This window comes from Selenomonas sp. GACV-9 (assembly GCA_900116485.1).
Taxonomy (GTDB): domain Bacteria; phylum Bacillota; class Negativicutes; order Selenomonadales; family Selenomonadaceae; genus Selenomonas_A; species Selenomonas_A ruminantium_G.
On record FPAX01000016.1, the window covers coordinates 1 to 49,069 of the forward strand.

Annotated in this window: 51 protein-coding genes and 3 tRNA genes; 4 read left to right on the plus strand and 50 right to left on the minus strand. The window is 54.1% G+C overall.

Features of this window, described 5'->3' with window-relative positions; genetic code table 11:
• Positions 1-510: 510 nt before the first annotated feature.
• Positions 511-876 carry a VOC family protein gene (locus BM322_RS10905; protein WP_075430401.1) on the minus strand — a complete coding sequence of 122 codons (366 nt, stop codon included), beginning with the start codon at positions 874-876 and terminating at the stop codon, positions 511-513.
• A 24-nt stretch (positions 877-900) separates the two neighbouring features.
• Positions 901-2,379, minus strand: coding sequence for a sodium/proline symporter PutP (putP, locus tag BM322_RS10910; protein ID WP_075430403.1), 1,479 nt, complete (start codon positions 2,377-2,379; stop codon positions 901-903).
• A gap of 301 nt (positions 2,380-2,680) precedes the next feature.
• Here putP and BM322_RS10915 point away from each other — a divergent pair, with 301 nt between their 5' ends.
• Entirely contained in the window at positions 2,681-4,063 is a 1,383-nt protein-coding gene (locus BM322_RS10915) for an NAD(P)/FAD-dependent oxidoreductase (RefSeq protein ID WP_075430405.1), read from the plus strand.
• A 130-nt stretch (positions 4,064-4,193) separates the two neighbouring features.
• Positions 4,194-4,670 (plus strand): hypothetical protein, encoded by a 477-nt coding sequence (locus BM322_RS10920; RefSeq protein WP_075430407.1) that lies wholly within the window; start codon positions 4,194-4,196, stop codon positions 4,668-4,670.
• A gap of 9 nt (positions 4,671-4,679) precedes the next feature.
• Here BM322_RS10920 and nudC read toward each other — a convergent pair whose 3' ends face one another.
• The 42 genes from nudC to lepA all read right to left on the minus strand — a co-directional run bounded on the left by nudC (position 4,680) and on the right by lepA (position 39,916).
• The gene (nudC, locus tag BM322_RS10925) at positions 4,680-5,525 is read right to left on the minus strand and encodes an NAD(+) diphosphatase (protein WP_075430409.1); all 846 of its coding nucleotides are present in this window, start codon (positions 5,523-5,525) and stop codon (positions 4,680-4,682) included.
• Positions 5,526-5,650: 125 nt separating this feature from the next.
• Positions 5,651-6,223, minus strand: a complete 573-nt coding sequence (locus tag BM322_RS10930; protein WP_075430412.1) for a hypothetical protein — start codon at positions 6,221-6,223, stop codon at positions 5,651-5,653.
• The gene (locus BM322_RS10935; protein WP_075430414.1) at positions 6,220-6,423 is read right to left on the minus strand and encodes a 4Fe-4S binding protein; all 204 of its coding nucleotides are present in this window, start codon (positions 6,421-6,423) and stop codon (positions 6,220-6,222) included. The genes BM322_RS10930 and BM322_RS10935 overlap by 4 nt, the downstream gene beginning before the upstream one ends.
• Before the next feature lie 65 nt (positions 6,424-6,488).
• Complete coding sequence (locus tag BM322_RS10940; protein ID WP_075430416.1) at positions 6,489-7,244, minus strand: 5'-methylthioadenosine/S-adenosylhomocysteine nucleosidase; 756 nt, start codon at positions 7,242-7,244, stop codon at positions 6,489-6,491.
• Positions 7,245-7,269: 25 nt separating this feature from the next.
• The gene (locus BM322_RS10945) at positions 7,270-7,866 is read right to left on the minus strand and encodes a hypothetical protein (RefSeq protein ID WP_075430418.1); all 597 of its coding nucleotides are present in this window, start codon (positions 7,864-7,866) and stop codon (positions 7,270-7,272) included.
• Positions 7,867-8,039: 173 nt separating this feature from the next.
• Positions 8,040-9,323, minus strand: a complete 1,284-nt coding sequence (locus BM322_RS10950) for an ArsB/NhaD family transporter (protein ID WP_075430420.1) — start codon at positions 9,321-9,323, stop codon at positions 8,040-8,042.
• Positions 9,324-9,350: 27 nt separating this feature from the next.
• Entirely contained in the window at positions 9,351-9,662 is a 312-nt protein-coding gene (locus tag BM322_RS10955) for a hypothetical protein (protein ID WP_075430421.1), read from the minus strand.
• A 1-nt stretch (position 9,663) separates the two neighbouring features.
• Complete coding sequence (locus tag BM322_RS10960; protein WP_075430422.1) at positions 9,664-11,340, minus strand: glutamine--tRNA ligase/YqeY domain fusion protein; 1,677 nt, start codon at positions 11,338-11,340, stop codon at positions 9,664-9,666.
• 13 nt (positions 11,341-11,353) lie between these two features.
• Entirely contained in the window at positions 11,354-12,154 is an 801-nt protein-coding gene (locus BM322_RS10965) for an HD domain-containing protein (protein ID WP_075430423.1), read from the minus strand.
• A gap of 82 nt (positions 12,155-12,236) precedes the next feature.
• Complete coding sequence (locus BM322_RS10970) at positions 12,237-12,770, minus strand: transcription repressor NadR (RefSeq protein WP_075430424.1); 534 nt, start codon at positions 12,768-12,770, stop codon at positions 12,237-12,239.
• A 72-nt stretch (positions 12,771-12,842) separates the two neighbouring features.
• A tRNA-Val gene (locus BM322_RS10975) sits at positions 12,843-12,918 on the minus strand.
• A gap of 4 nt (positions 12,919-12,922) precedes the next feature.
• A tRNA-Glu gene (locus tag BM322_RS10980) sits at positions 12,923-12,997 on the minus strand.
• Between the two features lie 3 nt (positions 12,998-13,000).
• Positions 13,001-13,076 (minus strand) — tRNA-Asn (locus BM322_RS10985).
• A gap of 94 nt (positions 13,077-13,170) precedes the next feature.
• Positions 13,171-13,668, minus strand: coding sequence for a DUF523 domain-containing protein (locus BM322_RS10990; RefSeq protein WP_075430425.1), 498 nt, complete (start codon positions 13,666-13,668; stop codon positions 13,171-13,173).
• Positions 13,665-14,240: a 3'-5' exonuclease gene (locus BM322_RS10995; protein WP_075430426.1), complete on the minus strand. Its 576-nt coding sequence runs from the start codon at positions 14,238-14,240 to the stop codon at positions 13,665-13,667. Before BM322_RS10995 ends, BM322_RS10990 begins: the two co-directional genes overlap by 4 nt.
• A gap of 100 nt (positions 14,241-14,340) precedes the next feature.
• The gene (gene gltA, locus BM322_RS11000; protein WP_075430427.1) at positions 14,341-15,747 is read right to left on the minus strand and encodes an NADPH-dependent glutamate synthase; all 1,407 of its coding nucleotides are present in this window, start codon (positions 15,745-15,747) and stop codon (positions 14,341-14,343) included.
• A 3-nt stretch (positions 15,748-15,750) separates the two neighbouring features.
• On the minus strand, positions 15,751-16,593 hold the full coding sequence (locus BM322_RS11005; protein ID WP_075430428.1) for a sulfide/dihydroorotate dehydrogenase-like FAD/NAD-binding protein: 843 nt from the start codon (positions 16,591-16,593) through the stop codon (positions 15,751-15,753).
• Between the two features lie 72 nt (positions 16,594-16,665).
• The gene (locus BM322_RS11010; protein WP_075430429.1) at positions 16,666-17,409 is read right to left on the minus strand and encodes a methylenetetrahydrofolate reductase; all 744 of its coding nucleotides are present in this window, start codon (positions 17,407-17,409) and stop codon (positions 16,666-16,668) included.
• The gene (locus BM322_RS13455; RefSeq protein WP_143102235.1) at positions 17,406-17,621 is read right to left on the minus strand and encodes a hypothetical protein; all 216 of its coding nucleotides are present in this window, start codon (positions 17,619-17,621) and stop codon (positions 17,406-17,408) included. Before BM322_RS13455 ends, BM322_RS11010 begins: the two co-directional genes overlap by 4 nt.
• On the minus strand, positions 17,596-19,263 hold the full coding sequence (locus tag BM322_RS11015; RefSeq protein ID WP_075430430.1) for a formate--tetrahydrofolate ligase: 1,668 nt from the start codon (positions 19,261-19,263) through the stop codon (positions 17,596-17,598). Before BM322_RS11015 ends, BM322_RS13455 begins: the two co-directional genes overlap by 26 nt.
• A 47-nt stretch (positions 19,264-19,310) precedes the next feature.
• Positions 19,311-20,174 carry a bifunctional methylenetetrahydrofolate dehydrogenase/methenyltetrahydrofolate cyclohydrolase FolD gene (gene folD / locus BM322_RS11020; RefSeq protein WP_075430431.1) on the minus strand — a complete coding sequence of 288 codons (864 nt, stop codon included), beginning with the start codon at positions 20,172-20,174 and terminating at the stop codon, positions 19,311-19,313.
• Between the two features lie 23 nt (positions 20,175-20,197).
• The gene (locus BM322_RS11025; RefSeq protein ID WP_082334472.1) at positions 20,198-21,046 is read right to left on the minus strand and encodes a 4-hydroxybenzoate octaprenyltransferase; all 849 of its coding nucleotides are present in this window, start codon (positions 21,044-21,046) and stop codon (positions 20,198-20,200) included.
• Complete coding sequence (locus BM322_RS11030; protein ID WP_074514318.1) at positions 21,043-22,503, minus strand: menaquinone biosynthesis decarboxylase; 1,461 nt, start codon at positions 22,501-22,503, stop codon at positions 21,043-21,045. Before BM322_RS11030 ends, BM322_RS11025 begins: the two co-directional genes overlap by 4 nt.
• A gap of 25 nt (positions 22,504-22,528) precedes the next feature.
• Entirely contained in the window at positions 22,529-23,308 is a 780-nt protein-coding gene (gene tatC / locus BM322_RS11035) for a twin-arginine translocase subunit TatC (protein ID WP_075430435.1), read from the minus strand.
• Between the two features lie 15 nt (positions 23,309-23,323).
• The gene (locus tag BM322_RS11040) at positions 23,324-23,545 is read right to left on the minus strand and encodes a twin-arginine translocase TatA/TatE family subunit (RefSeq protein ID WP_075430437.1); all 222 of its coding nucleotides are present in this window, start codon (positions 23,543-23,545) and stop codon (positions 23,324-23,326) included.
• A 172-nt stretch (positions 23,546-23,717) separates the two neighbouring features.
• Positions 23,718-24,146, minus strand: a complete 429-nt coding sequence (locus tag BM322_RS11045; protein WP_075430438.1) for a twin-arginine translocase TatA/TatE family subunit — start codon at positions 24,144-24,146, stop codon at positions 23,718-23,720.
• Between the two features lie 51 nt (positions 24,147-24,197).
• Positions 24,198-25,157, minus strand: a complete 960-nt coding sequence (locus BM322_RS11050; RefSeq protein WP_177220871.1) for a polyprenyl synthetase family protein — start codon at positions 25,155-25,157, stop codon at positions 24,198-24,200.
• Between the two features lie 110 nt (positions 25,158-25,267).
• Entirely contained in the window at positions 25,268-25,777 is a 510-nt protein-coding gene (locus tag BM322_RS11055) for a hypothetical protein (RefSeq protein WP_075430440.1), read from the minus strand.
• Between the two features lie 10 nt (positions 25,778-25,787).
• A complete protein-coding gene (gene floA, locus BM322_RS11060) occupies positions 25,788-26,789 on the minus strand; it encodes a flotillin-like protein FloA (RefSeq protein ID WP_075430441.1) in 1,002 nt (333 codons plus the stop codon).
• A 30-nt stretch (positions 26,790-26,819) separates the two neighbouring features.
• Entirely contained in the window at positions 26,820-27,449 is a 630-nt protein-coding gene (locus BM322_RS11065) for an NfeD family protein (protein ID WP_075430443.1), read from the minus strand.
• A gap of 120 nt (positions 27,450-27,569) precedes the next feature.
• Positions 27,570-28,016: a GatB/YqeY domain-containing protein gene (locus BM322_RS11070; protein WP_075430445.1), complete on the minus strand. Its 447-nt coding sequence runs from the start codon at positions 28,014-28,016 to the stop codon at positions 27,570-27,572.
• 75 nt (positions 28,017-28,091) lie between these two features.
• Positions 28,092-28,274, minus strand: coding sequence for a 30S ribosomal protein S21 (gene rpsU, locus BM322_RS11075; protein ID WP_033170151.1), 183 nt, complete (start codon positions 28,272-28,274; stop codon positions 28,092-28,094).
• A 110-nt stretch (positions 28,275-28,384) separates the two neighbouring features.
• Positions 28,385-28,732 carry a histidine triad nucleotide-binding protein gene (locus BM322_RS11080; RefSeq protein WP_075430447.1) on the minus strand — a complete coding sequence of 116 codons (348 nt, stop codon included), beginning with the start codon at positions 28,730-28,732 and terminating at the stop codon, positions 28,385-28,387.
• A 119-nt stretch (positions 28,733-28,851) separates the two neighbouring features.
• Positions 28,852-30,156 (minus strand): tRNA (N(6)-L-threonylcarbamoyladenosine(37)-C(2))-methylthiotransferase MtaB, encoded by a 1,305-nt coding sequence (mtaB, locus tag BM322_RS11085; protein ID WP_075430449.1) that lies wholly within the window; start codon positions 30,154-30,156, stop codon positions 28,852-28,854.
• Between the two features lie 21 nt (positions 30,157-30,177).
• Positions 30,178-30,918, minus strand: coding sequence for a 16S rRNA (uracil(1498)-N(3))-methyltransferase (locus tag BM322_RS11090; protein ID WP_075430451.1), 741 nt, complete (start codon positions 30,916-30,918; stop codon positions 30,178-30,180).
• The gene (gene prmA / locus BM322_RS11095) at positions 30,918-31,865 is read right to left on the minus strand and encodes a 50S ribosomal protein L11 methyltransferase (RefSeq protein ID WP_075430453.1); all 948 of its coding nucleotides are present in this window, start codon (positions 31,863-31,865) and stop codon (positions 30,918-30,920) included. Before prmA ends, BM322_RS11090 begins: the two co-directional genes overlap by 1 nt.
• Before the next feature lie 116 nt (positions 31,866-31,981).
• Positions 31,982-33,136: a molecular chaperone DnaJ gene (dnaJ, locus tag BM322_RS11100; protein ID WP_075430455.1), complete on the minus strand. Its 1,155-nt coding sequence runs from the start codon at positions 33,134-33,136 to the stop codon at positions 31,982-31,984.
• A gap of 71 nt (positions 33,137-33,207) precedes the next feature.
• Complete coding sequence (gene dnaK / locus BM322_RS11105; RefSeq protein ID WP_075430457.1) at positions 33,208-35,064, minus strand: molecular chaperone DnaK; 1,857 nt, start codon at positions 35,062-35,064, stop codon at positions 33,208-33,210.
• Between the two features lie 59 nt (positions 35,065-35,123).
• Entirely contained in the window at positions 35,124-35,729 is a 606-nt protein-coding gene (gene grpE / locus BM322_RS11110) for a nucleotide exchange factor GrpE (RefSeq protein ID WP_075430458.1), read from the minus strand.
• Between the two features lie 65 nt (positions 35,730-35,794).
• Positions 35,795-36,829 (minus strand): heat-inducible transcriptional repressor HrcA, encoded by a 1,035-nt coding sequence (hrcA, locus tag BM322_RS11115; RefSeq protein ID WP_075430460.1) that lies wholly within the window; start codon positions 36,827-36,829, stop codon positions 35,795-35,797.
• Between the two features lie 122 nt (positions 36,830-36,951).
• A complete protein-coding gene (gene hemW, locus BM322_RS11120; protein WP_075430462.1) occupies positions 36,952-38,106 on the minus strand; it encodes a radical SAM family heme chaperone HemW in 1,155 nt (384 codons plus the stop codon).
• Between the two features lie 13 nt (positions 38,107-38,119).
• Positions 38,120-39,916: a translation elongation factor 4 gene (gene lepA / locus BM322_RS11125; RefSeq protein ID WP_075430464.1), complete on the minus strand. Its 1,797-nt coding sequence runs from the start codon at positions 39,914-39,916 to the stop codon at positions 38,120-38,122.
• Between the two features lie 161 nt (positions 39,917-40,077).
• Here lepA and rpsT point away from each other — a divergent pair, with 161 nt between their 5' ends.
• Positions 40,078-40,344, plus strand: coding sequence for a 30S ribosomal protein S20 (gene rpsT, locus BM322_RS11130; protein ID WP_075430466.1), 267 nt, complete (start codon positions 40,078-40,080; stop codon positions 40,342-40,344).
• Positions 40,345-41,026: 682 nt separating this feature from the next.
• On the opposite strand, the gene BM322_RS11135 is transcribed toward rpsT, so the two are convergent.
• The 6 genes from BM322_RS11135 to BM322_RS11160 all read right to left on the minus strand — a co-directional run bounded on the left by BM322_RS11135 (position 41,027) and on the right by BM322_RS11160 (position 47,353).
• Positions 41,027-42,373: an MATE family efflux transporter gene (locus BM322_RS11135; protein WP_075430468.1), complete on the minus strand. Its 1,347-nt coding sequence runs from the start codon at positions 42,371-42,373 to the stop codon at positions 41,027-41,029.
• Positions 42,373-43,572: a YecA family protein gene (locus BM322_RS11140; RefSeq protein ID WP_075430471.1), complete on the minus strand. Its 1,200-nt coding sequence runs from the start codon at positions 43,570-43,572 to the stop codon at positions 42,373-42,375. Before BM322_RS11140 ends, BM322_RS11135 begins: the two co-directional genes overlap by 1 nt.
• Before the next feature lie 53 nt (positions 43,573-43,625).
• A complete protein-coding gene (locus tag BM322_RS11145) occupies positions 43,626-44,813 on the minus strand; it encodes an N-acetylmuramoyl-L-alanine amidase (RefSeq protein WP_075430483.1) in 1,188 nt (395 codons plus the stop codon).
• Positions 44,814-45,026: 213 nt separating this feature from the next.
• Positions 45,027-45,809 carry an amino acid ABC transporter ATP-binding protein gene (locus BM322_RS11150; protein ID WP_075430475.1) on the minus strand — a complete coding sequence of 261 codons (783 nt, stop codon included), beginning with the start codon at positions 45,807-45,809 and terminating at the stop codon, positions 45,027-45,029.
• Complete coding sequence (locus tag BM322_RS11155; protein WP_075430477.1) at positions 45,790-46,434, minus strand: amino acid ABC transporter permease; 645 nt, start codon at positions 46,432-46,434, stop codon at positions 45,790-45,792. Before BM322_RS11155 ends, BM322_RS11150 begins: the two co-directional genes overlap by 20 nt.
• Before the next feature lie 112 nt (positions 46,435-46,546).
• The gene (locus BM322_RS11160; protein ID WP_075430479.1) at positions 46,547-47,353 is read right to left on the minus strand and encodes an amino acid ABC transporter substrate-binding protein; all 807 of its coding nucleotides are present in this window, start codon (positions 47,351-47,353) and stop codon (positions 46,547-46,549) included.
• 202 nt (positions 47,354-47,555) lie between these two features.
• Here BM322_RS11160 and BM322_RS11165 point away from each other — a divergent pair, with 202 nt between their 5' ends.
• Positions 47,556-48,620: an HD-GYP domain-containing protein gene (locus BM322_RS11165; RefSeq protein ID WP_318254601.1), complete on the plus strand. Its 1,065-nt coding sequence runs from the start codon at positions 47,556-47,558 to the stop codon at positions 48,618-48,620.
• Positions 48,621-49,069: the final 449 nt, after the last annotated feature.

The window sequence follows — 49,069 nt, forward strand, 5'->3', positions numbered from 1 at the left end:
TCTTGACGTTCTAGTTTATACCTACCGCGTGCCATCCCTCACTGCGTTCGGGCAGTCGCTCCGTCTACGAAGAAAGTGTACCCACCCTCGCCCTCCGTTATGTTTGGATAATCCTGCTCTGTTCCGGCGATAGGTCACGAATTACATCGATGTGCTTGTTACGGGAGAAACGATTCGTACAATCTCAGACTTCCGTTACCAAAGGGGGCGAACGGGGTGGTGCTTCTTTCTGTCTGGAGCGACTGTCCTGCGCAGCAGGACTGGGCCGTAAGCGCATAACCTAGAAAGAACTATGTACGTCGCGACCTGGTGACGGGAGCAGACTGGGCGTACGGCCCATTCAGCGGAAACAGAAAAAGTACTACCCCGTGAACCCCGAGCTGCGTACTATCGGGATTCCATTCCGCACGAACTAACAGACAAACTGTAATTTGTCAGTAAAAAAAGTCCGCTGACTCAACTTTCAGCCAGCGAACCTCCATTCATATCCATAAAACAAATTAGAATATATTATTTTTCCGGCAGTATCTCAATCCAGTACCCGTCCGGATCACTGATGAAATAGATACCCATAGCCGTATTCTCATAGCAAATGCAGCCCATCTCCTTATGACGTGCATGTGCTGCCGCAAAATCATCCACGGTAAGGGCCAGGTGGAATTCATTCTCGCCAAGGTTATACGGCTCCTTGCGCTCCTTTATCCAGGTGAGCTCAAGCTCATGCGGTGTCCTGCCCCCATCGGACAGATACACGAGAGTAAAGTCCGGCGTCTCGAGGCGATGCGCCTCCGTGAAATCCAGTGCCTGCTGATAGAACTTCAGGCTTTTGTCCAAATCGAGGACATTGAAATTATTATGTGCAAATTTGAAATCCATGACTGCACCTCCCTATGGTTTCTATTATATCTCACTTTTGCCTACCGAATCAAAGGTATCGGTAATACTTTCAGCCGGCTCAGCATCGAGTTTGCTGACGACATAGACAGCGATGAGGGCCAGCAGGAATCCCGGGACGATCTCATAGAGCCCCCAAAGCGCGAACTGCTTCCATACCAGTACAGTCACACCGCCAACAATGATGCCAGCCAGTACACCATTGCGCGTCGTACGGCGCCAGAACAGGCTCATGAGCAGCGCAGGGCCGAAGGCTGCACCAAAGCCGGCCCAGGCATAGGCAACCATGTCCAGGATGAAGTTGTTCGGATTGAGGCCGAGGAAGATCGCCAGGGATGCAATGACGAGCACGGACGCCCGGCTGATCCAGACGAGCTCCTTCTGCTCCGCATCCTTGCGCATCAGCGTGCGGTAGAAATCCTGCGCAAAGGCCGAGGCAGCCACGAGCAGCTGCGACGATGCCGTACTCATGATAGCTGCCAGCACAGCCGAGAGGATAAGGCCAGCCACGACGGGAGGGAACATCGTATTCGTCATCACGAGGAATACAGTCTCTGACTCCGTGCCCTCCAATGGCGTCGTGAGGAATACACGGCCAACCATGCCAACGGCAACAGCTGCGGCCAAGGACACGACCACCCAGGTCATCGCAATGCGCGTCGCCTGCTTGATTTCCCTCGAACTCGAGATTGCCATGAAACGCACGAGGATATGGGGCTGACCGAAGTAACCGATGCCCCAGGCCAGCAAGGAAATAAGCTCGATAGTTCCCAGCGTCGAGCCATCCGGCTTCGTAAAGGGCTCAAGCATCGAATGCTGCACCGTGTCGATGGCTGCTACCGTCGCCGAAAAGCCTCCCATCGTCATGCCTGCCGTAATCGGTACGACAAGGATGGCAAAAAACATCATGATGCCTTGGATGAAATCCGTGCGCGACACTGCCAGGAAACCGCCGACCAGCGTATAGAACACCACCGAGCCGGCACCGATGAAGATTGCATAGTGGTACGGGATGCCAAACACCGTCTCAAACAGGCGACCGGCCGAAACGAATCCCGACGAGGTATAGATGATGAAGAATATCAGGATGAATACGGCTGGCACGATGCGCAGCAGACCGCTCTTATCCTCGAAACGATTCTCGAAGAACTCCGGCAGCGTCAGCGAATTGTTGGCCAGTTCTGTGTACTTGCGCAGACGCGCTGCGATGAAATGCCAGTTGGCCCAGGTGCCGATAGCGATGCCGACAGCGATCCAGCCCGCATTGAGACCGGCTAGATAGGCAAAGCCCGGCACGCCCATGAGCATCCAGCCGCTCATATCCGAGGCCTCGGCACTCATGGAAGTCACCCAAGCCCCAAGCTTGCGGTTGCCGAGGAAATAGTCACTCATGTTGCGCGTCCGGCGGTAATAGTAGACGCCGATGGCCATCATGAGCCCTATATATAAGATGAATGTATTGATGATTGCCAGATTGTGTACCAACGAATCTCCTCCTTACAGATATATTACAGGTTTACAATATGCTATACATTATACCTGCAAAGGCAGATATAATGCAACTATAATTTATATACAAGCTATGATTTTTCTGTTATAGTGTACATTCTTTATTTTTTTCTCGTAAAAAATGCTTGCAATCTGTAAAAGCATCCCGTATAATAGCTAAGGTTTTGAAAAAGTCGATTCGATACGCAGATTGCTCACCACAGGAACAGCAAAGATCTGCGCTCTTTTCGTGCGCCCGGATAAACATCCGCGCCCGTTATTTTAGGAGGGAATTATCATGAAAAAGTATGATGTTGCGATTGTCGGCGGGGGCCCGGCCGGTGTCTTTGCCGCCTACGAACTCGCCGAGAAATGCCCGGAGCTCAGCATCCTGCTGCTCGAGAGCGGCAAGGACATCTACACGCGTGTCTGCCCCATCTCGTCCGGCAAGGTAAAGAGCTGCATCGGCTGCAAGCCTTGCAGCATCATGCGCGGCTTCGGCGGCGCCGGCGCCTTCTCCGACGGCAAGTACAATTTCACGACACAGTTTGGCGGCTGGCTCAACGAGTATCTGCCCGATGACGAAGTCATGGATCTCATCAACTACGTCGACAAGATCAACATGAAACACGGCGCACCGGCTGAAGTCTTCTCCACCGAGAATTCCAACATCGGCCAGCTGGCCCTGCAGCATGACCTCCACCTTCTCAGTGCCAGCGTCCGCCATCTCGGCACCGAGAACAACCTCAACATGCTCAAGGCAACCTATGAATACCTCAAAGACAAGGTCGAGTTCCGCTTCGAGTGCCCAGTGGCTCATATCCACTCCAACGGCGAAGGCCATAACAGCCTGGAGCTGGAAAACGGCGAAACGATTGAGGCCGAGTATCTGATTGTCGCACCTGGCCGCGCCGGTGCCGAGTGGTTCTCCAACGAATGCGAGGCCCTCGGACTTGAGCAGGAAAACAATCGCGTCGACGTCGGCGTGCGCGTCGAAGTTCCTGACGAAGTCTGGAACCATATCACGAGCCAGGTCTATGAGGCCAAGCTCGTCTACCGCACGAAACGCTATGGCGATCAGGTCCGCACCTTCTGCATGAACCCCCACGGCCACGTCGTCATGGAGAACACTGACGGCATCGTGACGGTCAACGGCCACTCCTACAGCGATCCAAGCCTGCAAAGCAACAATACGAACTTTGCGCTGCTCGTCAGCAACCGCTTCACAGAGCCCTTCAAATCCCCCCATCAGTACGGCAAGCGCATTGCCTCGTTCTCGAACATGCTCGGCGGCGGCATCATCGTCCAGCGCTTCGGCGACCTCATGAAGGGCCGCCGCACCAACGCCCACCGCATGACCAAGAGCTTCACGAAACCGACGCTGCAGGCTACGCCGGGCGATCTCTCCCTGGTACTGCCGAAACGCCATCTCGACAACATCATCGAGATGATCCAGGCGCTCAACAACATCGCACCGGGCATGACCAACGATGACACGCTGCTCTATGGCGTCGAGGTCAAGTTCTACAGCTCTCGTGTGGTCCTCTCCAAAGATCTCGAGACAAAACTCAAGAACGTCTTCGCCATCGGTGATGGTGCCGGCGTAACCCGCGGCCTCTCCCAGGCCGGTGCCAGCGGCGTCTACGTCGCGCGCCGCATCCTCGACCGCGTAAAGAAATAACCTTTCGGTAAAGATAACCAAAGCCCTGTGCTTGACCAGTCAAGCACAGGGCTTTTTCTCTTAACTTTTCAGCCAATCCTTTCGATATACTATATAGGAGTATTATACAGCCAGGAAGGATGTGGACAATATGTCAGATATGCGTATCCCTGCCAGCAGCTACGGCTGGCCATATGGAAACAACTATGACAGCAACGGCGATTACAGCCAGACTAGCGACCCCCGCGGCATCGGGCAGAAATCCAGCCCCGCAGAATGTGAGACCTGCAAGCGCCGCAAGTATCAGGATGGTTCAAACGAGATGGTCTCCTTCAAAGCAGCAGGACATATCGATCCCGACAATGCGGCCTCCGTGGTCATGAGCCACGAGCAGGAACACGTGTCTAATGCCTATCAAAAAGCCGATACAGGCAACGGCGAGGTAGTCCGCGCCAGTGTCCGCCTGAAGACTGCCGTCTGCCCCGAATGCGGCCGCACCTATATTTCCGGTGGCGAGACCAACACCCAGATCCGCTACTATAACGAAGACAATCCTTACCAAAAGGATCTCAAAGAATCCGACCGCAGCAAATATTTAGGCGCCAATGTGGATATTGACGCCGGCTGAAAAAAGACCTTAGCAGCTTTTCGGTTCACGGCCTTCCTTGAAGGTCATCATCATATGGTGGGTAAGGCTCCAGTCGTCAGGCTGTCCCTGAATGTTTGCGCGCTTTACCCATACAGCCTCTTTGAGTTCACTCTTATCCATATGGATGGCCGTATCGCCATCTACCTCGCAATAGAACCCCACGATCAGATCCTGCACGCTGCCCCAGGGCTGTGATTTATAGTAGCGGATGTTCTTTACCTTGAGCCCCGTCTCTTCCATGACCTCACGGGCCACGCATTCCTCCAGCGTCTCACCGATTTCCGTAAAGCCTGCTACCAGTGCATAGAACGGCACATCGCGATTGGCGTATTTCGTCAGCAGGATCTCATCGCCATTTATCACGCCTGCGACCACAGCGGGAATGATGCGCGGATAGACTACATGCCCACAGTTATCACAGACAAGCGCCCGCTCCCTTGCAGCCGGCGCATGCATATGACCGCACCGGCCGCAAAAGCGATTATCCTCATACCAAGTGATAAGGTGCCAGGCCGTATACACCAGATACATATTCGCCTGCGGCCCCTGCAGCTGCCAGCGCATCTCCTTCAGCGTCATATAGGAAAAGCCCGGCAATGGCTCCATGTTTCTCTTCTGAGCATAATACACGCCATGTCCAGCCAGCGAAAACAGATACTGGTATTCCAGCTGGTTCGACCGGATATCCTGCCGCTTCGGAAAGCACATAGCGCCTTTGCTTCCTCCAACCATCAGGGCATTTCCCTTGACGAAGATGATGATATCATCTTTCCAAGGCTCGGCATTGGGTATATATTCATTGGCTAAATGCAGGGGACTGATCTCGTGTATCACAGCTGACACTTCCTTCGCATTGGTACAAAGTTTCTACGGCACATCATATGGTTACCATTATAACACCACCAAGCATCTAAGTAAAAAAACTGCCATGCCTTATATAGCATGGCAGCTTTTCATTGTCAGGAATCTCTCCGAGCCTTGGCCTTGCAGATTGTCTGTGTCAAAGTCCCCATCGGACAATAGACGCACCAGGAACGAGGACGATAGGCCAGCATGGTAACAAGCGCAATGACCTCCGAGGTCAGCATCAGGCTATAGAGGCCGAAGGCAAACTGCGCCACCCAGGGACTAGTTGCGCCTGAATAGGTCCATTGCCAGGGAAACTGCCAGGTCCATAAAAGCGTCACCACTTCCTGCAGAGAACCTGCGCCACTATAGACCAGCCATGTAGTGTATAAGACATTGCCGAACATCGCAAAGAAGAACACCATAAAGCCATAGCGGAAGACCTTGCTCCTCATCCAGGCCGGCATCTCCCGGCGCCGGGAAAAGCCCAGCTGTCCCAGGGCCCGCAGCGTCTGCCCACGGTCACAGTAACGATTGCAGAACAGCTTATTGCCAAACCCGATCGCCATGATCAGCGGCAGCATGAAACTGATGAGCCCCAGCCAGGCAAACAGGATATTGAAAAAGCCCAGGCCAAAGTACAAGAGCGACCAAAGCCACAGATAATGATACCAATGCCTTTTCATGCTCCCACCTCCAGCTGGATGACTGAGGCCGGACACTCCTTTGCGCAGCGGCCACAGCCCACGCAAAGGGCGGCATCAACTACCGCAAAACTCCCGCGCCAGATCGTTATGGCACCGCGCGGGCAGACATCTGTGCAGGTACCGCAAGCCACACAGTCAGCCTTCTGCACCACAGCCAGATGTTTTTTCTTTCTACACATGTATACAGCCCTCCTACTATCGACTGTATCCATTATATACCTGTACCAGGCATCATCTCCGTAATTCAATCACGGTTTGACATCTTCCCGTATTGCTCAGCCACAGCCAGCACAAACTGCTGGCAGACCTGGGCGGATTCCGGCTGGAACTCCTCCGCCCGGAACTCCGTATTCGACAGGATGCGGATGCCCAGGAACGGTATCCCATACTGCTGGCAGATCTGCGCCGCCGAATTGACTTCCATATCCTCGCAGGACGAGCCGAATTGGTCATGCAGATATTGCAGGCGTTCTTTTTGCCGATTCCAAGTATTGCAGCTTGCGATACAGCCATCGACAACACGGCCCCGCCTATAATCCTTCGCTGCCAAATGTGCCGCCGCCAGCAATCTTTCATCGCCTAGGTAATAGACGGCCTGCGGGACAAAGGACTGCGTTGCCGCATCATAGGCATACGAGCCCATAAGCTCCATATGACGCCAGTCCACCTTATCCTCCTGTGCACTGCGGTAAGAGCTTGCATCAAAGGAACGCTTGCCCAGAACGATATCGCAGGCCTGCAATGCAGGGTCATGACCGCCCGCTGTTCCCTGGCTTATCACAGCCGTGGGCTGGAATCTTTCAATCCCCAGGGCTGTCGCTGCCGCAGCATTCGTCATGCCGATGGAAGTCACAGCTACGACGATGGGCACATCATGGTACCTGCCCTCAACAAAGCGCCACTGCCCCACCACATGCTCCTGGGGCTCTGCCAAAGCAGCCAGCAATAGCTCAGTCTCCATATACATGGCACCTTCCAGCATTATCTTTTGGGTATCCATCAAAATCCCATCCCCTTTGTTTGAATCAGTTTTTATGACATAGGCTGTAGTCCCTGTCATCTGTACTCGTTAAGACATAATCTGTCTCTAAAAGTATACCAGCTATGAACTGCTGACGCAAAGCATAGTAATGCTCGGCTCTGCCTCCGGCTGCCGTCCAATACGCACCATGCACCTCCAGCCGCTGCTGCCAGCTGAAGTGCGTTTCGCTTTCATCCGTGACAATATTGGCTCCATCACAAGGCATGCCATTCAAAGTGCAGTCCTCAATCTGTTTGTAACACTCACTAGCCGTACTGCCTGCCTTGGCTGCCTTTTCGGTGCCAAAAGCATAGGCTATAGCCTTCAGGTCAGCCAGCCTTTCCTCATGACCAGTCAAGACTCCGCTAACCAGCTCTGCATAGCGTTTTTCCACGCTTTCGATGCGGCTGCTCAGCCACCCATGGATATTGGCCTCGTCAATGATTTCCGCTAAGGGGCGGCTCTCCTCCATGACAAAACCTGCCGCTGACTCCAGCCAGCCCTCTTTTTCTGCCTTGACGGCAATGCGGCGCAGGAGTTCCTCCTGCACCATTATCTTTTCATACATCCAATAGTGGATTGGCCCTAAAAAAGCACTCATCGTATTACCTCCGTTTCATCCCCTAAATATACGCGAAAAAACGGAGAACGGCTGTAAAAAATGTTACACGACAAAAAAATCATGGTCATTATCAACCAATATAGCATAGAAGGGTTAGCGCTTGCTAAAAAAAGCTGTCTTCCCTGCTCGGAAGACAGCTTTCATGGCTATTCTCAAAGATAGCGCAGCCAGACGTATATATTCGCTATGATGATCGTCAGGATCATGACTGGGAACGCCACTTTCATGAAGCCCAGGAACGAGATCTGACGACCGCGCTGCGCAGCCATCGAGGCAACGACAACGTTGGCGCTGGCGCCGATCAGCGTACCGTTGCCACCGAGGCAGGCACCAAGTGCCAGCGACCACCAGAGCGGATCGAGATTCGTAAGGCCCATCTGCCCCATATCCTGGATCAGCGGAATCAGCGTCGCGACAAAGGGGATGTTATCGATGAATGCCGAGGCGACAGCACTCATCCAGAGGATCAGCACAGCCGTAGACGTGACATCGCCATGGGTGAGCTTGATGGCCTCAGCCGCCAGCATCTTGATGACGCCTGTCTCCACCAAGGCGCCGACGAGAACGAACAGGCCGGCGAAGAAGAAGATGGCCAGCCACTCGACCTTCGAGAGCACCTTGGCAATCATGGCCTCATTGCGCGTGAAGGTGATGAGCAGCAAAAGACCTGCGCCCGTAAGAGCTGCCGTTGCTGTCTCCAGTCCCAGTGCTCCATGCATGACAAACAGCGAGATCGTGACGAAGATGACAAACAAGCATTTTTTCAGCAGCTTAACATCGGAAATCTGGCTCTTCGCGTTGAGACGCATGACCTTCTCCTGCAGTTCTGGCTGTGTCTTGAGTTCCTTACCGTACAGCAGGATCAGCAGAGCCTGTACTACGATGAAGATCACAATGGCCACTCCCGTAAGGTTCATGACGAAATCCATGAAGTTCAGGCCGACGGCGCTGCCGATCATGATGTTCGGCGGGTCACCGATCAGCGTCGCCGTGCCGCCGATGTTCGACGACAAGATCTGTGCAATCAGGTATGGCTTCACATCAACCTTGAGCTGCGCCGTGATGCTGAACGTGATAGGAACCGTCAGCAGTACGGTCGTGACATTATCGAGCAGGGCCGAGCAGACCATCGTGAGTGCCGACAGGGCTACCAGCAGCGCAATCGGACGAGCCTTGACCTTCTTGGCCGCCCAGATGGCCAGGAAGTTGAACAGGCCGGTCTCACTCGTGATGTTGACGATGATCATCATGCCCATCAAAAGTCCCAACGTATTGAAATCAATATGATGAATAGCAGTTTCCTGGCTGATGATGCCACAGAGAATCATCAGCATAGCGCCAAAAATTCCCACGATGGTGCGATGCACCTTCTCTGAAATAATCAGCGCATAGGCGATTACGAAGATGATAACCGCCAGGGTCGTGCTGCTTAACAATGCAATCCACTTCTTTCCATAGTATCTTTAATTTTCCTTCTTGTACTTCGGCGTCAGCACGATGCTTTCGCCATCGCGCTTGATCTTGAACGTATAGTGCTGAACACCCTCGCGGAAAAGTTCCATCTTGAGCACCATCAGTGCCTTGCCGAGATCCTCAGTCAGCGCCGGCGTGAACCCAGCCCGGCTGAGCTCAGCAGGAGGCTCAACGGCCGCGCGCTCACGGTGCTTCTTGTCCGCAATTTTCTCGGCCTTGATGAAGGTATCCTCAAGCGTCTCTTCTTCCACGTAGTTCTGGAACATATCCTTATCCGTAAGTCCCTTTGGAATCTTGCCCATATTATCCCTTCTTTACTTTGGCCCAGCTGTCACGCAGGCCAACGACACGGTTGAACACCAGCTTGTCCGGCGTAGTGTCCGGATCGACAACGAAGTAGCCCTCACGCAGGAACTGATAATGCGTGCCGGCAGCCGTGAGCTTGACGCTCGGCTCGATCCAGGCATTCTCGATGACTTCCAGCGACGTCTTGTTGAGTGCGGCGATGAAGTCCTCCGGCAGATTGCCATTCTCATCAGTCTCGAGCAGGTAGTCGTAGAGACGAACCTCAGCCGGCAGAGCCGTCTTGGCAGCCACCCAGTGGATCGTGCCCTTGATCTTGCGGCCAGCCGTTGCGCCACCCGTCTTCGAGTCAAGGTCTGCCGTGCAGCGCAGCTCGACAACATTGCCTGCCTCGTCCTTCACGACTTCCTCGCACTTGATGATATAGGCATGCTTGAGGCGAACCTCTCCGCCCGGTTTGAGGCGGAAATACTTCTTCGGCGGCTCCTCCATGAAGTCTTCCTGTTCGATGTAGAGCTCGCGGGAGAAAGGTACGAAACGGCTGCCACCATGCATCGGGTTATTGTCGGCCAGCAGGTACTCCTCTTTATCCTCTGGATAATTCGTGATGACGACCTTCAGCGGACGCAGCACTGCCATGACGCGGTCGGCATGCTCGTTGAGGTCATCGCGGACGCAATGCTCGAGCATGCTGACATCAACGAGGCTGTTGCCCTTGGCGACACCGATTTCCTCGCAGAAGTTGCGCAGCGATGCCGGCGTATAACCGCGACGGCGCAGGCCCGAGATGGTCGGCATGCGCGGATCATCCCAACCGCGCACATACCCATCTTCGACGAGCTGGCGCAGCTTGCGCTTGCTCGTGACCGTATTCGTGAGGTTCAGGCGGGCAAACTCAATCTGGCGCGGGCGCGTATTGACGTCAAAGCCCAGCGATTCCAACAGCCAGTCATAGAACGGGCGGTGTTCCTCGAACTCGAGGGTGCAGACCGAGTGGGTAATGCCCTCGATGGCATCCGACAGCGGATGGGCAAAATCATACATCGGATAGATGCACCAGGCATCACCCGTGCGATGATGATGCGCATGAGCAATGCGGTAGATGACCGTATCGCGCATGACCATATTCGGCGAAGCCATGTCGATCTTTGCGCGCAGTACCTTCTCACCATCGCCGAACTCACCAGCCTTCATGCGGGCAAACAGATCGAGGTTCTCCTCGACACTGCGGTTGCGGTACGGGCTTTCCTTCCCCGGCTCTGTCAGCGTGCCACGATACTGCTTGATCTCCTCAGCCGTGAGGTCATCCACATAAGCCAGGCCCTTCTTGATGAGCTCGACGGCATAGTCATAGAGCTTATCGAAGTAGTCCGAGGCATAATACATGCGGTTCTGCCACGAGAAGCCGAGCCAATGGATGTCCTCCTGGATGGAATCGACGTACTCCGTATCCTCCTTGGTCGGATTCGTATCATCAAAGCGCAGGTTGCAAAGACCATGATTATACTCAGCCAGACCGAAATTCAAGCAAATGGATTTCGCATGACCGATATGGAGATAGCCATTCGGCTCAGGTGGAAACCGCGTATGGATGCCTTCCGTATATTTGCCGTTTTTCAGGTCGTCCTCAATCGCATTCTGCACGAAATTCGTGGCGATTGTCGTATTCTCTGCCATTAGATTCTCTCCTTTATAAATCCACACGGTCTTTGACCGCACATTTCTCTTCTATATATTGACGCAGCCGGCGTATACCGACATCGAGGCCTTCCTGCTCCGGAAGATACTTGATGATGAGATCGATATAGCCGCGCTCCACCATCTTGCGCAACGTCCAGCTGAAGTTGACATCGTAGACCCACATGAGCCGCACGAGCTTGCGGTCGCCATGGGTGCGCAAATGACGGTAATCCGCCTGCTTACCCTCGGCAAAGTCACGGACAAAGTCCGGGCTCACAAGCTGGCTCGCATCGGCCTTGATGAACTTTGGCGCCTTATCGACACCATCAGGTGTCAGATAAGGCGAGAGCACGCGGTAGATATCGAGCTTGTCCGCATCACGCAGCAGCCTTGCAAACAGCAGCTTGCGCTTATCCGTCACTGGCTCGATTTCCTTCTTGTTGTGGTTGCGGATGGCAAAGCGCACCAGCTCGGCATCCTCGGCCGTCAGATCATCCATATACGGCATCTCTTCTGCCAGCACCTTGAGTCCAAGATCTGCATGATCCTCCGACTGAGCATCATTGAAGGTCTTGTAGATGCTGTACTGGCGGAAGCGTCCCACATCATGGAACAACCCCATGATCTCAGCCAGCTGCACATCATGCTGGCTGAGTGAGAGCTCACAGGCCAGCTCCCGGGCAATCGCCGTGACATAGCCCGTATGGATCATCTTGATGCGTATTCCCTGCATGACTTCTTCGTCATCGGTAACAAAGCGTTTCATATATGCATCCATCCAGGTATGCATCTTCTTCAATAATTCTTCCACGACTCGTCTTCCTTACTATAAATACCTTTGTCACTGCATGAAAACATTATAATTATACTACGAAGGGAATTGTCGCGCAATATCAGCCCCGGGCGACGCCATCCTCCACCAGGATGTCCAGTGCCCGCAAATCCTCACGGATAGCCTGCAGAGTTTCCTCGTCGGGAACCCGCACCGTATGCATGTGGATGCCGCCAGTCACCACCAGCAGCGGATTGGCCTGGCATTTCTGCATCTTCGACAGGAACGCACGCACGTCACGCCGATTCTCCAGCAGAAGGTCGCCGCGGATTGGACCGTATAAGGGATGTTCGACGATGACATCTAGCACAGCACCGCCGTTGTCGACGATGGCCAGAAGTTCCTTTTCCATGCCGGCTGCATCATGCTGGCAGACCAGCGTCACCATGCGGCTGCTCTCGGCCTTCTCTGCTGGCAAGATATAGCCCCGCGGCGTTGCAAAGATCTGCACACCCTGCGCCCGCAAGATGCTGATATCCCCGACAATGATCTGCCTGCTCACAGCAAACTCACGTGAAAGTTTCGTTCCCGTAAGGGGCTGCTCCGCCTCACGCAGGCGTTTGAGTAAATGTTCCCGGCGGTCTTCCGTATTCATGCACAAACCTCCTGTTCCTCTGGTGCTGCTGATAACAAAAAAGGCCGCCCTTCGGCAGCCTATATTTTTGAATGGTGGGCGATAACAGAATCGAACTGCTGACATCTTGCTTGTAAGGCAAGCGCTCTCCCAGCTGAGCTAATCGCCCGAAATGGTGACGCGTATGGGATTCGAACCCATGAAGCCGCCGTGAAAGGGCGGTGTCTTAACCACTTGACCAACGCGCCATATGGCTCCTCGAGCAGGATTCGAACCTGCGACAGCCTGATTAACAGTCAGGTGCTCTACCGGCTGAGCTATCGAGGAATAACTCTTGTGACACTCTCGTGTCGACAAAAGATATTATACGGGATTTTTACGCATAATGCAACCCCTTTTTTTCGTATCATGAAAAAATTTTTCAGATGCGGTCGCGGCGCATATCCTCAGCGATGAGTTCCTCCAAGCGGCCCACCGTCATGTCCTTATCCGAATAGACCGTGATGCCATGCTTCTGCAGCAGGGCCGTCGTCACGCCCTGACCCTTGATCTTCTTGTCTTCGAAATTGCCATTATAGATTTTCTTGACGCCGCAGGATGGACTGCCTTCCTTGAGGATCGCCACCTTCGCATGATAGGCTTCGGCTATCTTGAGCACCTTGTCGGCACCGGTCAGGAAATACTGCGTCATATCCCGCCCATTCTCATCCATGGCCTTAGCCTTGCCCGACAAAACCTTCTTGCCTGTACCGCCCTGGATCTCTACGCAAGGACGCGGCACGGGCAGCATCGCAAAGCATTCGGGACAGACCGCGATGAACCGGCCCCGCTCGTTGTACTTGAGCAGCAGCTCATGCGTATTCGTCCCACCATTGAATTTGACTTTGTGCCCCAGCAGACAAGCACTTACCAAGATCATCGTCTATACCCCTTTCTAACGCCAAACGGCTGAACACGGATTCCCAGCTGCGCCGTCAGTCCCTTCAGACTGCCTACAGCCATCTCCCTAGCAGCAGCCACCGGGATGTACGCACAGGTGCGCGCATCATCCAGCGCATTGTGATGATTGAACTCGACATGCAGGAAACTGCCCACCGTATCGAGCTTGTGATTGGCAAGCTCCGGCCAGACCTTGCGCGAGATTGCTACCGTGTCGCAGTAGGCAAAGTCCGGATTGCCTAGCCCATCCTTCGCCAGACAGGCGCCGAGCACCCCCATATCAAAGGGGGCATTATGGGCAACGACAATCCTTCCCTCGAGATGCGCCCGCAGCTCTGGCCAGATATCAGCAAAGCTCGGCGCTGTGGCAGTATCCTCCCGCGTGATACCGTGAATGCGCGTGTTGTACCAATTGTAACGGTTTCCTGGCGGCTGGATCAACGTATAATACGAGTCATAAAGTTTTCCTTCCTTGACCTCAACCACAGCTACACTGCAGGCCGAATCACGGGCTGCAGTCGCCGTCTCGAAGTCAATGGCAGCAAAATCCATTAAAGTATTCCCTCTTCCCTAAAACAATGATAAATCCGCCCCAGCTTTGCCTTGGCTGGGACGGACTACCTGCGGTCAACCTTGACCGGATAAAGCTATATCAGCTGTTTTTCTTTTTCTGCAGATACTTATCAATGGCAGCAGCAGCCTTGCGCCCTGCCCCCATCGCGAGGATTACCGTAGCAGCACCAGTTACGATGTCGCCACCGGCAAATACTCCTGGCTTGGACGTAGCGCAGGACTCTTCATCAGCCTCGATATTGCCACGCTTCGTCGTAGCAAGGCCCGGCGTCGTATGAGCAATGATGGGGTTCGGGCCCGTACCGATGGACACGATGACCGTATCCACAGCCAGCTCGAACTCTGAGCCCTCGACAGCTACCGGACGACGACGGCCAGACTCATCAGGCTCGCCAAGCTCCATACGGATGCAGGTCATGGCCTTGACCCAGCCATTCTCATCGCCAAGAATCTCAACAGGATTGTTGAGCAATTTGAAATCGATGCCCTCTTCTTTTGCATGCTCGACTTCTTCCTTACGGGCCGGCAGCTCTGCCTCGCTGCGGCGATAGACGATATAGACATGCTCAGCCCCCAGGCGCAGTGCCGTGCGGGCAGCATCCATGGCTACGTTGCCGCCGCCGATAACAGCGACATTTTTGCCCACTTTAATCGGGGTTGCATATTCCGGGAACTTATAAGCCTTCATGAGATTGCAGCGCGTCAGGAACTCATTGGCCGAGTAGACACCGTTGAGGCTCTCACCGGGGATGCCCTGGAAACGCGGCAGGCCAGCCCCCGTGCCGATGAATACCGCATCAAAGCCCTCTTCTTCCATCAGCTCATCTACGGTGAACAGACGGCCAGCGACAGCATCGAGCTCGAATTTGACGCCGAGCTTCTCGATATTCTCGATCTCCTTCTTGACCACGGCATCCTTCGGCAGACGGAATTCCGGGATGCCGTAGGACAGCACGCCACCAGCCTTATGCAGTGCCTCAAATACCGTGACCTTATAGCCCTTCTTGGCAAGATCCCCAGCACAGGAAAGGCCGGACGGACCGGAACCCAGTACAGCTACCTTCTGGGCATCAGCTGCAAACTCGATAGGCTTTACTTCCTCATTCTTGGCCATATAACGGTCAGCGACAAAACGCTCCAGCCGGCCAATGCCGACCGACTCACCCTTCTTGGCCAGCACGCAGTATTTCTCGCACTGGTTCTCCTGCGGGCAGACGCGGCCGCAGACAGCTGGCAGTGCATTGGCTTCCTTGATTTTCTCGATAGCGCCATCAAAATCGCGCTCCTTGATCTTGCCGATGAACTCGGGGATATCAACCGATACCGGGCAGCCCTTGCGGCACTGCGGGATCTTGCAGTGCAGGCAGCGTTCCGCCTCGGCTACTGCCGTTTCTTCATCGTAGCCCAGGGCTACCTCGTCAAAGTTATGGGCACGGACTTTCGGGTCCTGTACCGGCATTTCATGTTTCTTCAAAGACAGAGCCATTGCTTACTTCCTCCCCAGTCCGATGTTGCAGATATGGTCTTTTTCCTCGGCCTCGAGGTCGCGATACATGCGCTGACGGCTCATGAGGGCGTTGAAATCTACGAGATGTCCATCAAACTCCGGACCATCGACGCAGGCGAATTTCGTCTCATCACCGACCTGCACGCGGCAACCGCCGCACATGCCCGTACCATCAACCATGATCGGGTTGAGGCTGACGACCGTATGGATGCCAAGCTCACGCGTGCAGTCTGCCACGCTCTTCATCATGATGACCGGGCCGATTGCCGTGATCTGCGCAATCTTCTCGCCACGCTGGGCCAGTTCCTGCACCGCATAAGTGACAAAGCCCTTGATGCCGCGGGAACCATCATCGGTGGTAATGAGGATCTCGTCAGTGACTTCCTTCATCTCATCTTCCATGATCAGGATGTCCTTGGTCTTGGCACCCATGATGGCGATGACCTTATTGCCGGCCTCTTTCATAGCGCGGGCAATGGGGAAGGTCGGAGCCACACCGATACCGCCGCCAACAACGACTACCGTGCCATCGAATTTCTTGATTTCCGACGGCTGACCCAGCGGACCGACAAAATCGACAATTGACTCGCCCGGCTCGACAGCAGCCAAAGCCATCGTCGATGCGCCGATGACCTGGAACACGATATTTACGACACCGGTCTCACGATTGAAATTGGCAATCGTCAGTGGAATGCGTTCGCCCTTCTCATCAACACGCAGGACGATAAACTGACCTGCCTGCGCTTTTTTCGCTACACGCGGGGCATCGATATCCATCGAGAAGACATTCGGGGAAAGCTCCTCTTTCTTCAGGATCTTAAACATGATTCACTCTCCTAAATACATATACAACTTCAGCCGCATTGCCTGCGGTCTTATCTGCTCATTCTACCGTGCTCAGCGGAACACACCAGCCAAATACTCCTCGAGATTCGTGCGGATAGGCATCAGATAGAGGCTCGCGTCCATCTTGTCAGCCAGCTCCATGACCTCGCGCGAGAACTGTACGCTCCACTCCAGGCTAGGCTCGAAAGCCTGCGGGAAGACAACATTGTTCTTGCGCTCCCAATAGCTCTGCGAGCCCGCATTCATAACCGGCGATACCCCCCAATACACCTCCAGGCCAGACAGCATGTCAGCATATATCTCGAGCAAGCGCCTGTCATAGAACGGCTGGGTGAAAAAGCCCTTGGCACCAGCCTGGACCTTGCGGTGGATGCGGTAAAGCTCATGACGCATCGAACTGCGGTACTGATCGATGCCGGCATAGACCGTGACTTCCGGCATTTCCTCGCGGAACTTGCGGATGACATCGGTGCTCTCCGTCGGATAGACCGCATGGGTCATGCGCTGCGGCGGATCACCTTCGATAACCAGCACCTCGCGGATACCATGCTCGCGCAGATAGTCCTTCATCGGCAGCTCTTCCTCAAGATTGATATCCATCGCCCGGATATGCGGCATGGCATTGGGGAAATACTCCTTGGCCATCGCGGCCCCCTGCCAGCTGCGCGTCTCAAAGCGCAGGAGATCGGGGATATTGATGACGTCAATCCTATCCTGATACTGCTGCAAGAGCGCGAGTTCCGCGCGCAGCGTTTCTTCGTCGCGCGGCACGAGCTCAACGGATACACGTTTCATAGGCTGCCTCCAGACTTTTCCTCTTGGTTATGAATTACATAAATCATATTGTAAGGGTTTTTTATGGATTTTGCAAGTAGATTGCAAATGGCAGCCATAAATATAATCAATGATAAAATAAAGCGCATTGGGATATTATTCCCAATGCGCTTTCCGTCAATCGAGCGGTCAAATGCGGTTCTCTTCTCAGAAAAGGCCCGTGATTTTGCCATTTTCGTCGATATCCATATTTTCAGCCGCCGGTTTCTTCGGCAGGCCTGGCATCGTAAGGATGTTGCCCGTCAAGGCGACGATGAAGCCAGCACCAGCAGCTACGCGCAGCTCGCGCACCGTGATGCGGAAACCTTCCGGACGGCCAAGTTTCGTGGCATCATCCGACAGGGAATACTGGGTTTTGGCCATGCAGACCGGCATCTTGTCAAAGCCCAGCGTCTCGATTTCCTGCAGCTGTTTCTTGGCAGCTGCCGTGAAATCCACACCATCGGCACCATAGATTTCCCGTGCGATGGCCGTGATCTTCTCTGGGATTGACTGCTCCGTCTCATAGATGAAATGGAAGTCGTTCTGCTTGCCAAAAGCCTCTTCGACCTTTTCGGCCAGTTTCAGGCCGCCTTCGCCGCCTTTGGCCCAGACCTCCGACAAAGCGACCTCAGCACCGAGCTCGTTGCATTTCTTCTCGACAAAGTCCAGTTCTTCCTTCGTATCCGTCGGGAAGGCATTGATGGCAACCACTGCCGGCAGGCCAAACTTCTGGATGTTTTCGATATGCTTGGTAAGGTTGGCTAGCCCTTTTTCAAGGGCTGCCATATCGACATGGTCAAGCTCTTTCTTATCCAGGCCGCCATGCATCTTGAGAGCGCGGACCGTCGCCACGATTACCACCGCATCGGGATGGATGCCAGCAAAGCGACACTTGATGTCGAGGAATTTCTCGGCACCGAGGTCCGCACCGAATCCAGCCTCCGTGACTACGTAATCGGCAAACTTCAGGGCAAACTTCGTCGCCATGACGCTGTTGCAGCCATGAGCGATATTAGCAAAGGGGCCGCCATGGATAAAGGCTGGCGTTCCCTCAAGGGTCTGCACGAGATTCGGCTTGATGGCATCCTTGAACAGCAGAGTCAAAGCTCCCGTTACATTGAGCTCCTTGGCCCGTACAGCCCGGCCATCCCGGGTATAGGCAACGACGATTTCTCCCAGGCGCTTTTTCATGTCCTCAAGACCCGAAGCCAGACACAGGATAGCCATCATCTCCGAGGCCACCGTGATATCAAAGCCAGTCTCCCGGGGCACGCCATGTGCCTTGCCCCCCATGCCGATGACCACATGGCGCAGGGCGCGGTCGTTAAGGTCCAGCACGCGTTTCCAAACCACTCGGCGCACATCGATATCCAGTACATTCCCCTGCTGGATGTGGTTATCGATGACAGCAGCCAGTAGGTTATGAGCCGTCGTAATCGCATGGAAGTCCCCGGTAAAGTGCAGGTTGATATCCTCCATCGGTACCACCTGAGCATAACCGCCACCAGCGGCGCCGCCTTTGAGGCCAAAGCAAGGACCAAGCGACGGTTCACGCAAGGCAACGGCCACCTTCTTCCCCTGCTTATGGAGGGCATCGGCCAGCCCTACACTGGTCGTCGTCTTGCCTTCCCCAGCCGGCGTCGGATTGATGGCCGTCACGAGAACCAGCTTACCATTGGGACGATCCTTGACCTTCTGCCAGGCATCCAGCGTGATTTTCGCCTTGTACTTGCCATAGAGTTCCAGTTCATCTTCCGAGATTTCCAGTTTCTCGGCGATTTTCCGGATGTCCTGCATCTCTGCTTCCTGAGCAATCTCCACATCAGTTTTCATTAGGCTTTCTTCTCCTCTGTTTGTTTCCGTGAAAGATATTCGGTTATTTATTTGCAGGCTGCCTTTTCGGCCGCCTTGACAACATTCTGCATGAGCATAGCCACCGTCAGGAGTCCTACACCTCCCGGCACTGGCGTTATCGCTCCGGCCACTTCCTTGACAGCCTCAAAGTCCACATCACCCACAAGTTTTTTCGGGGCAATGCGGTTGATGCCGACATCGATAACGGTGGCACCCGGTTTTACCATATCCGCCGTGACAAAGTTCGGCTTGCCAATAGCAGCCACCAGGATATCCGCCTCCCGCGTAATCTCCGCCAAGTTCTCCGTATGGGAATGGCAGATGGTCACCGTGGCATTCTTGGCCAGCAGCAGGTGCAGCATGGGCTTGCCCACGATATTGCTGCGGCCGATGACCACTGCCCGCTTGCCATCTAGGGGAATGTCAGCAAGTTCCAGCATGCGGATACAGCCTGCTGGCGTACAGGGAACCAGTCCATCCTCGCCAGTTACCAGCCGTCCTACGTTGACCGGATGGAATCCATCCACGTCCTTGGACGGGTCGATGCGGTTGAGGATTTCCGCCTCGTCTTTGGCAATCTGTGCCGGAAGCGGCAGCTGTACCAAAATGCCATGGATGCGCTTATCGAGATTGAGTTCATCAATCTTGGCGATAAGCTCCTGTTTCGATGCCGTCTCCGGCATCTCCACCACTTCCGAATAAATCCCCAAAGCCTCACAGGACTTATTCTTATTGCGGACATAAACCTGCGACGCCGGATTGCTGCCGACAATGATGACGGCCAGTCCCGGATTCACACCGTATTTTTCCCGCAAGGCTTCGGCCCGGCGGCCGGCATCCTCCTTGAACTGCTGTGCAAAGACTTTTCCTTCGAAAATTCTCGCTGACATAGAGTCCCTCCCAGATAAATGGATTAAAGATAAAAACTAAGCCAGGTACATACGCAAATCGCCACCGATACGATGCCATTGCGCATGAAATAGCGCTGCGTGACCCGGGAAAAATCCGTGGGGCTCACGATCTTATGCTGATAGACCAGCGTTCCTGCCGCAATGCCAACCCCAAAGTAATACAGCGCAGACAGCTGCAGCATCACGCCCACCGCAAAGAAGCAGGCAATGCAGACGATATGCAAAGCGACAGCAATCTTGAAGGCCCCCGCAGCCCCGTACTCCGTTGCCAGGGAATGGAGGCCCTGACTCTTGTCAAACGCCTCATCCTGGGCGCCATACATGGCATCAAAGGCGCCAATCCAGAGCGCAACAGCAATGCAGAGCAGCACCATCGGCGCCGTGACCTGGCCGCTGACACCAACCCATCCCCCTGCCGGCGCCATGCCGATGGCAAGGCCCAGGAACAGGTGACACCAGCCCGTAAAGCGCTTCGTGAACGGATAGATCATAAAGGGAACAGCGGCGATGGGCAAGAGATAAATGCAGATTGGGTGAAGCTGGGTCACAGCTGCCACCATCAAAGCCAGGCAGATCACGATAAAAACCCTGGCCTCCCGCTTAGAGATATCCCCCCGCACCATGGCACGATACTGCATGCGCGGCTGCTGGCTGTCATATTTGACATCGGCCAGATTATCCATAGCCAGTGCAGCTGCCCTTCCCGTCGTGATGGCTACCGCAATCCAAAACAAATCATGGAGCGATGGATGTCCACCGGCGGCCAGCAGTGCTGCCATAAAGGCAAAGGGCAGATCGAAGATCGTATGATGGAGCGCCACGTTATTGATATGTGCTTTTATGTTAATCAATCGAGACCAAGCTCCTTCCACTTGGCATCGACCTTCTTGCGGATATCCTCAGACATGCTGATCTCTTCCGGCCACTCACGGGTATGGCCCTCTTCCGGCCAGGTCTTCGTGGCATCAATGCCGAGTTTTGCACCCCATTTCGCCATGGGCGAGGAATGATCGAGAACATCGAGGGGGCCTTCCACAATCTCCAGGTCATGTTTCGCGTCGATGTTATTGTAGACGCGCCACCAGACTTCCTTCAGATCCTGGACATTGACATGGGCGTCGACAACGATGATCATCTTGACGTTCATCATCTGTCCCATGCCCCAGAGCGCATGCATGACCTTGCGCGCCTGCATCGGATACGATTTCTTGATGGATACGATGCAGCAGTCATGGAATACGCCTTCCAGCGGCATGTTGATGTCAAGGATTTCCGGCTGCATCTGCTGCAGCAGCGGCAGGAAGATGCGCTCCGTAGCCTTTGCCAGATAGCAGTCCTCCATCGGTGGCTTGCCGACAACCGTGGACGAATAGATAGCGTCCTTGCGGTGCGTGATAGCCGTGATATGGAATACCGGATAATCGTCAGCCAGGGAATAATAGCCCGTATGGTCACCAAAGGGTCCCTCGCGGCGGACTTCATCGGTCATGACATAGCCTTCGAGGATGATTTCCGCATTGGCTGGTACTTCGATATCCACGGTCTTGCACTTGACCATCTCGACGGATTTATGACGCAGGAAGCCGGCAAAGACCATCTCATCGATATCCCGTGGCAGCGGAGCCGTCGCCGCATAGGTCACCACCGGATCCGTACCGATAGCCACAGCGGCCTCGATGCGGTCGCCGCCCTGTGCCTTCGTATCGCGGAAGTTCTCGGCACCATTCTTATGGATATGCCAATGCATGCCCGTCGTGCGGCTGTCGTACTTCTGCAGGCGATACATGCCCACATTGCGCTTGCCCGTCTTCGGATTCTTCGTAAATACGAGTGGCAACGTGACAAACGGACCGCCATCGTCCGGCCAGCACTTGAGGATAGGGATCTCATCGAGATTCGGATTCTCCGTCTCGACAACCTCCTGGCACGGTGCATTCTTCACATATTTCGGGAAATTGATGGCGCGCTTGATCATCGGAATCATCGTGACAACGCTCATCTTATTCTGCAATGAAACATACGGAAGCTTCATCATCTCGCGCAGTTCATCGGCAACATCATCGAGTTTTTCCACGCCCAGTGCCAGCGCCATGCGCTCATAGCTGCCAAAGGCATTCATGAGCACCGGCATCTTCGAGCCCTTGACGTTCTCGAACAGCAGCGCCACATTCTTATCGCCTTCCATCTTGGACACGCGATCCGTGATTTCGGTGATTTCCAGTTCCGGGTCTACCTCCGTCTGGATACGCTTGAGCAGGCCGCGTTTTTCGAGCTCCGCGATAAATTCCCGTAAATCCTTAAAAGCCAAAACATTTCCTCCCTAAAGTCCTGCCTCAGCGGCGCAGGACGTAACGAACAATAAAGTAGCCGACCTCATAGAGCACGATGATCGGCAGAGCAATCATCGACTGCGTGAAGATATCTGGTGTCGGCGTGATCAATGCACCTGCCACGAAGGACAGGAAAATGATGATGCGCTGGTACTTCTTCAGGAAAGCTGAAGTTATGATTCCCATCTTGCCCATGATCGTGATGACAAGAGGCAGTTCAAAGATGAAACCGAAGGGCATCACGAACATGATGACAAAATCAAAGTACTTATTGACCGAAAACATTGCCTCAAGTTCCGCACTGTTGAATCCCATAAAGAAGCGGATACCTGCCGGCAGTACCAGAAAAAACGAAAAGGCCAGTCCTGCAAAGAACAGGATGACCGAGGTCGGCACGACAAGCCCGAGAACAGCGCGTTCCTTATGGGTAAGTGCCGGCAGGAAAAAGCGCCAGACGTGCCAGAAAACGATTGGCAGTGCCAGCAGGAATCCGGCCACACAGGCAACCTTCAAATACGTGAAAAATGCCTCGGAAGGCTGCATATAGTAGAGCTTACCAGCCGGCAAGGTAATGTAATGCATGATATCTTCAATGAAGTAATACCCTACACAGCTGCCAAGCGCTACTGCCACCAGGCATTTGATGAGCCGGCTGCGAAGCTCCGTCAGATGAGCAACAAGCGACATGCTGCCATCATCCTGGACATACTCCACTGATCCCGGCTCAATGACTCCGCGCGGCTTCGGCGCCGCTATCTCTTCATATTGTTTCTCTTCTGCCATGTAACTCCACCTGGCTTACTGCTTTGTCGTATCAGACTTCGGCGGCAGTTCCTTCGGCTGCTCCGTTACATTGGTCATCAGCTGTTCTTTTTTCTCCTCTTCCCCCGTAGCGCTTGACTTGAACTCACGGATACCCTTACCGAGAGCTTTGCCGATTTCTGGCAGACGGCTCGGCCCAAAGATAACGAGCGCAATCAATACTACGATTCCAGCTTGCCATGGACTAAACATATACATATCCTCCTAAAATCAATTCATTAACGCGGCTATACTTATTCGTTTCTATTATATCGAAAAACTATAAAAATCTCAATTAAACTTATGCCAGCTATCATATGAAATCTTTATGGACTATATAACAAAAACCATCACTGCCAAGACAGTGATGGTTCCTGATATCTTAACTCACTTATTCTGCTTTCTTGCCAGCTTGATCCTGGATCTGCTGACGTACCGACTCCTGCGTCGGAGCCTGATAGGACGGGGCAGCTGCCGGCTGCTCTGCTGCAGCTGCCTGTGGAGCAGTCGGTGCCTGCTGATTGGCCGGATACGGCTGCGCAGCCACCGGATTGACTGGTGCTGCTGGCTGCGCTTCTGCCGGCGATGCCGTAGCAGCAGCCTGCTGCTGGGCCGGTTGCTGCGGCTGAGCCGCTGCCTGCTGCTGCACAGGGGCCTGTTCCGGCGCATTGATGGCCTGCGACAAGACATTCGTCGCCTTCTTGAACTCGCGGATGCCCTTGCCAAGGGAGCGGGCAACTTCAGGCAGCTTGCCCGGCCCAAAGACGATCAAGCCAACAACCAAAATCAGGATAAGCTCAGGTACACCGATGCCAAACATAATATACTCCTCCACATTTCCAGCTCATCGAGCCATAAATTCCCTTATCAATCAAAAATCACGATTGCCGATGAAATCAGCCACCATGACAAAGGCCTCGCGGATCTCCGGGGCCAGGCTCTCAGGCAGCACATTGCGTGCCCGGTCAAGATATTCATCCACCTTGGCCATTGCCACCTCAACACCATCGGTTGCTTTGACAATCTCCAGCGCCCGTGCAACCATCGCATCCGTCATATCCGAATCTGTCACGATCCGCTCAAGCTCATCGGCATCAGGGCTCACATTGAGCGCCTGGATAACCGGCAGCGTGACGATTCCCTGCCGGATATCATTGCCAGCCGGCTTGCCAATTTTCTCCGAAGTCTGCAGGATATCGAGCAAGTCGTCAGTAATCTGGAACGCCATGCCAATGCAGTGGCCGTATTCGGCCAGACGACGAACATCATCTTTAGCCAGCCCGCCCACGAAAGCACCAAGCTCGCAGCAGATTTCCAAGAAATCTGCTGTCTTCTTCTGAATCCGATCATAGTAGTTGTCAAGATCCTTGACAGCCTGATAGACAGTATGATTCTGGATGATCTCACCGACACTCAGGTTGCAGACAAGATCAGCCAAACGCTTGGATACGTAATTGCCATACTCACCATCAGCAATGAGACCAAACGCCCGTGCAAAGATATAATCACCACTGAGGATAGCAATCTGATTATCCCATTTGGCATTTGCCGTGATACAGCCACGGCGCGTATCAGCTTCGTCAATGACATCATCATGCACGAGCGACGCCGTATGAATAAGCTCCAACGCCTCTGCCAACGGCAACAGACGTCCCAGGCTATACGCCGGGCCGCCATGAGCAGCCAGCAAACAAAGTGCTGGTCGAATGCGCTTGCCACCTGCCGTCACCAGATGTGTTCCTATTTCTGTTACAAGGTCCACAGGCGAGGAAACTGCCCCAATCAGTCCCTCATTGAGCTCCTTCAGCTCTGCCTCGATTACATCAAACATGGGGTTTGACACATTCATCACCTACAAAATCTCTCGTTCTTGTTTCGTTGCATATATTATAGTATTGTACTACATTTCGCTTTTTTTGTCATCGTCAAACTATATAAAATTTATCGATGACATCTATTACGATAAGCCTTTGGCTTGCCGAGTATCTCCGCCAAAACGACAGCCTGCTGAGCATTCGCCGGTGTAAGTACCGGCAGCTGTCTCCCCACTTTCAGCGCATTGCGCACTGGCGGTCTCACCTTGGCCTGACGCTCATATTCGGCCTGTTCCGCCGCCCGGATAGCTGCCTCCTGCACCGCCCGCTCACGTGCATGAGCAAGTTCCCGCTGCTCAGCCGCCAGCCGTTCCCGGTATTCCTCAGCCTGCCGCCGCGCAGCCTCCGCATCATACGAAGACCCTTGCGTCCCTGCAGAAGGCGCATTGCGCAATTCCGGGATCTTGAACCCCAGTTTACCTGCTTGCTGTGACGCTTTTTCTGCCTTTTCCTGGGGCCATGGCACTGGCGGCTTGCTGCCTGGCTGCGGGCGCCGCGGCACCTTGGGCTTTTTCCCCATCTTATCCGAAAGCACGGCAAACAAGGCAAAAAAGACAATCATCAGGATGGTTTCCATGATGTCCTCCTTATTTTACTGGTGCTATAGGCGCCTGATTCTTCTCCTGCCCGCCAGCATTGCTTATGGCATTGCGCATATCGGTATCCGCCTGGACATTATTGAGGTTGTAATAATCCATGACACCGAGCTTGCCATCGCGCAATGCCTGAGCCATCGCATGCGGAACTTCGGCCTGAGCCTCGACGACCTTGGCTTCCATTTCCTGGGTGTAAGCCTTCATCTCCTGCTCCTTGGCTACAGCCATTGCCCGGCGCTCCTCAGCCTTAGCCTGCGCGATGCGCTTGTCGGCCTCAGCCTGATCCGTCTGCAGCTCAGCACCGATATTGCGGCCCACATCGACATCGGCAATATCGATGGACAGGATCTCAAATGCCGTACCGGCATCGAGCCCCTTGCCCAGGACTGTCTTCGAGATATCATCAGGGTTGGCCAGCACATCATTGTGGCTATCAGAGGAGCCGACAGTCGTGACAATGCCCTCGCCAACACGTGCGATGATGGTCGGCTCACCAGCACCACCGACGAGGCGGTCGATGTTGGCACGCACCGTGACACGTGCTTTGATCTTGAGCTCGATACCATTCTTGGCCACCGCCGAAACCACCGGCGTCTCGATGACCTTCGGGTTGACGCTCATCTGCACAGCCTCCAGCACATCACGACCGGCCAGATCGATAGCTGCCGAACGCTCAAACGGCAGAGGGATCTGGGCCCGATGCGCAGCGATAAGGGCATCCACGACCTTATCGACATTACCACCAGCCAGATAATGTGCCTCCAGCTGATTGACAACCACATCAAGACCTGCCTTGTTCGCCTTGATCAGCGGCAGGATGATCTTTGCCGGCGGCACGCGACGCATGCGCATGCCGACCAGCGTGATGATACCTACGCGCACATCAGCAGCCAGCGCCGAAATCCAGAGCCCCAGCGGCACAAAGTGCAGGAAAATCATCACAAAAGCAATCAATAATACCAAAAAGAATCCAGAACCAATTAATCCAGCCATATAAACCTCCTACAAAAATGAACAACGGGCTTAAACCTTGCGCACAACCACCCGGCTGCCCTCAACAGCAACAACGCGGACAGCAGTGCCCTTTGCGACGAACACGCCCTCAGATACCACATCGACCGGCACGCCGTCAATGAGCGCCGAGCCCGCCGGACGCAGCTCACTGAGCACCTCCCCGGTCTTGCCCAACAGGTTGTCCTTGGGCGTCGAGCTCACATAGCCGCGATTCGCCCGGGACTGATCCTTGAGCACCACATGCGACCAGAGCCGGCTCGATGGCAGCCGCTTCACGATAAGGGCAAAGAGCACGATAGCAGCTGTGAATGCGATCAGCATGGCATACAGCGCATTGATGTCACCCCCCAGTGCCAGAACGACACTGTAAAGCATTGCCGCCACGCCCACACCGGCCAGCAAGCCGACTGTCGGCATAAGCATCTCCACGATGATACAGAGAATGCCTGCAAGGAAAATGGCAATCTGATAAAGATTCACGAGCCCTTTGACGTACTGACTGCCCCAGAATACGCCAGCAGCAACCAAGCCCAGCAGGATGCCGGCCCCCATCCCGCCGGTCTTTATTTCCACGAAGACCGCCAGGAACATGATGGCCAGCAGCAAGACCTGCAGCACTGGAATACTCACGAAATCCATGATCTATCACCTCCATCTTTGATTATATTCGCCAATCATTAGAAATTACCTTCCTTCATAGGCTATGGCCGCAAAAAAGCCTCTCCCATCCAAAGACGGGAGAGGCTCCTCCAAACCATATCAGCCCTGCAGCATGCTGCGGACAATCGTGTTGACCATTTTGCCATCGGCACGGCCTTTGACCTTCGGCATCAATACGCCCATGACTTTGCCCATATCTTTTGGCGTCGTTGCCCCCGTCTCAGCCACAGCGGCCTTGACGAGCTCACGTACCTTATCCTCCGAGAGCTGTGCCGGCATATACGGCATCAGCACGTCGATCTCAGCCTGGGTCTTAGCGATGAGATCCTCACGGCCGCCCTTCTTGAACTCTTCGATGGAGTCCTTGCGCATCTTGATTTCCTTGCTCATGACGGCAATGACATCCTCGTCGCCCAGTTCCTTCTGGCCATCGATTTCCTGCTGGCGGATAGCGCCGCGAACCATGCGGATAACAGCCAGGCGGTCTTTATCATGAGACTTCATGGCCTCTTTCATATCATTAGTCAACTGTTCTTTCAGCGACATAGCAATTCCTTCTTTCTATAAGTAAATGAGGCGCCTGCCACGACGGGCAGGCGCCTCACGCAAATCATCCAAGGATTAACCGCGGAACTTGCGTTTACGAGCTGCCTCAGATTTCTTCTTGCGGCGAACGCTCGGTTTCTCGTAATGTTCACGTTTTCTCACTTCAGCCAGCGTGCCAGCTTTCTGGGACATACGCTTGAAGCGGCGGAGAGCACTATCGATCGATTCGTTTTTACCAACTTTGATTTCGTTTGCCATCTATTATTTCCCCCCCTCCACTTAACTTGGGAGTTTTGTGTTTTCATAACTACACCACACAATTATACATCAGCGGAGCAAGTCATGTCAACACATAATCGCAAGACTTATCAGCCCGGCGGCCACTGCATGGAACGACCGCCCAAGAGGTGGAAATGCAGATGCTTGACGCTCTGGCCACCTTCAGCTCCCGTATTCGTGACGACACGGAAACCTTTCTCGTCTACACCGAGCTCACGGGCCAGCTGCGGCACCACATCGGCCAGGATATGCGAAACCATCTCTTTATCCTCAGCTGTAAGGGCCAGAACACTTTCCACGTGCTTCTTCGGAATGACCAGCACATGAACCGGAGCCTGCGGCTCAAGGTCCTTGAATGCTACCACCTGCTCATCCTCGTAAACAAGACTCGAAGGGATTTCCTTCTGAGCAATCTTGCAAAAAATACAATCTGCCATCTTTAACACCTCCTTTGCTGTATTTGCTCTATGCGTGAGGGATTGTCAAAAACAACCACAAACACGATACTTTTATAGTAATTCGCTAACAATCGCGAATTCCCTGCTAAGAAATAAAATTATTTTACCGGTGCCACAACTTTGCCCCAAACACCATCGCGATAAAGCCGCTCAAGCTGCACTTCATAGAGTTCACCACAGACGACCTCATCTTCCGTATAGACGCGGATATAGTTATCCGTCAGGCCATCGGTGATGCCATCGGTATTCGTCTCAAACAGCACGCGCATCGTCTTGCCGAGGAACATCTCATGGAACATTTCCGTCTTATGGGCTGCCAGTTTCTGCATGCGCTGCGCCCGCTCCTTCTTGACCGGCTCCGGAATCTGATCCTTGCGTTCGGCCGCTGGCGTACCGCTGCGGCGCGAATACGGGAATACATGCATGCGGGAGAAGTTCATCTTGTCGACAAACGCCAGCCCCTGCTGGAACTGCTCCTCCGTCTCGCCAGGGAAACCGACGATGATATCCGTGGACACAGCTACGCCTGGCACTTCACGTTCCACGTGCTCGATAAGGCGGGCAAATTCCGCCGTATCATAATGGCGGTTCATGTCCTTGAGCACGGAGTCTGAACCAGCCTGCAACGGCAGATGCAGATGCGCACAGAAACGCTCATCACTGCGGATCAGCTCAAAGAGATCCGGCGAGAGCTCGATCGATTCGAGAGAACCAAGGCGCAAGCGCTTGAGCCCCTCGACTTTGAGCACCTCTCGGCAGGCATCGGCAAGGGTGACCTCCTCCGTAAGGTCACGGCCATAAGCCCCCAGATGGATGCCCGTCAGCACGATTTCCTTGAATCCTGCTGCAACAAGCTTCTTCGCCTCCGCATGGATCTTATCGAGATGACGCGACTTGACTGGCCCGCGTGCATAGGGAATGATGCAGTACGAGCAGAAATTCTGGCAGCCATCCTCAATCTTGAGGAATGCCCGCGTCCGCTGCGGCATATCATAGAGCGGGATATCTTCAAAATCGCGTGCCTCCATGATGTTGCCGACTTCATCGATGATGCCGTCTTCACGAGCTGCCTGCTCGACAAGCTCGACAATCTGTGCGCGCTCCTTCGTGCCCAGCACGACCCGCACGCCCTCGATTGCCTTGATTTCCTCCGGATGCACCTGCGAATAGCAGCCGCAAACCGCGATAATTGCCTGCTCGTTCTGGCGCTGCGCCCGGCGGATGATCTGCCGCGACTTGCGGTCGCCAAGGCTCGTGACCGAGCAGGTATTTATGACATAGAAGTCTGCTTTTTCCTCGAAGGGCACGATTTCATAGCCCTTCTGCTTGAACAGGCCTTCCATTGTTTCCGTTTCAAACTGGTTGACCTTACAGCCCAGTGTTGTTAATGCCACCTTTGGCAATGTATTCCTTCCTCTCCTCGTTCAGCTTCCTAAATCGCCATTTTCATACTGTACGACTGCAAGTGCCGCCAGCGCTGCCGTCTCAGCGCGCAGGATGCGAGGCCCCAATGTCACGCTGCGGCCGCCTGCTGCCGCAACAGCCTCTGCCTCGGCAAGGGAAAATCCTCCCTCAGGCCCCACCAGCAGCACGATGCGCTTGGCTTTCACCTCACGCAGGTATTCCTTGACAGTCTGCTCGCTCTCGTTCTCATAGAAGAATACCAGTGCACTGTCCTCTTCCTCTTTTTCTGCCAGCAGCATAGCCTTGATATCCGTCACGGGCGCAACACTAAGCAGCGCTGTACGGCCGCACTGCTTGGCAGCCTCGTCGGCAATCTTCTGCCAGCGCTGCTGCCTGGCCGCAGCCTTTTTGTCATCATAGCGCACGACGCAATTCTGGCTGCGCACGGGAATCACCCCGACAGCCCCGAGCTCTACCGCCTTCTGCACGACCATATCCATCTTGTCGGCCTTCAGCAGGCACTGGGCAAGTACGAGCTCGATGGGCGACTCGGTATCGGCTTCCAGCCGCTCCTTGAGTACCAGCGTCACCGCATCTTCGCGAAAAGCCGTCATTTCCATGCGAGCAACCTGGTTCTCATCATCGACGATGAGAATCTCCTGCCCAGCTTTCGCGCGCATCACATGCATGAGGTGATGCGCATCACTTCCCGTGATCTCAATGGTATCGGCCAGCAGCCCCTTGTAGAAAAGCCGTCTCATTACGCATCACCACGGCTGATGACCATAGCAGCCCATCCCTTTTCCTCGATGACCTTGTCAACCACGAATCCATGCGCCAGGCAGGCCTCAGTCACATCGGCCACACGCTCGGTGATGATGCCCGAAGCCAGCAGCTTGCCACCCTCAGCCAGATGCTCGTCCAGCTCTTCAAACAGCCGGATGATGATGTCGGCAATGATATTGGCAACGATGAGATCTGCCTTGCCTTCAAAGGACTTCAGGATATCGCTGATGCCCGTCTTGACGACGTCTTCGACATGGTTTTCCCGGATATTCTCAGCCGCCACATTGACTGCCGTGCGGTCATAATCCATAGCCGTGACGTCAGCCGCACCAAGTTTGGCCGCTGCGATCGACAGCACGCCTGAGCCCGTGCCGACATCGAATACCCGCATGCCGCCGCGCACGAGTTTCTCGAGCTCGCGGATGCACATGGCCGTCGTCGGATGCGTACCAGTACCGAAAGCCGCACCTGGATCAAGCTCAATGACGATATCGTCAGGACTTGCCGTATAATCCTCCCAGGTCGGCTTGATGACGATCATGCCGCCAACCTTTTCGGGATGGAAATACTTCTTCCAGTTATCCGACCAATCCTCATCCTGTACCGATTTCCAGGATATCGCGCATGATCCTTTGCTCATGCCATCGCCTTCCACTTCGCGGAATGCCTTGATACGCTGCTCAAAATCACGCAGCCTGCTATCAAGATCTTCATCCATGGGCAGATAAGCCTTGACCGTAACGATTTCCGTCTGTTCGGCACGCTTGATCTCGCTGAAATCCCACATGCCCGAATCGATGTAATTGTTGAGAAGTTCGGGATCTTCGATGACAACGCCCTGTGCCCCGATGTCGTGATAGATCTCTGCCACCACATCCGTCGCTTCATGGGTCGTCTGGATACTGACCTCTGCCCATTTCAAAACGCATCGCTCCTTTACCGTACATTAATACATAATGTGTCTATTATACGGTCTACTACTGAAAAATACAAGGGAAAAGCTCACAGAAAAAGCCTTCCTGGAAGGAAGGCTCTATCTTACTTGAACAGATTCTTAAGGTTGTCCAGGAAGCTCTTCTGCTCCGGATTGACCTTGTCGCCGCTGATCTCGCCGAACTCCTTGAGGAGCTCTTTCTGGCGCTGGTTGAGGTTCTGCGGCGTCAGCACCTTGATGACGACATGCTCGTCGCCACGGCCCGTGCCGCGCAGATGCGGGATGCCCTTCTCACGCAGGCGCAGGATCTTGCCCGACTGCGTGCCGGCCGGCACCTTGACCTCGACGGTGCCATCGATAGTCGGCACCTGGATCTTGTCGCCAAGGGCTGCCTGCACAAACGATACCGGCACCTCGACAATGACATCGTTGCCCTGACGTTGGAAGATCTTATGCGGCTTGATGAATACATAGACATAAAGATCGCCCTTGCCGCCACCGAGCGTACCAGCCTCGCCGCCGCCGCGCACGCGCACGCGCTGACCGTTGTCGATTCCCTTCGGGATGCTGACTTCAATCTTGCTCGTCACCTTCTTGCGGCCTGTGCCATGACATTCACTGCAAGGATTCTTGACGATCTTGCCCGTGCCGTGGCAGCGTCCGCAGGTCGTCTGGTTGACCATGCGGCCGAACGGCGTATTCTGCACCGTCTGGCGGGTACCCGTACCACCGCAGTCCGGGCAAGTCTCCGGACTGGTGCCCGGTGCAGCTCCCGTACCATGGCAGGCACTGCATTCATCCGTACGCGGGATATTGAGCTCGACCTTCTTGCCGAAGGCCGCTTCCTCAAAGGTAATCTCAAGATCATAGCGCAGGTCGCTGCCGCGCTGTGGCTGCGGGCCGCGCGACTGGCGCCGGCCGCCACCGCCGAAGAACATATCGAATATGTCATCCATACCGCCGCCACCGAAGCCGCCAAAGCCACCCTGGCCGAAACCGCCAAAGCCGCCGCCACCGCCCATGCCGCCTTCAAAGGCAGCATGACCGAACTGGTCGTACTGGGCTTTTTTCTGCGGGTCCTTGAGGACATCGTAGGCCTCGTTGACTTCCTTGAATTTCTCCTCGGCAGTCTTCGGATCATCGCGGTTGAGGTCCGGATGATATTTGCGGGCCATCTTCTTATAGGCCTTCTTGATCTCCGCTGCCGATGCGCCCTTGTCGACGCCCAGCACCTCATAATAATCGCGTTTATCGCTCACGTTGCACCATCCTTAAATATAATTGTTGGGAGCCCGCAGGCTCCCAACAATCCATCCATCAAAATCGCTGATTATTTCTTATCGTCTTTGACTTCCGTATACTCTGCATCGACTACATCGTCGTCATTCTTGGCATCCTGCTGAGCACCAGCCTGCTGAGCACCCTCAGCGCCCTGAGCAGCACCGGCAGCCTGAGCCTGCTGATAAGCAGCTGCGCTCATCTCATAGAGTGGCTTCTGAGCCTCTTCCATAGCCTTCTTGATCGTCTCAGTATCATTGCTCTTCAGAGCCTCTTTTACCTTGTCGACACCTTCCTGAACCTTGGCAACCTGAGCCTTGTCAGCCTTGTCGCCGAGATCCTTGATGGTCTTTTCAGCCTGGTAGACGAAGCTGTCAGCCTGGTTCTTGACGTCGATGGCCTCTTTCTGCTTCTTATCCTCAGCTGCATGTGCCTCAGCCTCTTTGACCATGCGGTCGATATCTTCCTTGGTCATGCCGCCATCAGACTGGATCGTGATCTTCTGCTCTTTGCCCGTGCCGAGATCCTTAGCGGATACATGCACGATACCGTTGGCATCGATATCGAAGGAAACCTCGATCTTCGGAACCCCACGCGGAGCTGGCGGGATATCGGAGAGCTCGAAACGGCCCAGCGTCTTGTTGCCGGCAGCCATCTCACGCTCACCCTGCAGGACATGGATATCAACGGACGGCTGGTTGTCAGCAGCCGTGGAGAATACCTGGCTCTTGTGCGTCGGGATTGTCGTGTTGCGCTCGATGATCTTCGTGCAGACACCGCCCAGGGTCTCGATACCGAGGGACAGCGGCGTTACATCGAGGAGCAGTACGTCCTTGACCTCGCCGACCAGGACACCGCCCTGGATAGCAGCACCGACAGATACGCACTCGTCCGGGTTGACACCCTTCGACGGCTCTTTAGCCAGGAACTTGCGGATAGCTTCCTGGACAGCCGGAATACGGGAAGAACCACCAACGAGGATGATCTTGTTGATATCGCTGCCGGAAAGGTCAGCATCAGCCATCGCCTTGCGAGTCGGCTCCATCGTGCGCTCAACGAGGCTGCTGGTGAGCTCATCGAACTTAGCACGGGACAGCGTGAGGTCGAGATGTTTCGGGCCCGTAGCATCAGCCGTGATGAACGGCAGGTTGATGTTCGTCTGGGTCATGCTGGAAAGCTCGATCTTAGCTTTCTCAGCTGCTTCTTTGAGGCGCTGAGCTGCCATCTTGTCCTGGGACAGGTCGATATTGTTCTCCTTCTTGAACTCCTCAACCATCCAGTCCATGACAGCCTGGTCAAAGTCATCGCCGCCGAGGTGCGTATCACCATTCGTAGCGAGGACCTCGAACGTGCCGCTCGAGAGCTCGAGAATCGAGACATCGAACGTACCACCGCCAAGGTCGAATACGAGGATCGTCTCATCATCATCTTTATCGAGGCCATAAGCCAGAGCTGCAGCCGTCGGTTCGTTGATGATACGCAGTACCTCGAGGCCGGCAATCTTACCAGCGTCTTTCGTAGCCTGGCGCTGGCTGTCGTTGAAGTAAGCCGGAACCGTGATGACAGCCTGGCTGACCGTCTCACCGAGGTATGCCTCCGCATCAGCCTTGAGCTTCTGCAGGACCATAGCCGAGATTTCCTGCGGCGTATAGCTCTTGTCGTCAACCGTTACCTTGTAGTCGGACTCGCCCATATGGCGTTTGATCGATGCGATCGTGCGATCCGGGTTGGATACAGCCTGGCGTTTTGCCAGCTGGCCAACAAGACGCTGACCGTCTTTCGTGAAACCGACAACGGACGGGGTGATACGGCTGCCTTCCGGGTTCGTGATGACCGTCGGCTCGCCGCCTTCCATAACAGATACAACGGAGTTCGTCGTACCTAAGTCAATACCAATAACTTTAGACATCTTGAAATCCTCCTAAAAATCATCTTGCAATCTATGGGAAATAAAACTTCGTTACCCTTTTAGTTGGCTACGACCTGTACCATGCTCGGGCGGATTACCCAGCCCTTGACCATGTAGCCCTTCTGGAGCTCCTGGGCGATATCATCGTCCTCGAGCTCCTCATTCTGGACACGCATGACGGCCTGATGGAAGTTCGGGTCGAATTTCTGCCCCTCGGTCTCGATCTTCTCAAGCCCGTTCTTCTTGAGCACTTCACCAAACTGCGTGAAGATCATCTCCACGCCCTTCTGGAACGCCTCGCCGTCTTTGGCCTCAGCAGCCATAGCGCGCTCGAAGTTATCCAAAAGCGGCAGCATATCCTTGAGGATACCCTGGGTCACCACAGCGGCAAGTTCTTCTTTTTCCTTGCTCGTGCGGCGGCGGAAGTTCTCGAAGTCTGCCTGCAGGCGCAGCGCGCGGTCCGTCTGCTCTTTGAGCTCAGCCTCCAGCTTCTCTACCTGCTGCTGAGCCTCATCAGCGGACGAAGCCTCTTCGTCTGCACCGGCATCCTCTGCCTCTTTGGCGTCTTCTGCGTCAGCTTCCTCTTCAGCCATAGCTGCCTGATCGATTTCCTGCTGCATCTCGTCAAGTTTCTGCTCATCTTTCTTTTTCAATTCATCTTTCATGAATGATGGCAATTTCTTCACCTCTTTCAAAGGGGATATATTATCTTGCTAAGCACCAGCAGGTTCTACCAGTGAAAGCGTTTGATGACATCGGTAAGATTCGTATTCATGTACTCCAGCAAGCTCATGGCCTTGGCATACTCCATACGGGTCGGCCCCAGCACGGCAATCGTGCCCAGCAGCTCGCCATCGAGATGATAGGTCGCCGTGATGATGCTGCTGTCCTTGAAGTGCTGATCCTCATTCTCCTGCCCGATCGTGACCTCCAGGCCATCGCCCATATGAGCATGCAGGATATCCTTCATGAGTTCTTCTTCCTCAAGCATCAGGAGCATTTCCTTGACCTTTTCCACATCGTGGAACTCCGGCTGGCTCAACAGCTGCGTCGTACCGCCAAGATACAGCCGCTCATGCTTGCCCGAATCAAGTGCGCGATGGATGATTTCCAGCGCCGACTCGTAAAGCATCTGATCCTGTATCTCGTCCTGTATCTGCGCCAGTGAATGGTGCTCAATCGTGTGCAGCGAATGGCCGGCAAGGTTCGCGTTGATGACCTTGGCCATGCGCTGGAAGTCTTCAAAGACTGAGCCGTCCGGCATCTCGAGGATCTTGTTCTCGATGAAACCAGCATCAGTCATGAGCACCGTGATGACGCGGCGGTCATCGAGCGGCAGGAACTGCAGGCAGCGGAACTTGGCCTGTGTGACCTGCGGAGCCAGCACTAGCGAAACGTTTTTCGTCACCTGCGAAATGATATGCGCAGTCTCCTGAAAAACCTCTTCGATGCGCTTGACCCGCGATTGATACCAGCGGTCAATGCGGGCCTTTTCCTCAGCACTGACCGGCTGGGGCGGAATCAATCCGTCCACATAGAACCGATAGCCCTTCGACGATGGCACCCGTCCGGAAGAAGTATGCAGATGCTCAAGATAACCAAGCATCTCGAGATCCGCCATCTCATTGCGGATTGTCGCCGGACTGACACCAAGGTCATGCTTTCTGGCCAAGGTTCGCGAGCCAACAGGTTCAGCTGTCTCGATATAGTCATCGATGATTGCCTTCAACACCCGCTGCTTGCGCTCGTCAATCTGCTCGGGCATCTGCATCCCTCCTCCCTTATTCACTTTCGCTGTTAGCACTCAACAGCAATGAGTGCTAACTTCGAATCTATTAAGATAATAACGCGAATAAGGCAAAAAGTCAACAGTAAAAAGGCAAAAAGTCAAAAAAGCAAAAATTCCTCAAAGGCCCAATTGCCATATTTCATGCCCAGCTTGGTAAGATAAACCGCATCGCCATCGTCCACAAGAAAGCCTTTATCACAAAGCCGCTGCACAGCCTGCTGGTAAACAGAATCAAAGGAGCAGCCAAACTTCTGCTCAAAACGCTGACGGCTGATGCCCGCCGTCGTGCGCAGGGCCAGGAAGGCAAATTCCTCCATTGCGATTGCCCGCGTTGCCGGTTCTTCAAGCTTGAAGGGGCTCTGGCCTGACTTTATCAAATCAATGTAGGCAGGAATTTCCGTCTCCGCTTCCCAGCGCTGCCCCTCCAGATAGGAATGGGCGGCCGCCCCAAGTCCCAAGTACGGCAGATCCTGCCAATAGCTTAGATTATGCCGGCTGGCAAACCCAGGCCGCGCAAAATTAGAAATCTCATAGCGTTCATAGCCATTGGCCGGCAGGACTTCCGTCATATAATCATACATCGCTTCGGTATCTTCATCGGTCGGCAGATCCAGTTTCCCCATTTCCTGCAGGCGGGCAAAAGCCGTGCCCTCCTCCAGCTGCAAACCATAGATGGATATATGCGCAGGCTGCAGGGACAGTGCCTGTTCTACGCCGGCTTTGAGCTCAGCCATACTCTGTCCCGGCAAGCCATACATGAGGTCGATGCTGATATTGGAGAACCCCACCGCCCTGGCCATTACTGCCGCCTGCACGGCCTGCTCTCCGGTATGGATGCGGCCAATGCGCCGCAAAAGCTCATCGTCAAAGCTCTGCACACCAAACGACAGGCGGTTGACACCATGCGCATGCATCATGGCCAGATACGCTGCATCGACCGTCCCGGGATTGCACTCCACGGTAAACTCGACCTCTTCACCAGCAATGCAAAAAACATTACCAATTGCCAGCAGCAGCTGCTCCATCAGCGCAGCCGGCAAAGCCGACGGCGTACCACCACCGATATAGATAGTTGCCGGGTTCCCCCAACGCCGCACATACGAAGAGCCCCGCACCTCGATTTCCTGGCACAGGGCTCGTATATATTCTTTCATATAGCGCTCCCGTCCAGCAAAAGATGGGAAATCGCAATAGAAACATTTCTGGCGGCAGAAGGGAATGTGGACATAAACGCCCCATTGCTTCTGTTCCATACTGATTCTCCTGTCAATCGATCTTGAGGATGGCCATGAACGCCTCCTGCGGCACCTCAACGCTGCCCACAGCCTTCATGCGTTTCTTGCCTTCCTTCTGTTTTTCCAGCAGCTTGCGCTTACGCGAGATATCGCCGCCATAGCACTTGGCCAGCACGTCCTTGCGACGGGCGCGCACGTTCTCACGCGCGATGACCTTGCTGCCGATGGCTGCCTGGATTGGAATCTCGAACATCTGCTGCGGGATGATTTCCTTGAGCTTGGCCGCCAGCTGACGGCCGCGGCCAGCAGCCCGGTCCTTGTGGACGATAGTCGACAGGGCATCGACGGGATCGCCATTGAGCAGGATATCGACCTTGACGAGTTTCGATTCCTTGTAGTCGGCCAGCTCGTAATCCAGCGATGCATAGCCGCGCGTCGCCGACTTCAGGCGGTCAAAATAGTCGAAGATGATCTCATTGAGCGGAATATGATAGGTAATCATGACACGATTCGTATCGAGATAATCCATATTCTTGAACTCGCCGCGCTTATCCTGCGAAATCTCCATGACCGCGCCGACGAAATCATTTGGCACGATGACCGTTGCCTTGACATACGGCTCTTCGATATGCTCGATTTCCGTCTGGGGCGGCAAGTCAGACGGATTGCTGACATTGACTACCGAACCATCCGTCTTATAGACATGATAGATAACCGAGGGAGCTGTCGTGATGAGCTTGAGGTTATACTCGCGCTCCAAGCGCTCCTGGATGACATCCATATGCAGGAGCCCCAGGAAACCGCAGCGGAAGCCGAATCCCAAGGCAACAGAAGTCTCAGCCTCGAACACGAGAGCCGCATCGTTGATCTGCATCTTCTCGAGGGCATCCTTGAGGTTATCGTAGTCCGAGCTCTCCACCGGATACAGGCCGCAGTAAACCATCGGCGTGACGCCGCGGTAGCCTGGCAGCGGCTCAGCCGCCGGATTGTCGGCAAAGGTGATGGTATCGCCGACGCGCACATCGCGCACATCCTTGAGCGAGCCAGCCACGAAACCGACCTCGCCGACATCAAGATAGCCGACATCCATCGGCTGCGGCTTGAAGCAGCCGACATCAGTAACCTCGAAGGTCTTGCCCGTTGCCATCATCTTGAGCTTCATGCCCTTCTTGATGCGGCCCTGCTTGACGCGTACATGCGCGATAACGCCCTTATACGAGTCAAAATACGAGTCAAAGATCAGTGCCTGCAGTGGTGCCTCTTCATCACCGCCCGGGGCCGGGATATAGTCGACAATCGCATCGAGGATCTCCTCGATGCCGATACCCGTCTTAGCCGAGGCGAGCACAGCGTTTTCTGTATCAAGACCAATACTGTTTTCGATTTCCTCCTTGACCCGGTCGGGATCAGCACTCGGCAGGTCGATCTTGTTGATGACCGGCACGATTTCCAGATCATTTTCCAGGGCCATATAGACATTGGCCAGGGTCTGCGCCTCGACACCCTGCGCCGCATCAACGACGAGCAGCGCGCCCTCGCAGGCAGCCAGGCTGCGCGATACCTCATAGGTAAAGTCGACATGGCCCGGCGTATCGATAAGGTTCAGCTGGTACATCTCGCCATCCTTGCCCTTGTAGTCGATGCGCACCGTCTGCGCCTTGATGGTGATGCCGCGCTCACGCTCAAGGTCCATATTGTCGAGCACCTGCGCCTCCATCTCACGCTGCGACAGGGTTCCCGTATATTCAATCAACCGATCCGCAATCGTCGATTTGCCGTGGTCGATATGGGCAATGATCGAGAAATTGCGGATATTCTTGTTCTGCATGGTCATTTTCCTTTCAAATAATAATCCATATCCCTGCTATTATATCATTGAACGCCGCCCCCCTGCAAGAAATCCCCAGGAATTCAGAATAAAACTGTTGCTTTTTGGAGATTCACATGCTATGATAATACGGTAACGAATTTGTTAAGGGGGTGAATTACTTGCCGAATATCAAAGCATCTATTCTTAGTGTAAAATCTGACGCTAAGCGCCATGCAAAGAACGCTGCTGAGAAGTCCCGTGTACGCACTGCTTCCCGTCGTGTTCTCGACGCTGTTGAGGCTGGAAACGCTGACGAAGCGAAATCCCTCCTTACGGTTGCTTGCAAGACGATCGACCAGGCTGCTGCTAACCATGTTTATCATAAGAACGCTGCTGCCCGCAAGAAGTCCCGTCTGGCTCGCAAAGTCAACGCACTCGCTAAGTAATTTTCTCAGATGAGATATAAAAGGCCTGCTCTTTTGAGCAGGCCTTTTTGTTATCCAAATATATTTTTCTGCAAATTGCAGTTTGTCTGTTAGTTCGTGCGAGAAGGAATCCCGATAATGCGCAGCTCGGGGTTCACGGGGTAGTACTTTTTCTGTTTCCGCTGAATGGACCGTACAACCAGAACTACGGACTTAGTTACCTGCTCCCGTCACCAGGTCGCGACGTACATAGTTCTTTCTAGGTTATGCGCTTACGGCCCAGTCCTGCTGCGCAGGACAGTCGCTTCAGACAGAAAGAAGCACTACCCCGTTCGCCCCTTTGGCAACGGTAGTCTGACTTTGCACGAACCGTTACTCCCGCAACAAGCACATCGATGTAATTCGTGGCCTATCGCCGGAAAGGAACAGGCTTGTTCCAACATAACGGAGGGCGAGGGTGGGTACACTTTCTTCGTAGACGGAGCGATTGCCCGAACGCAGTGAGGGATGGCACGCGGTAGGTACCAGCTAGAACGTCCAGATGTATTGGCGCGCCGCCGGCCTGCCCGGCGCATGTAACGAAATACGTACTTAAACACCAGCGCGGGTCATTTAGCGGAGCGGAGAAAAAGTGCACCCACCCTCACCCAAGCTGAGCTGTATCACGCTTATTGTAATCTCGTACTAACAGACAAACTGCATTTTATGCTTTCAGTCCTGCCTGCACCTTCCGCAGCCTCATCATCAGCAGCACAGCACCGACAAGGATGCCGCCAATCAGGCCTATCCAGTAGCCATACGGACCCCAGCCGGTGTAATTGGCCAGCCCCCAGCCCAACGGCAAGCCGATGCCCCAGAAGGACAGCACTGCCAGCAGGAAGGTCACATGCACATCCTTATAGCCGCGCAATGCTCCTTGCAGCGGCGCATTGATGCTGTCCGACAGCTGCATGAACACCGCATAGACGAGGAACCCGGCAAGGATTGGCTGCACCTCAGCGCTTGACGTATAGAGCGCCGCAATCTCAGCCTTGAACTGCGTAAGGATAAGCGCCAGCGTCCCCACAAAGAACATCGTCAGCACACGGCTCAAGCGGATGTACTGCTGCGCATCCTCATAGCGCTTAGCACCGACCTCGTAGCCGACAAGGATGGTAAGCGTCATGCTGACGGCGAGCGGTATCATGTAGACGATAGTCGTGAAGTTCATGGCTGCCTGATGCGCAGCCACGACAACGGTGCCATAGGCTGTCATGAACAGCCCCACTGCGCCGAAGATGCTCTGCTCACAGAACAGCGTGCTGCCAATCGGTATGCCGACACCGAGCTGCTTGCGCCATTCGGCAAGATCCGGCCGCGGCAGCGCATGGAAGATGCGATACCTGCAGAACGGCTCACAATGCGTGACCGCCAGCACATTGAGGAGCAGATTCAGCGAGAAAGCAATCGCCGACCCGATGCCCGCGCCGATGCCGCCAAAGGCCGGCAGGCCGAAGTGACCATACATGAACACATAGTTTAACGCAATATTCACGGGCACCGTCGTCATCGTGATGAACATCGTGAGCCGCGTGCGGCCATGGGCATCGATGAAATTGCGCAGCACTGCCGCCAAAAAGATTGGCACGATGCCCACCGATACTGCCATCAGATAATGCACCGTGATGTATTCGACGCGGGGCTCCAGTGACAGCAGCGGCAGTATATGAGGCACAGCCAGCCAGCCTGCGCCGATAAACAGCGCAGCCAGCGTCAACGCCCAATAGAATCCCTGTTTTACGATAAAGCCAATCTTCTCCCGCTTGCCCGCGCCATAGAGCTGCGAGATGGTCGGTGTCAGCCCCGAGATGATGCCGAGGAAGGAGCCGAAAAACGGCAGGAACAGGTTGACGCCAACAGCGACGCCTGCCAGATCCTGCTGGCTGATATGACCAGCCATGACCGTATTGAAAAACCCAGTTGCCATAAGCGACAGCTGGGTGATGAAGATTGGCAGCAGCACGGCAAAGAACTGCCGTGCTTTTTGTTTATAGCCAATAGTCTGTTTCATTAGTTTTCATCCTTATGCAGGCAGCAATTCTTGTATTTCTTGCCACTGCCACATGGACACGGCTCGTTGCGGCCGACCTTGCGGCGGCGCACTTCCTCAAATGGAATGACCTTGCCCTGGCCTGCAGCTGCCATAAGCTCCTCTGGCGTATGTCCCTTGAGCGGCCAAAGATGCGTAGAATTGTTATAGGCGATGAGCAGTGGCACAACAGCCTCAGCCTTGCGCTCATCCTTCATCATCCCCAATTCTTCCAGATACTCGACTGCTTCCTGCATATTGCCGCCATTCTGCAGGAGAATGAGGATCTCCCCTACAATGTCTGCAGCCTTCAGCACGTCGCAGTCATGTTCACGCATGAAGAACTGGGCCAAATCCTTATAGGCAGTCGTCGCATCGATATAGCTTTCCGTACCAGCATCGTAAACCTGGCTGTAAGTAAGCGCTGCAAAGTCAAGATTGCTGCGCTTGATCTGCTCTGACTCCAGGCTGTTCTCATCAATCAGCGTATAGTATTTTGCGCCCTGCGGCAATGCCACCAGCGTATTCTGCCAGCAGGAGGCATTGAGCATGACACCGACAAAGTCCATGAACGAAACCTGCTCACGCTGTGCCTCGTCCAGGTACCCCATGACCTTTGCATAGAGCTGGTCATAATTCATATAGCCATAGTGGAAAAGGCAGCCCGAAGCCAGACGCGTAACCTCAGTATTGAGTTCCGTCAGGCTGCGGAATGCCCCCGAGTCGAGTTTCGTAAACTCCGCCTGCACTTCTTTTGGCATATACCAAGCCAGTTTATCCTCCTGCTTGCCGCAGGAAACAAGTCCCAGGCCACGCAGGTAATCAAGCCGTACATCGTCATCGCGGAACTCCGTCGTCAGGCCATCGTGCTCGATAAGATGCTGAAAGCAGCCATATTCCTCTTCGAGCATCGACGGAAACCAGCGCTGGGCAAAATCAACGATCTCTGCAGACAAACGCTCAGCAAGCTCTGCCTTCTTGAGCGAACTTGCCCCCGTCACATTGAGATTGTAGCGGATATCATCAAGCTCCGCCTTCGTCATTGCCTCAAGCATCGGCAAAAGCTCCAGCTTTGCCGGCAGCTTATGGCGATAGAGCGCCTTACGGCGCTCCTCCATATCCGCCTTTACCAGTTCTTCTAACGTTTCACCATTCTGCTCGATTTCCGTTTTCTCTTCCATTATATTAGGTCTAATCCTCTCTTTCCCTACTATCATTACGTCTACTACCTGACTCAGCCGAAGAAATCGGCAATACCGTCAGCAATACCCTGGGCAGCTTTCTTTATGCCCTCTTCGCTGTTCATCAGCTGTTCTTCACCTTTGTTGGAAATGAATGCTACCTCAACAAGTGTCGCCGGCATATCCGTGTGTTTCACCACATAGAAATTACAGCTCTGGGTGCCGCGGCTCTGGGTGCCAAGCTGGTCAATAACCCCCGCCCGGATCTTGTCGGCAAGGTCGCGGGAACGTTTCGATCCCAGCGAATAATAATAACCAGTCGTGCCCTTAGCCGCACCATTCGAGAAGGAATCCATATGGATCGACACAAAGACATCCGAACCATTCTTGTTCGGGATGTCGCAGCGTGCCTGCAGCTCCTCGATATCGCTGGCCTTAGCCCCCTTCGGCGATACTTCTGTATCGCGGTCGCGGGTCATGTAGACCGTAGCGCCTTCGGCCACGAGCAGCCGCTTGAGCTCCTGCGCAACACGCAGGGTCACGCTCTTCTCCATGACCCCCGTGGGTCCGATGGCACCAGAATCACTGCCACCATGACCAGGATCGATGGTGATCTTGCGCCCCTTGAGCCCTGTGATACCATCAAGCTCCTTATCCGTATCATCAGCCGGTTTTGTCTCCGTCTGCGGCGTCGGTTCAGTCGTCGGCGCCGGTTTCACCTCTGGTGCCGGCTTTTGTGGCTGTGCCTGCGGTTTCGGCTTAGTCGTTCCTGGCAGGTTTATCTTGGCCTGCGAGGAATCCGCCCCCAGGTCGCCAAAGTCCATGACCACACGTCCTGGCACCGTGCCACCGTTGAGCGTAAACACCTTATAATTGTTTTTTCCCACCTTGGTCTCGATGACCAGGCGCACCGTCTGCTTGTCGAACTGTGCCATGCGCACCTTGCCGACAAAGCGGCTGTTGACATTGACCTCTTTCTTCACCTTAGGCGACAACCAGGCCTTCGGGATATCTACCACCACGCGCTCAGGATTGGAAAGAACCATTTTCTTGAAACTGACGGACTTATTGGCATCCATCACGATACGCGTCTTGTTGGACGCTGTACTGACCCGCAGGCCAGTTACCTCGGCCAAACCATTCACCCGCTGACCAAAATCTGCATCAGCTGCCGCAGCGGGCAAAGTGAACAACATCATATATAACGTGACAAGAATCAAACGAATAATCATCCGTCTCATACGCATAGACTCCCTCCATTTAGGCACATATACTTCATTATCGTATTTCTCCTGACAAAAATCAAGAAACTTATGTACGAAAAGACGTGAAATGCCCAGTCTCTACCTTCCTATCCTACTACGGCTAAGCAAGAGACTTCTGAGACCAGCATGGCGATTCGATTAGAATTTCCATAAAAAAAGAACTGCGGTCTCCCACAGTTCCATACATATTCAAAGCATATTCTGCAAGAATGCGCGCGTGCGCTCCTCGCGCGGCTGGCTGAAGAAAGCCTCTGGTTCCCCCTGCTCGACGATATTGCCATCGGCCATGAAGATGACCTGGCTGGCAGCCTCGCGTGCAAAGGCCATCTCATGGGTAACGACTACCATCGTCATATGCTCCTCCGCGAGCTCGCGCATGGTCTTCAAGACCTCGCCGGTAAGCTCCGGGTCAAGCGCCGAAGTCGGCTCATCAAACAGCATGATATCAGGTTTCATGCAGAGAGCGCGGGCAATAGCCACACGCTGCTGCTGACCGCCTGACAGCTGTGACGGATAGTAGTCGGCACGATCCGACAGGCCGACCTTGGCCAGCAGCTGACGCGCATAGGGCTCGATCTCTTCCCGCTTGAGCCCCTTGACCTGCATCGGTGCCTCCAAGAGATTTTCCATCACCGTCATATGCGGGAACAGATTGAACTGCTGGAATACCATGCCCGTGCTTGCCAGCAGCTGACGCTCCTTCTTCGACTCCACGTATTCGGCCTTGCCATCCCCATCGGTGACGACCAGGAACTCGCCCTTGATCTCGATCGAGCCGCTGTCAATCGTCTCGAGCTTGTTGATGCAGCGCAACAGCGTGCTCTTGCCCGAGCCCGACGGCCCGATGATGGCCAGCACCTCACCGCGGGATACTTCGATATCGATTCCCTTGAGCACTTCGTTGTCGCCAAAGGCCTTATGGATATCATGCATGCGCAGCATGACTTCCTGCTCATTTGTCATATTTGCCATAATATGCCTCCAGTTTCTTGAATCCCCAAGTCAAAACGAATGTCATCGCCAGATAGAATACTGCCGCAATGAGGAACGGCGTCATATCGAACTCTCGCTGCACGATCGTGCGGGCCACGCGCAGCAGATCGTTCATCGCCAAGATATAGACGAGCGAAGTATCCTTGACGAGGTTGATGGTCTCGTTGCTGACCGGCGGCAGTACCATGCGGAAAACCTGCGGCAGGATGATGCGTCGCATCGTCTGCGGATAGCTCATGCCCAGTGTGCGGGCTGCCTCATACTGCCCCTTTGGCACCGACTGGATGCCGGCGCGGAAGATCTCGGCAAAATACGCCGCATAGTTGAGCGTGAACGCCAAAAGCGCTGCCGCAATGTCCGGTAGACGCACGCCGACCATCGGCAGGGCGAAATAGACAAACAACAGCTGCAGCATCAGTGGCGTGCCGCGCATGATCCAGATATAGAACTCAATGAAACGGCTGAGCAGCCTGAGGCTTGAGAGCCGTCCAAGTGCCGCCAGCATACCCAGCGGCAAAGCAATGATCAAAGTGATGAAGAAAATTTCCAGCGTAATCTCTGAACCTTCGAGCATGAGCAGGAAAGTATCAAAAAGCTTATCCATCCAAGCGTCTCCTTTAGTGTAGCAAAGTGTTAATACGCTATATTATACACGAAAGCTGTCACTCTGTAAAGAAAAGAGGCAGGCCCTGCGGCCTGCCCCGAGATACCATGTCTTATTTTTTCGTGATGTCCTTGCCGAACCATTTCTCCGAGATCTTGGCCATCGTGCCATCGGCCTTCATCTCATCGAGAACCTTCTGAACCTCATCGCGCAGCTGCTGGTTGTCCTTGGCAAAGCCGATGCCGAAGGTGCTGATCTCACCCACTGGCGAATCGATAGCCTCAAGGCTGTCAGCATGCTTGCTCATGTAATAACGGCCCGTGATTTCGTCACCAACAACGGCATCGATGCGGCCATTCTCCAGATCCATGAATGCCGAGACATAGTCGGAATACTTCTTGACCTCTTTGACTTCCTTCTTGAAGAAATCGGATTTATCCATGTACTCCTCAGCGGTGCCAGCACTCTGGGTGCCGACTACCTTGCCAGCCAGGCTCTTCTCATCGGTAATGCCCGTCGTGCCCTTCTTCACGAAGATGATCTGACGGTTGTCCATGTAGGGATCCGAGAATAGCATGTTTTCCTTGCGCTTTTCGGTGATATCAAGACCATTCCAAAGGACATCGACACGGCCGCTCTTGAGCTCTGCCTCTTTACTTGACCAGTCAATAGCCTTGAATTCGACCTCGCGGCCCAGGCGTTTCGTTGCCTCCTTGGCTAAGTCGATATCAAAGCCGACAATCTGGTTGTTCTCATCCTTGAAGCCCATCGGCGGGAAATTGTCATCAAGGCCGACGACAATCTTCTTGCCAGACGACGAGCTGCTGGCATCCTTGGCGTTATTGCTGCCGCAGCCACTGACAAATGCTGCCGTCATTACAGCAGCCATACCCATTGCTAAAAGTTTCTTCCATTTCATATATGAGCGCCCCTTTTCAATTCTTTATCTTGTTAAAGGATTAATATGATGCTATTATACTGTAAACCTGTAAACGCTGTCAAGCGTTATTTTTCTTTCTCCACTTTATTTTGGTTTATTTCCTTTTCTAGCAGGTATTTCTCGTTGCAGTGCGAATAATATATAATAGATTCGTATTTCCCATTACAAGGAGGAGATTACTTTGCGAGCCGTTTCCGTAGAGGACTTAAAAACTGGCATGATTTTAGCCCGCACCATCGTCAATCCTGACATGGTCGTGGTCTTATCTGAAAATACATTGCTGACAAAAGCACATATCACGCGCCTTACCTTCCTGAATATCCCTGTTGTCTATATCAAGGATGAGTATGAGCTGAGCCAGAACTATCAGGCCGTTTCCACGATCTTCAATCGTGGCAATGCTTTCATCAAGGATTATGACGGCGTTGTCCAGGAAGCGCGTTCGATTTTCAACAAAGTAAATACGACGGGCAAGATTCCCGTACAGAAAACCGAGGACATGGTACAGACGCGAATTGCACCGATGGCTGCCAGCAGCGGCGCAATCGACTATCTGTACGAACTCAATCATCTGGCCAGTGATGTCTACAATCATTCGTTGCGCGTCTCCATCCTCGCTGGCGTCATCGCCAAATGGATGCATTTTGACCGCGCCAAGCGCAAGGACATCATGCTCGCCGGCTTCCTGCATGATATCGGCAAGACGAAGTTCCCCCAGCGCCTGCTCGACAAGAATGTCAACAACCTGCAGGGCGAAGACTACGAAGCCTATATCCAGCACACCGTCGACGGCCATCATATCCTGAATACCGAGCCGACACTGTCCGAAGGAGTGAAGCTCGCAGCCATGCAGCATCATGAGCGCATGGACGGCAGCGGCTTCCCATTCAACTGCATGGGCTCAGATATCCACGAATATGCGCGCATCATCGCGATTGCCGACATCTACGACAACATCACGACAGAACGCGAAGGCTATGTGAAGCAGACGCCATTCACGGCGATTGCCTATCTGACCGAGAATATGTTCACGTCCCTTGACCCGACGGTCTGTGTTCCGATGCTCACGCATATCAAGGATGCCTTCCTGGGTTCACGCGTTACCCTCAACAACGGCGAAAAGGGTGTCATTGCGGCTTATCCTAACGACTTTGCCGCCCACCCGATCATCAACATCTCGCCTGACGAGATCCTGAACCTCAACGAGCATCCGGAGCTCACGATTACCGAATACAACCCGAAATAAAAGCAGGCATTCATCCTGCCATATACGCATAAGGAAACCCGCTGACACAACCATACATGTCAGCGGGTTTTCTTATGCAAAAATTGCAGTTTGTCTGTTAGTACTAGATTACAATAAGCTTGATACATCTCAGCTGGGGTGAGGGTGGGTGCACTTTTTCTCCGCTCCGCTAAATGACCCGCGCTGGTGTTTAAGTACGTATTTAGTTACATGCGCCGGGCAGGCCGGCGGCGCGCCAATACATCTGGACGTTCTAGCAATTGCCTGCCGCGTGCCATCCCTCACTGCGTTCGGGCAATCGCTCCGTCTACGAAGAAAGTGTACCCACCCTCGCCCTCCGTTATGTTGGGATAATCCTGCTCTGTTCCGGCGATAGGTCACGAATTACATCGATGTGCTTGTTACGGGAGAAACGATTCGTACAATCTCAGACTTCCGTTACCAAAGGG

What these genes read in the sequence shown, in the direction of transcription:
- BM322_RS10915 (WP_075430405.1), top strand. Translation starts at nt 2,681, where the DNA reads ATGAAAAAGTATGATGTTGCGATTGTCGGCGGGGGCCCGGCCGGTGTC.
- floA (WP_075430441.1), bottom strand. Translation starts at nt 26,789, where the DNA reads ATGGCTGGATTAATTGGTTCTGGATTCTTTTTGGTATTATTGATTGCT.
- hemW (WP_075430462.1), bottom strand. Translation starts at nt 38,106, where the DNA reads ATGGAACAGAAGCAATGGGGCGTTTATGTCCACATTCCCTTCTGCCGC.
- BM322_RS10955 (WP_075430421.1), bottom strand. Translation starts at nt 9,662, where the DNA reads ATGGGCAAGATTCCAAAGGGACTTACGGATAAGGATATGTTCCAGAAC.
- BM322_RS10930 (WP_075430412.1), bottom strand. Translation starts at nt 6,223, where the DNA reads ATGAAAAGGCATTGGTATCATTATCTGTGGCTTTGGTCGCTCTTGTAC.
- BM322_RS10960 (WP_075430422.1), bottom strand. Translation starts at nt 11,340, where the DNA reads ATGGCAGAGAATACGACAATCGCCACGAATTTCGTGCAGAATGCGATT.
- BM322_RS11050 (WP_177220871.1), bottom strand. Translation starts at nt 25,157, where the DNA reads ATGTTTGATGTAATCGAGGCAGAGCTGAAGGAGCTCAATGAGGGACTG.
- BM322_RS10935 (WP_075430414.1), bottom strand. Translation starts at nt 6,423, where the DNA reads ATGTGTAGAAAGAAAAAACATCTGGCTGTGGTGCAGAAGGCTGACTGT.
- BM322_RS11065 (WP_075430443.1), bottom strand. Translation starts at nt 27,449, where the DNA reads ATGGATTTCGTGAGTATTCCAGTGCTGCAGGTCTTGCTGCTGGCCATC.
- rpsU (WP_033170151.1), bottom strand. Translation starts at nt 28,274, where the DNA reads ATGGCAAACGAAATCAAAGTTGGTAAAAACGAATCGATCGATAGTGCT.
- dnaK (WP_075430457.1), bottom strand. Translation starts at nt 35,064, where the DNA reads ATGTCTAAAGTTATTGGTATTGACTTAGGTACGACGAACTCCGTTGTA.
- BM322_RS11090 (WP_075430451.1), bottom strand. Translation starts at nt 30,918, where the DNA reads ATGAGACGGCTTTTCTACAAGGGGCTGCTGGCCGATACCATTGAGATC.
- BM322_RS10990 (WP_075430425.1), bottom strand. Translation starts at nt 13,668, where the DNA reads ATGATCTTGGTAAGTGCTTGTCTGCTGGGGCACAAAGTCAAATTCAAT.
- BM322_RS11135 (WP_075430468.1), bottom strand. Translation starts at nt 42,373, where the DNA reads ATGAAACAGACTATTGGCTATAAACAAAAAGCACGGCAGTTCTTTGCC.
- BM322_RS11070 (WP_075430445.1), bottom strand. Translation starts at nt 28,016, where the DNA reads ATGTCGCTGAAAGAACAGTTGACTAATGATATGAAAGAGGCCATGAAG.
- BM322_RS11155 (WP_075430477.1), bottom strand. Translation starts at nt 46,434, where the DNA reads ATGGATAAGCTTTTTGATACTTTCCTGCTCATGCTCGAAGGTTCAGAG.
- BM322_RS11010 (WP_075430429.1), bottom strand. Translation starts at nt 17,409, where the DNA reads ATGAAACGTGTATCCGTTGAGCTCGTGCCGCGCGACGAAGAAACGCTG.
- BM322_RS10940 (WP_075430416.1), bottom strand. Translation starts at nt 7,244, where the DNA reads ATGGATACCCAAAAGATAATGCTGGAAGGTGCCATGTATATGGAGACT.
- BM322_RS11145 (WP_075430483.1), bottom strand. Translation starts at nt 44,813, where the DNA reads ATGAGACGGATGATTATTCGTTTGATTCTTGTCACGTTATATATGATG.
- BM322_RS11080 (WP_075430447.1), bottom strand. Translation starts at nt 28,732, where the DNA reads ATGGCAGATTGTATTTTTTGCAAGATTGCTCAGAAGGAAATCCCTTCG.
- hrcA (WP_075430460.1), bottom strand. Translation starts at nt 36,829, where the DNA reads ATGCCCGAGCAGATTGACGAGCGCAAGCAGCGGGTGTTGAAGGCAATC.
- BM322_RS11160 (WP_075430479.1), bottom strand. Translation starts at nt 47,353, where the DNA reads ATGAAATGGAAGAAACTTTTAGCAATGGGTATGGCTGCTGTAATGACG.
- BM322_RS10995 (WP_075430426.1), bottom strand. Translation starts at nt 14,240, where the DNA reads ATGGATTTTGCTGCCATTGACTTCGAGACGGCGACTGCAGCCCGTGAT.
- BM322_RS11045 (WP_075430438.1), bottom strand. Translation starts at nt 24,146, where the DNA reads ATGTTTGGCATCGGTGTACCTGAGCTTATCCTGATTTTGGTTGTTGGC.
- BM322_RS11015 (WP_075430430.1), bottom strand. Translation starts at nt 19,263, where the DNA reads ATGAAAACTGATGTGGAGATTGCTCAGGAAGCAGAGATGCAGGACATC.
- BM322_RS10905 (WP_075430401.1), bottom strand. Translation starts at nt 876, where the DNA reads ATGGATTTCAAATTTGCACATAATAATTTCAATGTCCTCGATTTGGAC.
- BM322_RS11005 (WP_075430428.1), bottom strand. Translation starts at nt 16,593, where the DNA reads ATGTTTAAGATCCTGAAGAAAGAGGAGCTTTCCCCGAATGTCTTCTCG.
- BM322_RS11140 (WP_075430471.1), bottom strand. Translation starts at nt 43,572, where the DNA reads ATGGAAGAGAAAACGGAAATCGAGCAGAATGGTGAAACGTTAGAAGAA.
- gltA (WP_075430427.1), bottom strand. Translation starts at nt 15,747, where the DNA reads ATGGCTCTGTCTTTGAAGAAACATGAAATGCCGGTACAGGACCCGAAA.
- tatC (WP_075430435.1), bottom strand. Translation starts at nt 23,308, where the DNA reads ATGGCAGAAGAGAAACAATATGAAGAGATAGCGGCGCCGAAGCCGCGC.
- BM322_RS13455 (WP_143102235.1), bottom strand. Translation starts at nt 17,621, where the DNA reads ATGGCAAAATCACGGGCCTTTTCTGAGAAGAGAACCGCATTTGACCGC.
- BM322_RS10970 (WP_075430424.1), bottom strand. Translation starts at nt 12,770, where the DNA reads ATGAATACGGAAGACCGCCGGGAACATTTACTCAAACGCCTGCGTGAG.
- BM322_RS10920 (WP_075430407.1), top strand. Translation starts at nt 4,194, where the DNA reads ATGTCAGATATGCGTATCCCTGCCAGCAGCTACGGCTGGCCATATGGA.
- BM322_RS11055 (WP_075430440.1), bottom strand. Translation starts at nt 25,777, where the DNA reads ATGGAAACCATCCTGATGATTGTCTTTTTTGCCTTGTTTGCCGTGCTT.
- folD (WP_075430431.1), bottom strand. Translation starts at nt 20,174, where the DNA reads ATGTCAGCGAGAATTTTCGAAGGAAAAGTCTTTGCACAGCAGTTCAAG.
- BM322_RS10945 (WP_075430418.1), bottom strand. Translation starts at nt 7,866, where the DNA reads ATGAGTGCTTTTTTAGGGCCAATCCACTATTGGATGTATGAAAAGATA.
- grpE (WP_075430458.1), bottom strand. Translation starts at nt 35,729, where the DNA reads ATGAAAGATGAATTGAAAAAGAAAGATGAGCAGAAACTTGACGAGATG.
- BM322_RS11040 (WP_075430437.1), bottom strand. Translation starts at nt 23,545, where the DNA reads ATGTATATGTTTAGTCCATGGCAAGCTGGAATCGTAGTATTGATTGCG.
- lepA (WP_075430464.1), bottom strand. Translation starts at nt 39,916, where the DNA reads ATGCAGAACAAGAATATCCGCAATTTCTCGATCATTGCCCATATCGAC.
- BM322_RS11150 (WP_075430475.1), bottom strand. Translation starts at nt 45,809, where the DNA reads ATGGCAAATATGACAAATGAGCAGGAAGTCATGCTGCGCATGCATGAT.